This window comes from Xanthomonas sp. NCPPB 2922, from assembly GCF_041520885.1.
Taxonomy (GTDB): Bacteria; Pseudomonadota; Gammaproteobacteria; order Xanthomonadales; family Xanthomonadaceae; genus Xanthomonas; species Xanthomonas campestris.
On record NZ_JBGOFY010000010.1, the window covers coordinates 115,344 to 170,482 of the forward strand.

The following is a 55,139-nucleotide window of genomic DNA, read 5'->3' on the forward strand; positions in this document are numbered from 1 at the left end:
GAGCTGGACCGCTTCATCGACGCGATGATCCAGATCCGCGAAGAAATCCGCGCGATCGAAGACGGCCGCCTGGATCGCGAGGACAACCCGCTCAAGCACGCCCCGCACACCGCCACGCAGGTCTCGGCCAGTGAGTGGACGCATGCCTATCCGCGCGAGCTGGCCGCTTTCCCGCTGCCCTCGCTCAAGCAGCAGAAGTACTGGCCGCCGGTGGGCCGCGTGGACAATGTCTACGGCGACAAGAACGTGATGTGTGCCTGCATCCCGGTGGATGCGTACAAGGACGATGTGGTGGCGTAAGCGCCGCAACGCTGCCCTTGGCTGAACTCAAACCCGGCCGCGTGTAGCGTGGCCGGGTTTTTTAGTGTCTTGAACGTGGGATGCAGCAGCATGCGTCGCAGCCGCCGCGGCATAGTCTCGCTGTCTTGCACGAGTACGGAAGAGAAAAATCCTGCGCGCTGGCCTGTCACCACGGTCCGCGCATGGCATCCGAGCCAAGTAGCGCCAAGATCGCCCAACAGAAGCCGGCAGCGCGCGATTCTGCAAAGCCGCAGCTGCCCGACTGGCGACTCAACCGTCGCACGCAGCGATGCCGGGCGCGGTGACGCACAGAGGGCTGATGTACTGGGCAGCGCACGCACATGTGATGTTGCCGCGTGCCTGCGCCAGCTGCCCGCCGAGACCCCGGCCGATGCCGAACTGCAGCGCCGCGGACTGACCGGCCTGGACGCCGATGCGCGGTGGCGATGTACTGCCCGCACCGCCAGGTCCGGCCAGTGCCCAGGCGCGGCAGCTCCAAGTGTTGTTGTTGATCGGCAGCAATCGCACTGAGGGCCGCCCGTTTGCGCAATTGCTTTACTACGCCAACAAGTTGAACCCTGCAAAGCGGCTACAAGGTGCGCGTAAAACGCATGTATGCCGCGCAGGCACCGGTCCTGGCGCAGTATGCGCACATGGCGGCGCAGTCGCGCTGGCGTGCAGCTGCAAACTTGTTACAGATCGTGCAAATCCAGTCACACATCGCGGATCCGCCTGCACCACCCGACGCTGGACCAGCTGCTGCGTACCCGCGTGCCGATGTACGCCTACGAAGTTCGACGACCCGGGTGCGCCATTCAGTCTATTGCGGTTGACATTTCACATGCACTGGGCACGCATCACGCCCCCGAGCCAAAGTTTCTGTGCCAGCGCCACGGGTGCTCAGCGGCATCGGATGCAAACGGATTATGGGAAAACGGCTCCGCCCGAAGCTACACCGATTCGATGACGCTCGATTTCCCAGCTACAGAGTACCGTCCATTTTGATACCGCCGAGCCCCACTTTACACGCCGCGGTGAGCACCCTTTACATTATCTTATTTTAATTCTTTAGTTTTGGTAAATGGAGAATCCGCCCTTGATCTCCTTTGCCTTCAACGGAGAACTCGAGAGCATCAAAGCGAGTGCTTTGCGGGGAGTCAGCTTACCTTTTACGGCAAAAGTCGGAATTTCATGCACATCTGTATTCGCGACTTCGTCAGCATCGATCGACACCGGGCAATGTGTCAGCTCTGTGAACCGAGCAACGGCCTCGCCCAGGGGCATAGACGGGATGCTCATTCGGATCCGCTTATTCTGACAATCGTAAAAACTTGGTTCCTGTGCAAGCGCGGCATTGGAACTGATCGCCAATGCCAGCAGCGCAACGGTTAGGTAGATTTTCTTCACGTTATTCTCGAAGTGTGATTAGAGGGATCATCATTTAACTACAGATCCGTGGTGCCATACGCGATACGCAGGATGCATTCAGCGCATGGACAGGGCTGGAGCAGGGGCGCGTATTTTAAATTGGTAACACCGGAGTTCACGTTGCGCAGCACGCGCTTGCCAACACGTTGCAGGATTACTGGGGCGCCTTCGCGCGCAGCGGCGATCCCAATGGCGGCTGGCGTCCAGCCTGGCCACGCTTCGATGGCGACACGCCGTTGACACTGTCGCCCGGCAGGATCGGGCCCACGCCGGACTTCGCCGCACAGCATCGCTGCACGTTCTGGGATGCGCAGGCCAAGGCTGCAACGCGCCCGCTGCCCACTGCCGTGCCGGTGCCTGCACCACCCTCTCACTGATCGCTGGAGCCCTGCCATGTCCGAATCCGACACCACCCACTGCCCGCAGGTGACCTTGCGCAACGGACGCAGCGTGCCTGCGCTGGGCATGGGCTCCTGGAACCTGGGCCAGGGGCGACATGCGCCGCAGCAGGAGATCGAAGCACTGCAGACCGGCCAGGCGCTGGGGATGCGCTTGATCGATACCGCCGAGATGTACGGCAATGGCCGCTCGGAACAGTTGATCAGCCAGGTGATCGCACGCGGGCAGCCGCCGTATCTGGTGTCCAAGGTGCTGCCCAGCAACGCCAGCGCGCGCGGCATTGCGCGCGCCTGCGAAGCCAGTCTGCAACGCCTGGGCGTGCGCACGCTGGATCTGTATCTGCTGCATTGGCGCGGAGGCAGCGATCTGGCGGAGGTGGTCGCTGCGTTCGAAACACTGCGCGATGCCGGCAAGATCCGTGACTGGGGCGTGTCCAATTTCGATGTCGACGACATGCAGGAGCTCTGGCAGATCGATGGCGGGCAGCACTGCCTGGTGAATCAGGTGCTGTATCACGCCGGCAGCCGCGGCATCGAGTTCGATCTGTTGCCGTGGTGCGCGCAACATGCGGTGGCGGTGATGGCGTATTCGCCGCTCGGCAGCCGGTGCGTTGCTCGATCACCCGGTGCTGCATGCCATCGGTGCGCGACGCGGCGTAGCGGCTACCGCGGTGGCGCTGGCGTGGGCCATCCGCAGTGGCCAAGTGATCGCCATTCCCGAATCCGGTACGCCAGCGCATGTCCGCGCCAATGCAGATGCATGCACGCTGCAACTCGATGCGCGGGATCTGGCAGACCTGGACAACGCATTCCCACCGCCCACGCGCAAGCAGCCACTGGATCTGCTGTAGACCTCGCTCACGGTCGCGCTTGCAGCATGCCGTGCGTCACAGTGTTGTCGTTGCACTAAACAGCTATTTTTGCGTGTGATTGTTCGTCGCACGCTGCCCTGCAACGCGCTCGCATGCACATGTGAGTGTTCGTTCGCATGCAGACACATCCATTTAACAGCGCCACTCCCAGGCTCGACTGGATAGCTCGCATCCCAGCCCGCCAACGTGGAGTCCCCCATGGCCAAGTCCCCCAGCAAGCCCGCACAGATTCCTTCTGTCGGTAGTTCCGCAAGCGCGCACGAGTTGCGCGGCACCGGCGACGAACTGCACCAGAAGGCTGGCGGCTCGCATCCGCAACTGACCACCAACCAGGGCATTCCCGTTGGCGACAACCAGAACTCGCTCCGCGCCACACCGCGCGGCCCGACGTTGCTGGAAGATTTCATCCTGCGCGAAAAGATCACGCACTTCGACCATGAGCGCATTCCCGAGCGCATCGTGCATGCACGCGGCAGCGCGGCGCACGGCTACTTCGAGCTGACCAAGTCGCTGAGCCAGTACACCACGGCCAAGCTGCTCACCGAAGTGGGCGAAAAAACCCCACTATTCACGCGTTTTTCCACCGTGGCCGGCGGCGCCGGTTCGGTCGATACGCCGCGTGACGTACGCGGCTTCGCGGTGAAGTTCTATACCAAGGAAGGCAACTGGGATCTGGTCGGCAACAACATCCCGGTGTTCTTCATCCAGGATGCAATGAAGTTTCCAGACCTCATCCACGCGGTGAAGATGGAACCGGACCGCGGTTTTCCGCAGGCAGCCAGCGCGCACGACACGTTCTGGGATTTCATCTCGCTCACCCCCGAATCGATGCACATGATCATGTGGGCGATGAGCGATCGCACCATTCCGCGTTCATTGCGCATGATCGAAGGCTTCGGCATCCACAGCTTCCGCCTGCTCAACGAAAACGGCGACAGTACCTTCGTCAAATTCCATTGGCGCCCCAAGCTGGGCCTGCAGTCCACCATCTGGGACGAGGCAGTCAAACTTGCCGGTGCCGACCCGGACTTCCAGCGTCGCGATCTGTTCGAGGCGATCCAGAAGGGCGACTTCCCCGAGTGGGAATTGGGCGTGCAGCTGTTTACCGAAGCCGAGGCCGAAGCATTCCCGTTCGACCACCTGGATTCGACCAAGGTCATTCCGGAAGAGCTGGTGCCCTTGCAGATCGTCGGTCGCATGGTGCTGGACCGCTGGCCGGACAACTTCTTCGCAGAGACCGAGCAGGTGGCCTATTGCCCGGCCAACATCGTGCAGGGGATCGACTTCAGCAACGACCCGCTGCTGCAAGGCCGGCTGTTCTCCTACCTGGACACGCAGCTGAGCCGCCTGGGCGGGCCCAACTTCCATCAGATTCCGATCAACGCACCCAAGTGCCCGTTCGCCAACAACCAGCGCGATGGCCACATGCAGATGGGCGTGCCGAAGGGCCGCGTGGCGTACGAACCCAGCTCGTTGCAGGCCGACGCGCCACGCGAGGCGCTGCGCGGTTTCCCCAGCCATGCCACACCGGCCGAGGATGGCGCCAAGGGCCGCGTGCGTGCGGAAAGTTTTGCCGACCATTACAGCCAGGCGCGCATGTTCTTCCGCAGCCAGACCGCACCGGAGCAAGCGCATCTTGCATCTGCACTGGTGTTCGAGCTCTCCAAGGTGGAAACCGCGCACGTGCGCGAGGCCATCGTGGGACATCTGCGGCATATCGATGAAGCGCTGGCCAAGCGCGTGGCCGATGGCATGGGCATGACCAGCCTGCCGCCGGCACCGCCGGCCGCCGTTGCACCGACCGACATGCCGTTGTCGCCGGCGCTGCAGTTGATCGGCAAGATGAAGGACACGCTGCAAGGCCGCACCGTGGGCATCCTGATCCACGACGGCTCCGACGCCGCGGCAATCAAGGCCGTGCGCAAGGCGGCCGAAGCGGCCGGCGCAACGGTCAAGATCGTGGCCCCCAAGCTGGGCGGCGCCAAGCTCAGCGACGGCAAGCAACTGGCCGCCGATGGCCAGCTGGCCGGCACGCCGTCGATCGTGTTCGACGCGGTGGCGGTGTTGCTGTCTTCGGAAGCGGCCAAGGCGTTGACGCGCGAATCGGCGGCGCTGGATTTTGTCAGCAATGCCTGGGCGCATCTGAAGGCGATTGCTTTCGACGACGGCGCGCAACTGCTGCTCAAGGCCGGCAATGTCGGCAAGGACCCCGGCGTGGTCGATGCGGCCGACACCAAGGCCTTCATTACCGCCGCCAAGACCCGCCAATGGGCACGTGAGCCGAAGGTGCGCATGCTGGCGTAACCCACCAGCGCCACCGAAAGCTGCCTTGGGCGCGAGCGACTTTCCATGTCGTTTCGCGCCCATTGCATTTGAAGCACGCTACGTTTCGAAATCTCGGGTGTTTTGGAATTTGTTGGACAGGGGTGTTGATTGCTTGGAGAGCAGATGATCTGCCGCTTGGCTGCAGGGCCCTTGCCCGCCCACCATCGCGGGACACGCTGCAAGTACGTCCTTGTAAGCTCTTACGCGGCATCCATGCCGCGTAAGGTCCCGCGACGATAAGCGGGCAAGGACCAATCAGGCATGTCGGTGTGCATGGTTGCATGCAGCGCAATTCGCGCGTTTTTCTGGATGACGGCGCGTCCGATCAGCGTCGCAACGCGAACGAATAACAGGCAGGCTTTCAACGAAGCGACCTGCGAACGTTCTGGTGCGGTGTCCTCGCCGCTTGCGGGACCGTGCGGCGGCATGGATGCCGCCACCGAGCCTCCACGGACGGATTCACGGCGTGTCCCGCAAGCGGTGAGGGCGCCGCGCACTCGACTAACTAAGAGCGGCTTACAAAACGTAGCGAGCAGCCGTCAGGTGGGTGCGGATGGCGCGAAGGAACCGGAGTGTACGGGGTACATGCCGATTCCGAGCACCGGCCGCGCCCGCCTGGCGGCTGCGCAGTCGTTTTGATAAGTGCTCTAAGCTGTTGACTCAATGCTCTGCTGCAGTGAGGGCACCACACACGCAACTCACTTCGCTGCTGCCAATTCGTCTTACGAATTCGTCTTATCAGGCCGCCCTAAGAAGTTCCGGCAGGAAACTGCGCAGCATTTGCCAGCGTGCGGTACTCACGCGGCGTCATGCCCACGGCCAGCTTGAACTGCCGCGTAAACGCGCTTTGATCGCTGAAACCACAGGCATGGCCAATCTCGGTCACGCTCTTGGTTCCATGCAATAAATGCATCGCCATCTGCAGACGCAGCTTGGCCAGTACTTGTTGCGGAGTGAGCTGGAACACCTTGCGGAACGAGCGCTGCAGCTTGGACATCGAGAATCCGGTGATATCCACCAGCGCCTGCATGCGCACGTTTTGCGCGTAGTTGGCGTTGAGGTAGGCCAGCGCAAGACGCAGTTTTTCGTACTGCGATTCCTGGCCATCCTGCGGCCCCAGATCGCGCGAAATGCCGATGATGCCCTGCACCTTGCCGTCCACCAGCAGCGGACGCTTGCAGGTGAGGCACCAGCCAGGCTCGCGGTTGGCAAACAGATGCAGTTCGAGCAGGTTGTCGATCACCGCACCGGCCAGCACCTGTTCGTCCTGGTTGGCATAGTTGGCGCCCAGCCCGCTCGGGTAAACCTCGGCGACGCGCTTACCGATCAAGTCCTTGCGCGACTTCAGGCCCAATCGCCGCAGCATGGTCTGGTTGACGTGGGTATAGCGGCCTTCGCGGTCCTTGACGAAGAACAGCACGTCCGGCACGGCATCGAACAACGCTTCCAGATCGGCAGGATCAACGCTCTTCATGCAGGACGATGGGCTCAGGGCAAGGAATGACGGCGCTGCGGGCACTGCAGTTCGCAATCGCTGCGCAGGCAGGCCACGTCATGATACGCCGCGGCGCAATTCCTTCTGAATGCCGATCAGCGCGGATCTTTCGTCGCGTTGGCCGCGCCGGACGTTGCGGCCGCTGCAGTCGGCGCGGGCGTGGTGCCGGCCGCGGCCGACGCGGTTCCGGCAGCAATCCGGTCAGCCGTCACCGGGCGCGTGGCCCAGCGCTGCACCACCGCAGCACCGGCTTGCGAGCCGATCTGCACACGCAGGCGGGTGCCGGGTGTTGGTGCGACGAATTCGATCTCGCAATCACCGGCGGCCATGCAGCTGTCGGCAGCCAACGGGTCCGCCGACTGCCAGCCCTGCTCCATCACCGTCTGCGCAAACGCGCGGTAGCTCATGCCGGACTGGAGTGTGGCCGGCAACGGCACTGCCAGCGCGTCACCCACTGCATCGGCTGCGGCAGACGCGGCAGGCGGCGTCTCGGCCGCTGCGGTTGCACGCACGGGCGCACTGGAAACAGGCCGCGGCACGGCGCTCCAGGCGGGAGAGGAAACAACAACAAGCCCCAATATCAGTGGGCGGACAAACATGCGCATGCAAACGATCCTTGCGATCCTGCAGGGAACTGGGAAAGGTGGAGACGCCTCATTTTGCCATGTCGGCATGACGCTGAAGCGATGACGCACGTGCGCGATTAGCTGCCGTTACGCGATCAAACCCGCAAAAAAGCGTACTCATCTGCATCCCTTAGCGGCAGCACGTCGGATGACTTGAGCAACGTGGTGGCATTCGCGGGTCGCCTTGTCGCGCGCCTGCCGGCATCATGCGCGTTTGTACTTTCGGAGATTCCCATGACCCTGCCCACTTCCACGCCTTACGCCGTCGGGCAACTGTGGCGCTGCCGCGGGCGGCATGCAGGCGAAAACCCGCTCCTGCTGATCAACCGGATCGATGAGCATCCGCAGGGCGGGCAGATCCTGCACGCCACGCTGCGCGAGGTGCAGATCCAGCATCCGGGTGCACCCGGTGGTCTGCTGGAAACGCTGCCGCATGTGCCGGTAATCGCACAGACGCTGGACCGCAGTGATGCGGCGCTGGTTGGCAGCAGCGCGCCCGACCCGGCCTATCTACCCGGTTACAGCGAATGGAAAGCCGCATTCGATGCCGGCCAGGCTGGCTCGTACGGCATCGCGGTGGCCGAGATCCTGCAGATTGTGGAAGGCCACCTGGCCAAACGCGCGCTCGCTGCCCACTAAGAGCGGCTAACAAAACGTAGCGAGCAGCCGTCAGGTGGGTGCGGACGGCGCGGAGGAACCGGAGTGTACGTGGGTACATGCCGATTCCGAGCACCGGCCGCGCCCGCCTGGCGGCTGCGCAGTCGTTTTGATAGCTGCTCTAAGCCACAAACATGACCGGCACGCCGCATTGCACGGCGTGCCTGTCAGTGCTTCAACGGGCGATCACTGCCCGATGTGCTGCTTCAACCAGGCATTGACGGTGTCATGCCACAGCACGCTGTTGTCCGGCTTGAGCACCCAGTGGTTCTCGTCCGGGAAATACAGGAACTTGGAGTCGATGCCCTTGCGCTGCAGCGCGGTGAACGCGGCCAGGCCCTGCTCGACCGGAATGCGGAAATCCTGCTGGCCATGGATCACCAGCATCGGCACCTTCCACTTGTCCACGTGCAGCACCGGGTTGAACTTCTCGTAGCCGGCCGGGTTCTGCCACGGCGTGCCCCCGTTTTCCCATTCGCTGAACCACAATTCCTCGGTGGCATAGCCCATGGTGCGGTTGTCGAACACGCCATCGTGGTCGACCAGGCACTTCCACGGTTGGTTCCAGTTGCCGGCCATCCAATACACCATGTAGCCGCCGTAACTGGCACCCAGCGCGCAGGCCTTGTCACCGTTGAGGAAGCCGTACTGCTTCTGCGCGGCCGACCAGCCCTTTTGCAGGTCTTCCAGCGGGCGGTCGCCCCAATGCTGGCTGATCGCGTCGGTGAATTCCTGGCCATAGCCGGTGGAGCCATGGAAGTCGATCATCACCACCGCATAGCCCTGGCCGGCGTAGGTCTGCGGATTCCAGCGATTGCTCCAGCCATTGCCGAAACTGCCCTGCGGGCCGCCGTGGATCAGGAACGCTACCGGATAGGTTTTGCCTTCCTGATAGTTGTACGGCTTGACCACGTAGCCATGCACGGTGTCGTTGTTCCAACCCTTGAACTGGAACTGCTCGTAGTCGCCGAACTGCACGTCGGGCAGCAATTCGCCGGCGCTCTGGGTGATCGCACGCAGGCCCTGGCCCTGCACATCGCTGACAACTATCTGGTCGCCGCTCTTGAGCGAGTTACGCGTGAATGCCAGCGTGGTACCGGCCAGCACAGGTGCATGCACGCTGCCCTCGCCCACCACCTTGGTGGCGTCACCGCTGGCAATGTCGACCTTGAACAAGGGGTGCTCGCCCAGATCGTCGGCGCTGGTGTAGAGGCTGCTGCCATCGTCGCTCAGCACGATCTCGCCCGCCGAGCGGTCCCACTTCGGCGCGATCTCGCGGGTCTTGCCGCTGGCCAGATCCATCGCCATCAGGCCGAAACGGTCGGCTTCGAAACCCGGGCGCTTCATGGCGCGGTAGTACAGCGTCTTGCCGTCGGCACTGAACACCGGGCCGGCATCCCAGGCGGGATTGGCGGCGGTGAGATTGACCGGCGCGGACTTGCCGGCCGCATCCAGGCGATACAGGTCGAAGTTGGTCTGCCACGCTTCGTCGTTGCCGGTGGCCTTGCCTTGCGCAGCCGTCTTGCCGGCGCCCGGGCCATGCGGCTGCGGGATGCGCACGCTGGCCACCACGCTGGCGCCATCGGGCGACCAGGCGTAATCGTCATTGCCGCCGAACGGCTTGGACGGTGCATCGCCGGCCAGCGTGGCGCTGATCGCCGAGGCACCTGCCACGGCCTTCGCACCGGCCGCAGGCAGCTCGGCGACGAACAGCGTGTTGCGACGACCATCGTTCCAGGTATCCCAATGGCGCACGAACAACTGGTCGTACACCACGCCGCTGGCCTTGGCGTTCTTGAGATCGGCCAGCTTCTTCTTGGTGCAGCCCAGGTCCGAGCCGCAGTCCTGGAACACGCCCGCACTGAAGGCAATGCGCTTGCCATCCGGCGAGAGCTTGTAGCTGTCCAGGTCCACCGCAAAGGCGGTGAGTTGCTGCGGGATGCCGCCGGCCAGCGGCTGCGCGTACAGCTGCTGGGTGCCGGACTTGCTGCTGAGGAAGTACACCTTCTTGCCATCCGGCGACAGCGCCGGGCTGTTGACGTTCCAGCCTTCCGGTGTGAGCCGCTTGGGCGGCGCCAGATCGCGGGTGCGCAGATTGCGCATCCACAGGCTGGTGGCGGCCTTGCCATTGGCGGTCTTGGCCTGGCGCTTGGCGAATACCACCACGCTGCCATCGGGCGTGAGCGTGGGCGAGGACACGCGGTCCAGCGCCACCATGTCGCGCACATCGAAACCGCGCGCGGCGGCCAGCATGGGCAAGGCAGTCAACAGGCACAGGGGCAATACGGCAGTACGAAGCTTCATGGGAGTTCCGGCAACGGCAAAACGTCGATGGTAGGCGTTGCTGCGGCGCACGCGCAAAGACTTGCGCTTGCGCCTGCCTGCATTGCCGCGTGGGCCTCGCCTCGTGCATGGAATTGCGCGCGTCAGCGCAGCGACCAGAATCCCCAGGCGCGTGCTGTCGAACACGTATGGCTGTCGCGCGTGGCGGCGTGGCGGCATGGGTCGTGCAGCCATCAAGCTGATGGCAGCGGCCAGGCACGCTTGACGCGTGCACGCTGTGTTGGATAGGTGATTGCAACAGCCGCCGCTACGTGGAGAGGGCTTTGCCCTGCGGCAGCACCCGCTCAGCGTTGCTCAAGCATCAGCAGTGACCGGCGTGCCACGTACGGATGTTACGAGGCGCCAGTCAACCTGGCGCCTCGCAACTTTGACCATGCTTGCAACGCGGTGGCACGTACGCCAACTCACCCTGCCTGGCCCATCACACGCATCAGAAGCGGTGCGCCAACCCCACATACACCTGCGCATCCGGGTTGCGGTCGTTGAGGCCGAAGTTGGCGCCAACGTCCAGTTGCAACAGCGGATTGATCAGATACGCAGTGGCGATGTCGGCCGAATACTGCTCGATGGTTTCGGCGGGGTCGCGATTGATCGAGGACCACACTTCCACCGCCATCGACAGCTTCGGTGTCAGCGGGCGGGCCAGGTTGATCGCATTGATCACCGCGATATGGTTGCCGCTGCCATCGCGGTCGGCCAGCCAGTCGACCTCCGGGCCGAAGGTCAACGAGAAACTGTTGGGCAAGGCGAAATTGATCGGCAGCGCGATGCCGCCTTCCCACTCGTCGTTGCCCAGACCGGTGCGCGCGGTGGGCGCCTTGACGAACGGCAGCACCGCGACGGTGGCGGTATCGCTCTCGTAAAACCGCGCCTTCATGCGCAGATAGATGTCGCCACCGCCGCTCAGGCTGCTACGTGCGCCGGTGGCGCGATCGGTGGTCTTGACCTGCAGCTGCGGCGCCCAGTTGAGCTGCAGATCGATGCGGTCGCTGACGCCGTACTTGAGCGTGGGATTGGTGAACACCGAGGTTTCGATGCGCGTGCCGGGCTGGCTGTCGCGGGTGTAGCTGCCGATGTCGGTTTCCAGCTGCCAGGCGCCGGCCGGCACGGTACAGGTGGAATTGGCCTTGGTCGGCCGATCGGTGCACAGCGGTGCTTCGGTGGCGTCTTGCGCCTGCGCCTGCGCTTGCGAGGCCAGGCCGCACAGCACGCCGGCCAGGGCGATGACCAGCACAGGGGTGCGCGCTACACGGGACGAGGAACGGGAAATAACAGTCAGCATTGCAGTAACTCCATGGCAGAGCGCTGGATCGATGACACGACAAACCAGCAGTGAGTGGGCGGGGGTGCGCGTGGAGAGGTGGATCGACTGCACGACGCCGGAATCGCGGCGTCTGCTCGATCCTGTCGAACTGTCGAGCTCGCCAGGCAAAAAGCGACCGCAACCGCACATTGGAAGAGGCGCGGTGTGATTGGGCTAACGTTTTTGTCGGCAACAGCGGCGGCGCGATGGCCTATGGCGCGAAGATCAGCGGGGTCGATCGAGGCATGCGGCAGCCGTAACGCAACATCCGTGCGGGAGACGGCACGATACGGAGCGGCGGCATAAAGGCGCTATGCATGCGCGCTGGGCCTGGCATAAAGCCGGCGCAAAGACAGGTCGCAGACGAGGACGTGCTGTCAGGGCCGCTCGATGCGGTCTGCGGCGGCGGTGCGTTGGGATGGTGCAGAGGGCAGCGGGATGCGCTGCAGGCAGGTCGCCTTGCGCGCCTGCCAGGACGGCGCATGCATCGCATGCGCCGTGTGTGTGTCGCTGACTCAGGCGGCTTTTTCGCCGTGCTTGCCGACGCGATAGAGCAGCCAGCCCACCAGGGCCAGGATCGCCAGGCCAACCCACTGATTGAGTTGCAAAGCAGCCGGCAGTGCCAGCACATCGGCGCGGCTGGACAGCACGATCGGCACCGCAATGGCGATGCCCATCAAGGCCTCGCCGGTGATCAGGCCGGCGGCAAACAGCACGCCCGGACGATGCACGCGGTCGCGGCCGTCTTCGTCGTCGGCGCGGATGGTGTGGAAGCGCTCCACCAGATGCGCGATCAGGCCACCAAGGAAGATCGGCACCATCAGTTCCAGCGGCAGGTAGATACCGATCGCCGCGGCCAGGACCGGCACGCGGAAGCGCTTGCCGGTTTTCTTCAACCATTCGTCGAGCGCAATGATGGCCGCGCCGACGCCGGCACCGATGGCGATCATGCTCCACGGCAACTGGCCGCCAAACAGGCCTTTGGCCACCGAGGCCATCAAGGTGGCCTGCGGCGCGCCCAGCGAGTTGGGATGCTGCGGCGTGGCCGGGCCGATGCCGTAGGCCTGGACGAGCAGGTTCAGCACCGGCGCCATGATCAATGCGCACGAGAACGCACCGATGCCCAGCATCAGCTGCTGCTTCCACGGCGTGGCGCCGACCAGATAGCCGGCCTTGAGATCCTGCAGGTTGTCGCCGCCCACCGCCGCCGCGCAGCACACCACCGCGCCGATCATGATCGCGGCCACCGCGCCCAGCGGTGCGGCGCCGATGCCCACCGGCACCAGCCCGCTCTTGCCCAGCAGCAACACCAGCACCGCCGAGGCGAACAGGATGGTGGAAATGGTGATGCCCGACACCGGGTTGTTGGACGAGCCGATCAGGCCGGCCAGGTAGCCGGACACCGACACGAACAGGAAGCCGGCCACGATCATGATGATGGTCATCGGGATCGACACGTGCCACTGCTGCACGATGGCCTGGTACAGGCCCAGCAGCGGCAAGGTGCACAGCACCAGCGCCACCAGCATCCACTTCATCGGCAGATCGCGCTCGGTTTCGGCAACCACGCCGCCACCGCTTTTACGCGCAGCGGCAAAACCGCTCTTGATGCCGGAGAACAGCGACTTGCGCAGCGAGAACAGCGTCCACACGCCGCCGATCAGCATCGCACCCACACCCAGGTAGCGGATCTTCGCGCCCCAGATACCGAATGCGGCATCGGCTGCCGGCGCATCGATCAGGCTCTGTGCCAGCGCCGGGTCGCTGCCCATGAAGAACTGCTGGTACAGCGGGATGGCGATGTGCCAGGACAGGATCGAGCCGGACAGCACCACGATGCCGACGTTCAAGCCGACGATGTAGCCCACGCCGAGCAAGGCCGGCGACAGGTTGGTGCCCAGATAGCCAACCAGGCGGCTGCTGCCCAGGTAGGTGGCCTGCGCCCAGGTGTCGGGGATCACGCGCAGGCCGCTGGCCGCGCCCAGTTTGACCAGCGCGCCGATGGCACCGGAGATGGCCAGGATCTTCAGGCCGGGGCCGGGGTTCTCGCCGGCCTTGAGCACTTCGGCGGCGGCCTTGCCTTCGGGGAACGGCAGCGGGTCTTCGACGATCATCGAGCGCCGCAACGGCACCGAGAACAGCACGCCGAGCAGGCCGCCCATGCCGGCGATGCCGAGCACCCACCAGTACTTGAAGTCCGGCCAGTAGCCCATGATCACCAGCGCCGGGATGGTGAAGATCACCCCCGCCGCGATCGACGAGCCTGCCGAAGCGCCGGTCTGGACGATGTTGTTTTCCAGGATGGTGCCGCCGCCGAGCAGGCGCAGCACGCCCATCGAGACAACCGCCGCCGGAATGGCGGTGGCAATGGTCAATCCGGCGAACAGGCCGAGATATGCATTGGCGGCCGACAACACCACCGCCAGCACGATGGCCAGCACGACGGCACGGAAGGTGAGCTGGCGCGGCTGCGCGTCATGGCGCATTGGGCATTCCCCTGAGGCAAAAAATCCGCATCACGCTAGCGCCTGCAGCGGTTTCCGTCCAGCTGCGGCGCGGCGTGACAGTGTGCGGTCTGTGGCGGATGGCCGCTGGACCCGCCGCGCCAGCGATCTCCTAACAGGCTGCAACATGACAGGCCGCTTCGCCCCGGTTAACACCGATGCGTTTTCCAAGGACGGTCTGGCCCCGGGGCTCACTATGCTGCGCACTGAGTCGATGTAACACGCACACAGGCTGGCGCGCGGCGTCACGCAACGCAATCGATGCCGGGAATTGCCTTCCAATCCACAACACGGCCATGTGCCCAGAGGCGTCAAACCATGCAATGTCCTCCAACAGCGCTACTTCTTACTGGCATGCTGCTGTCGCTGCCATCGGCCAGCGTCTTCGCCCAGGAACCCACCGCACACGGCGCGCAGTGCCCCGCACCTGCAGCGGTTCACTACGAGGCAGGACGCTACCGCGCCACTGCAGCGCTCGACGCAGGGTCGGGACGTGGCGAATGGTCCAGCACGATACAGGCTTTCAAGCGCAAGCCGCGGCATCTGGCCTCTGTGCTGTACTACGGCAGACGCACCGATACGGCGCGCAGCGAAGGCGTGCTGGTCAACTGCACCTACTCTCTGCCTCAAGGCGAAGAAGTGGATCTGGCCTATTTCGATCATGAGGCACCTAAGACGCAACGCAATCTGATCGTCGCTCTCAAGCACCCTTCTTACTGGCTGCTGGATCAACCGCCCGCGCCCGGGCAGGAGCCGTTCTACACGTGCACGCGCGGAGCCAAGGACTGCGCGTTCGAACCGCTGCGACTGGAATGACCCAGCGGCGTATGCCATTGGCCGATGCCATTCTTCACGCCGGAGGTGAGGTAGTTTTCGATCGCTACTCTGCTGCCGCACCGGCAGACGGCTAATGCCCGCCACAGAGAAGCTGCGACGGTAAAAGGTCTTCCAGTTGAATCCCGGGCATGCGAAATACTTCGGCCATCACAGCGAGTGGTGGACAGCATCAAGGCATCACGCAAACCTCCATCCCGTTGACGCGGCATTGCATGAAGGTCAAACCGCTGCCGTCAATGAAAATCCCGCGACGGCAGCTGCATCTCGCCGAGCAGGTCGCTGAGGTCGTAGAGGTCGCCGGCGATGAGGTGCTCCACGCCGTCCACGCGTTCCCAGCGGCCGCGCACCGCCAGCAGGCGCGATTCCAGCAAGGCGCGGCGGCGGCGCATGGCCAGGTGCGACCAGACGATGACGTTGATCATGCCGTGCTCGTCTTCGAGGGTGACGAAGATGGTGCCCTTGGCGGTGGCCGGGCGTTGCCGCTGCGTGACCAGCCCGGCCACATGCACGCCGCTGCCATGCCGGCGCGCCTGCAACTCGCGCAGGCCCAGGATGCGCCGCTGCAGCATCTGCGGGCGCAGCAGTGCCATCGGATGCTGGCGCAGGCTCAGGCCCACCGCGCGGTAGTCGGCCAGGATCTCTTCACCGGCGCGCGGCGCAGGCAGTTCCACCGCGCGTTCGGCCGGGCTGCCGGGCAGCAGCGGCCGGCGCGCCTCCACCCCGGCCATGGCCCAGCGCGCGGCATTGCGATTGCCCACCATCGACTGCAGCGCGCCGGCTTCGGCCAGGGCCAGGCGCGCCTTTTCATCGAGTGCCGCGCGCAGGCACAGGTCGCCGATGTCGGCAAATGGCCGCTGCGCGCGTGCGGCAACGATGCGCTCGACCACTTTCTCGGACAGGCCGCTGACCTGGCGCAATCCCAGCCGGATCGCCGGCTGCTCGCCGGGATCGGCATCGCTGTGCCACGGCCGGCCGCCGACCAGGATGTTGTCCCAGTCGCTGTGCAACACATCCACCGGCAACACCTCCACACGCTGGCGCTCGGGGCTGCCGCGGCGCGCGTCCTGCACGATCTGGCTGGCCGAATAGAACCCCATCGGCTGCGCATTGAGTAGCCCGCAGGCAAAGGCCGCCGGTTCGTGCCGCTTGAGCCAGCAACTGGCGTACACCAGTTTGGCGAACGAGGCGGCGTGGCTTTGCGGGAATCCGTACGAACCGAAGCCTTTGATCTGCTCGAAGATCTGGTCGATGAATTCCGGCGCGTAGCCGCGCCCGGCCATCAGTTCGCGGATGCGTACGCGGTGCGGCTCCATGTCGCCGCCGCGCCGCCAGGCCGCCATCGACCGCCGCAGCTGGTCGGCCTCGCTGTCGGTATAGCCGGCATGGATCACCAGCTCCATCACCTGCTCCTGAAACAGTGGAATGCCCAGCGTGCGGCCCAGGATTTCCTCAACGCCTGGCGAGGGGAAACTGACCGGCTCATAGCCCTGCCGCCGACGCAGATACGGGTGCACCATGTCGCCCTGGATCGGGCCGGGCCGCACGATCGCCACTTCGATCACCAGGTCGTAGAACTCCCGTGGCTTGAGCCGCGGCAGCATCGCCATCTGCGCACGTGATTCGATCTGGAACACGCCCACCGTATCGGCACGCTGGATCATCTTGTAGGTTGCGGCATCCTCGCCCGGCAGCGTGGCAATGGTGTAATCGCGCCCGCGGTGACCGCGCACCAGATCCAGCGTCTTGCGGATGCAGGTCAGCATGCCCAAGGCCAGGCAATCGACCTTGAGCAGCTTCATGGTTTCCAGATCGTCCTTGTCCCACTGGATGATGGTGCGATCGGCCATCGCCGCGTTTTCCACCGGCACCAGCATCGACAGCGGTTCGTCGGAGATCACGAACCCGCCCACGTGCTGCGACAGATGACGCGGGTGATCGCGCAAGTGCTCGGTGACTGCAAGAATCTTGTTGATCAGCGGGTTGGCCAGATCGAACCCGGCTTCTGCGATGCGCTGTTCCATCGGCGTGTCGCCATTGCCCCACCCGTAGCAATTGGCCAGCAACGCGATCTGGTCCGGCGGCAGGCCGAACGCCTTGGCGACATCACGCACCGCGCTCTTGCCGCGGTAGCAGATCACCGTGGCCGCCAGTGCAGCGCGTTCGCGGCCATATTTGGTGTAGACGTATTGCAGCACTTCTTCGCGCCGCTCGTGCTCGAAGTCCACGTCGATATCCGGCGGCTCGTCGCGCTCCTTGGACAGGAACCGCGCCATCAGCAACCGGGTCTCGCTCGGGTTGACCGCGGTGATGCCCAGCGCATAGCACACCGCCGAATTGGCCGAAGACCCACGCCCCTGGCACAGGATGCCCTGCGCCCGCGCGAAGCGCACCACATCCTGCACGGTGAGGAAAAACGCTTCATACCCCTTGTAGGCGATCAGCTCCAGCTCGCTGTCGATCTGCGCCACCACATTGGCCGGCGCGCCCTCGGGCCAGCGCTCGCGCATGCCGGCTTCGGTGAGTTGGCGCAAATAGCTGGCCGGCGTATGGCCCTGCGGCACCAACTCGCGCGGATAGGTGTACTGCACCTTTGAAAGATCGAAGGTGCAGCGTTGCGCCAATTCCACCGACGCCTGCAACAACGCATGCGGATAGATGTTGCCCAGCGCACGCCGCGGGCGCAGGTGCCGTTCGCCATTGCGAAATAGATGCGCGCCGCAGTCGGCCAATGGCAGCGTGTGGCGGATGGCGGTCAAGGTGTCCTGCACGATGCGGTCGCGCCGCTGCGCCATGTGCACATCGCCGCTGGCCAGCGCGCTCATGCCCAGCTGCTGGGCCAGCAACTGCAACGTCTGCAGGCGCGCTGCATCGTCCTGCTCACGATGCAGTTCCACCGCCAGGAATGCGCGCTCTGCAAACACGCGCTGCAGCCAGGCGCCCTGCTCGGCCTGCGGTTGATCACCAGGCAGCCACAGTGCAAAGACGCCCGGGACCACATCGCGAAAGTGCGCTTCCACCTCGGCACGCCCCAACCGGTACGCGCCCTTGCCTGCCGCACGCCGGCCGGTGGTGATCACACTGCACAGCTGCGGATAGCCGTGCGCGTTCTCCACCAGCAGTACGAAGCGCGTGCCATCGACCAGGGTGAACTCGCTGCCGACAATCAGCTGCACGCCGGTGGCGCGCGAAGCTTCCAGCCCACGCACGATGCCGGCCAGCGAGCATTCGTCGGTGATGGCCAATGCGCTGTAGCCGCAGTGGTGCGCACGCGCAAACAGCTGCTCGGCACTGGAGGCCCCACGCAGGAACGAAAAATCCGACAGGCAATGCAACTCGGCATACGCCGGCAGCGTATCGGCCACTGCAGCATGGGTGATGTCGTCGTTTGCCGCACGCAGCCGCGCGGCAACCGTCCAGCCGCGCGGCATGCGCCCGCCGGGCGTGTCGCGATCCACGCCATCGATGGCATCGTCCCAACTCATGGCTGGCTACACGTGGCGCCACGCTGCCACCACACAGGCCGGCACTGTGGCAGACGATCACTAGGCAGCATCGATGGCGCAGTGGCGTGGCCGCGATCACGCTGCGGGCGCTGTTCGGGATGTGCATGCGCGGGTGCGCTGCTGGGTGCCGCCGGCCGTTGGACAAGCGTTTGCGGCGCAGTGGCCGCCGTTGGCTGCGGGGAGATAGCGCAGGCTGGCGTGATGCGCGCGAATCGGCCTGCAATGCCTTCCAGCCTGCCGACGCAGCTACGCACACGCCGTCTGGGCGCAGGCCATCTCATGCGAACCACCCGTGCAGCATCCAGCCATCGGTGCGACCGGGCGATGCGAACACCCAGGCGCGCCGGCCACGCGAAGTTTCCACCACGTAGTAGTCGCGGCGCGCTTCGGCATCGTCCCACCAGCCGCTTTCCAGCCGTTCCGGGCCGGAAACGATGCGCAGATGCGGGTCGTGCAGCGGCACCGGGAGCGGCATCAACCAGGTCGGCCGCGGTGGGCGCGGTGGTGCGGCGGCTTCGCGGATGTCATCGCCAATGGCCTTCTGCCAGGCGCGCTCCGGGCGCGGGTCATCTGCCGGCAGCACGCGGTACACCGCGTCGTCGCCCAGGCGTGCGCGCAGGCGTTCGCGCAGCTGCGGCCAGTCCACCGACTGCTGCGCACGTTGATCGAACAGGTCGCGCATGGCTGGCACGAACGGCGGCAACTGTTTGGCCAGCAGGCGCATCGCCACCACCGGCCGTGGGATCTCCACGCGCTCCAGGCGGTTGCGCGCCAACTCGAACAGCAGTGCCGGCGCACGCTCGGGCGTGAGCAGGCCCACGTCGACATCGGTGGCGCCTTCTTCGTGTTCCAGCCGCAACAGGAAACGCTGCACCCCGCCATCGCGGATCGACAGATAGGTGCATAGGTCACCGATCAGGCGGCGTAGCGGGAACAGCAGCGCCGGGTGTGTTTCCACCTCGTAGCCAAGCTCCACGCGCTGGTCGAAATGGTCTGGTGGTGCGTAGCACTCCAGCGGGTCGTCGGCCTGGCCGTAGAGGCGATCCAGATGATCGAGCAAGGCGCCGCCGAAGCGCCGCCGCACCCCTTCGCTGGGCAGCGCGCGCAACGCCGCCAATGTGCGTACGCCCATGTGCTGCAGGCGCTCGCCGGCATCGCCCGGCAACGCGGCGCGGCGCACCGGCACCTTGTCGAGCAAGGCCTGCAGTGCGGGCAGCTGGGTCACTGCCATGCCGTCGCGCAGGCCGGCCAGCACACGTGCGGCGCGCGGCGTTGGCGCCAAGGCCAGCCGGTGCTGAAAACCCAATGCCTGCAGTTCCTCACGCAGGCGGCGCTCGAAGCGCGGCCATGGCCCGAACAGGCGGAAGCTGGCGCCCGCCTCCAGCACGATGGCACGCCCCCATTGCTGACTCACCAGCGAGCTATGCCGGTAGGCCCAGGACGCGAGAAAGCGCTGGCAGCGCGCTTCGGCCTGCGGGTCGTAATCGCAGGTCTGCACCTCGGCCATCAACGCGTGTGCAGCCGACAGGCGCATGCCCGGTTTCAGGCCGGCCGCTGCCGCTGCAGCGTTGACCGCATGCAGGCTGCGCAGCTGTGCTGGCCCTTCCACCAGCGCCAACGGTGCCTGGGTGTCTTCGCGACGCCGCAGCACATCGTCCAGTGCCAGCTGTGGCAACAGAATGCAGGCCCACAACATGCGCGGCCCTCAATGCGCCAACCGCAACGGCTGCGACGGCACCTGGCCGCCGCGGCATTTGCGCACCTGCCAGGCATCGCGCTCGGGCAGAAATTCCAGCCGCAACGCCGCCGGCGATGCATTCACCGCATGGCGACGATCGCGCAATGCGAACGCGCAGCAGTTGCCGCTGTCCGCAGCCACCTGCAGGCGCCGCAGTGCGCGCGCATCGCCGGTCTGTGGCCAGCCCAGCACCGCCGCGCAAGCGCCGCTGCGCAGGCATTGTTCGAAGGCCCACAATGCGTCGCGCGGTTCTGCCTGCACGATTTCCAGCTGCTGCAAGGCCACCCCACCTGCCTGCCAGGCCGGCGCATACGGCACGTACGGCGGCGCCACCAGCACCACCCGGCTGCCGGCGCCGGTCATGCGCGCCAGCGTGGGCAGCAGCAATGCGATTTCGCCGATGCCGTGGGCGGGCAACAGCAGCTCGGTCAACGCGCGGCGCGGCCAGCCGCCATCGGGGAGTACCGCATCCAGCGCGGCATGCCCGGTGGATTCGCCACCATTGGCGGTGGCCGTGCCGTGGCCGGCGCGCCAGACCGTGCGCGCCGCCAGCAAGGCATCCAGCGGCATGGCCAGGGCGACATTGCCGTGTTGCCGCAGCGGGACAGGTTCGCTCATCTCAGCCCTGCCGGATCAGGCCGCAGTACACGCCTTCGATCGCGAAGTCGGCATCGGCGGCCACCACGATCGGCGCATGCGCCGGATTGCGCGGCAGCAGGCGGATGGCGTCGGCGCTGCGCTCCAGCCGCTTGATGGTGATCTCGCCATCCACGCGCGCCACCACGATCTGGCCATTGCGCGCGTCGCTGCTGCGCTGCACGCCGACCAGGTCGCCTTCCAGGATGCCGTCGTCGATCATCGAATCGCCCTGCACCTGCAGCAGGTAGTCCGGCCGCAGCGCGAACAGGCTGCGGTCCAGCCAGAGCTGCCGGTCCAGGCCGATGTCCGCACCGATCGGCACACCGGCCGCCACCCGGCCCAGCACGGGCAGCGCCAGCAGCGCATCCGGCCCGGCCCCGCCCGGTACGCGGATGCCGCGCTTGCGGTTGGGCACCAGCTCGATCAACCCCGCCTCGGCCAGGGCCTGCACATGCTTTTGCGCCGCATTGCGCGAGGCGAACCCGAACGCCTGCGCGATCTCGGCCAGACTGGGTGCCAGGCCGGCCTGGGCCTGCTGCTGCAGGAACGCCAGCACGGCGGCGCGCTTGGGAGAGAGACCATCCATCGGGAAGACCAGCCACGGAACAAGGTGTACATTTGTACACCCAACCGTCGCAACAGGCGAGATCGCCGACCTGAGCCGCTCAGCTGCCGGACGTGTGGCTGTGGCGTGAGGGAGTTGTAACGCCTGTACTGGCACCCGGAGCCGGGCCCGAACCTGCGCCAGACGACCGCTAAGGGCGCGGCGCAGGTTCACCTTCAAGAAGCTTGGGCCGCGGAACGGTGCGCGTCGCCAGGCGCCCCGCACTCTCGTCGGGGCGCACAAAGTGGCAGCAGAACCGATCAGCTCTCGCGCTTGCTCGCCGACCGCTTCCGCGTCGTCGCCGCTTTCTTGGCGGCTGCCTTGCGCACGCCAGGGCCCTTGGTCTTGGCGGCCTTTTTGGCCGCTGCCGAGCGGCTGCTGGAACTGCGCTTGGCCGCTGCACTCTTGGCCTGGCGCGACAACGCCTGGGTGCCGGCAACCTGCTTGGCAGTGGTCTTCTTGCTGGCGGTCTTCAAGGCCTTCTTGGCGCCTGCCGACCGCGCAGGCGAGGTCTTCTTGGTGGCTTTCTTGGCCGCCTGTTTCGTCGTCTTCTTGGTGGCTTTCTTGGTGGCCTTTTTCGCCGTCTTCCTGGTCGTTTTGCTGGCGGTCTTCTTTGCCGTCCTGGCGGTGGTCTTCTTGGCCGCCTTGCTGTCCTGCGCCGCCTTCTTCTTGGTGTTCTTGGACGCGCTCTTGGACGGTTTGGCATCCACGCCATCGCGGCGTGCCTTTGAAAGACCAATCGCAATCGCCTGCTTGGTGCTCTTGGCACCATGCTTGCCTTCGCGCACGTGTTCGATTTCTTCTTTGACGTATTCGCCGGCCTGGGTACTGGCCGACTTACCCTCGCGCTTGTCCTGGGCGGCTGCGCGACGCGTCTTGGCTTCTGGCATGGGGTGCTCCCGGTGCGTTGTGACGTGCCGATGTAAACAACGGCCACGTCAACGCATGGTCGACAACGCACTCACTTGCTGTTGAACAACGTGCTGTCGACCAACGGGCCATTGAACAGCAGGCCGTTGAACAACACGCTACCGGTCTGCATGCGTCGCGTTGCGTATCAGCCTTCGCCTGCCGGCAATGGTTCGCCCTGCGCATCGTAGGCAGGCGGGTGATAGAAGTTGACCGTCTTCAGCGGCGTGTCGCCGGTATTGCGAATCTCGTGCGCCTGGCCACGCTCGATCGCGATCAGGCTACCGGCCTGCAATGTCTGCGTGTGGCCATCCACGATGGCCTCGCCTGCGCCATCCACCACGAACAGCCATTGATCGGCGCCGCGATGGCGATTGTCCGGGCCACCTTCGCGATCGCCCGGTGCAATCACCATTTCTGCCGCCTGCACCTGGCGCAGCGAAAACAGCACCTTGAATGCCTTGCTCAATTCCAGCGTTGCGTACTGCATGCGTGCGTCTCCTCATCGGTTGCGCCGATGCTGTCGCTGCACACGTCAAGGCGGTGGCAATGCGCTTCGCTATGCGCTGCGGCAGTACCAGTCCCAGATCACGCCGGGCAGATGCGCCTGCAGTGGCAGCTTCAATGCGCGGTAGCCATCCAGCACGTCGCGCAGCATCTGTTGCGCTGCGGTGGGCCCGGTGACGCCGTCGAGCTCCTCCTGGCTCAACTGCAACAGCGACCAGTCGTACAGGCGATCGATCCGCTGGGCCATTGCCGCCTGCAGCCACGCCTGTAGTGCGAACACGCGATACCCCTGCTGTTCGAGCTGCGCCACTGCCACCTCGAGTGCCTGCCCCACGCCGCGAAACCATTCGGTGTGCCCGCCCGCTGCGCTGCGAATCGCCATCGGCGCCGGTGCGTTGTGCTCACCCAGGGGCCGGCGCAGTTGCAGCTCCAGATCCCGCGCATCGCGTTCGCGCTCGGCTTCCACCAGCACGCCGCGCTCCAGGTCGAAGAACGCAAACCAGCGCGGATGCAGGCTGCTAATGCGGCCTAGCGGGTCGCGCGAAAAGCCGATCTTGCAATGGTCTTCCCACTGGCAAGGGAACACATAGGTGAAGCAGCGGCCGTCGATGGCCACCTTGCCACGGCGCAGTTGCGCGCTCATTGGCCTGCCTTGCGCTGCGCCTGCGACGCAAGCGATTGATGATCCTCAACTGGCGGCTCCCAACCGAACACGCTACGCCCGCCATAGCGGTGCGCATCCACGCGTTCCTGCGCGATATACGCTTCCACCGAAGGACCGCGTGCGCTGGCTTCCAGTCGACGTGCCTGCACATCCAGACGCGCAATCGCCTGCAGCCGCTCCTCGTTGCCAAGCCGGGCCTGCTGCATCGCCTGCTTGAGCACGCCGATGGTGTGATCGAACACCCGCGTGGGCACCGGAAACGGATGCCGATCCTTGCCGCCGTGAGCAAGCGAAAACCGCGCCGGGTCACTGAAACGACACGGTGTGCCATGCAACACCTCGGCCACCATCGCCAGCGAACGCACGGTGCGCGCACCCACGCCCGGCACCTGCAACAGCGCGGTGAAATCGGCGGGGCCGCACTCGGCCGCAGCCGCCAGGCTGGCATGCAACCGGCGGGTGATCACGTTCTCGCTGCGCACGTCGTGATGGTCGGGCATGCTCAGATGCGGTTGCTGCGCGGGATCCCAGCCCTGGCCTGCAAACAGGTCACCAGTGACCGGTGCTTGCGCTACAGCAGGCGCAACCGGCGCCTGCGCGGCCTCGATGCGCTGCCATTCGCGGGCAAGGCGATCCGGCGCCAGCGTCTGCAACAACGCCACCTGCGCCTCACGCGCGGCAGCGGCGCGATGGTCGGCCAGGTTGACGATGTTGCCCTGCTGCGGCCCATCGATCGCCGCGTGCGGCGCATCCACAAAACTGCTCAGCCCTTCCGACAACCAGTGATAGCGGCGCGCCTGCTTGCGTTGCCCGTTCATGCCTTGCTGCACCACCACCCAGCGCCCCTCATCGCTGACGACAAAACTGTGCAGATACAGATCGAAGCCATCCTGCACCGCGGCGCTGTCCACCTTGGCGACCAGGCGGCTGGCACGCGCCAGTGCAGCGCCATCCAGCCCCACGCCATCGCCCACCGCCAGCAACTCGGCAGGCGTTGCGCGCGAATGCCGCCCACGCCCACCACAGACATGGATGCCCAGCTCGCCAGACAGCGGCGTCAGCCCACGCTTGAGTGCGCCCATCACGCTGGTGGTGATGCCGGAGGAATGCCAGTCCATCCCCATCACCGCGCCGAAGGACTGAAACCAGAACGGATGCGCAAGCCGCCGCAACAATTCGTCGCGCCCATAGGTGTGCACGATGGCTTCGCACATCACCGTGCCCAGGCGCGTCATCCGCTCGCCCAACCAGCGCGGCACACGCCCACCATGCAGCGGAAGATCGGCACTGCCGCCGCGCCGGCTCATTGCAACCTCGTCATCATCTGCACAGGATACCGAGACCGCTGTCGCACGCCGTGCGATTGGCGTAGAACGCAACAACGCGCAGCTGACGAATTCAGTTCCAGCCTCCCCATGTGCAATGCAAACGGCGAGCTCGGCCTGCCGCCCGTTGCACGTTGCGTTGCACAGTTCAGCGTCAAACATCGCATCGATGTGAACACCACCACCGCGCTGCGTACACCCTGCGTTGACCGCCGCGCGGTCAAGGTGAAGGCCCTCTCAGCCATCGCCACGGGGCTCGCATGAATGCCACTCCCGCCGCAGCCCGTGACACGGCACCGGCCACTGCCACCACTGTTGCGCCCACCTACCCGGTGGCGCTGCGCATCAATGGTCAGCCTTATCAACTGCAGCTCGAAGCCTGGGTCAGCCTGCTCGACCTGCTGCGCGATCGTCTCGATCTCACCGGCACCAAGAAGGGCTGCGACCACGGTCAATGCGGCGCCTGCACGGTGTTGGTCGATGGCCGTCGCATCAAAAGCTGCCTCACCCTGGCGGTGATGCAGGACGGCGCGGACATCACCACCGTCGAAGGCCTCGCCGAAGGCGAACAGCTGCATCCGCTGCAACGCGCCTTCATCGCCCACGATGCCTTTCAGTGCGGTTATTGCACACCCGGGCAGTTGTGTTCGGCGGTGGGCCTGATCAACGAAGGCCAGGCGCGCGATCGTGATCAGGTGCGCGAATTGATGAGCGGCAACATCTGCCGCTGTGGCGCCTATCCACAGATCACCGATGCGGTGATGGAAGTACTGGGCACACCCTCGGACAGCAGCGAGTCGGCCGACACCCCGTGGACCCCAGGGACGGTGCCGGCATGATTCCGCTCAGCTACGCACGCCCGGAGAGCGTGGACGCGGCAGTCGGTGCGATCGCCACGCGCAGCACTGATCCGCAGCCAGTCCCGTCCGAAGCGCCGGTACGCCTGATCGCCGGCGGCACCAATCTCACCGACTTGATGAAGCTGCAGCTGATGCGGCCTAGCCAGCTGGTGGACATCAACCGCCTGCCATTGGGCGAGATCACCACCAACGATGCGGGCGGTCTGCGTCTGGGTGCGCTCGCACGCAATGCCGACACCGCCTATCACCCCGAGGTTGAGGCACGCTACCCGTTGCTGAGCGCGGCGATTTTGGCCGGTGCCTCGCCACAGATCCGCAACATGGCCAGCAATGGCGGCAACCTGCTGCAGCGCACCCGCTGCGTGTATTTCTACGACCGCGCCACGCCGTGCAACAAGCGTGCGCCCGGCACCGGCTGTTCGGCAATTGGTGGCCTGACCAAATACCACGCCATCCTGGGCGCCAGCGTGCACTGCATTGCCACGCATCCTTCCGACATGTGCGTGGCGCTGGCGGCGCTGGACGCGGTGGTGCACGTGCAGGGCCCCAATGGCGCGCGCGACATCGCTTTTGCGGATTTCCATCGCCTGCCCGGCGAGCATCCGGAGCTCGATAGCACGCTGCAGCCGGACGAACTCATCGTGCATATCGATCTGCCGGATGCACAGCGCTTCGTGGCGCACAGTGCATACCTCAAGATCCGCGAGCGGCTGTCCTACGCCTTTGCGCTGGCATCGGTCGCAGCGGCGCTGGAGCTTGCCGACGACGGCAGCATCCGCGCCGTGCGTGTGGCGCTGGGCGGCGTGGCGCACAAGCCCTGGCGCCTGCCGGAGGCCGAAGCGCGCGTGGTTGGCATGCCGGCGACGCCGCACACCTTTGCGCAACTGGCCGATGCACTGCTACAGGGCGCGCAATCGCAAGGGGAGAACGCCTTCAAGATTCCGCTGGCACACCGCACCATCGTGCGCGCACTCGACGTCGCGCGCGAAGGCACCATCGATAACCGCGGGCGCACCAGCGCGCTGGAGGACTCCCCATGAACGCACGCCCCGACGAGCTCATTGCACCGGTCGCCGACCCCGGCACCGGGCACCGCCCCACTGGCACCGGCATGCCGCGCATCGATGGGCGCGCCAAGGTCACCGGCCAGGCGCGCTACGCCGCCGAATGGCCGGTGCCCGACCTGGCGTATGGGGTGGTGGTCAACAGCAGCATTGCCAAGGGCCGCATCGTCGCCTTCGACCTGGAGGCCGCACGCGCGGTGCCCGGCGTGCTGGAGATCGTGACCCACGAAAACCGTCCGCATATGCGCGGCATGGACCTGTTCTACAAGGACATGACCGCACCGGCCGGCTCGCCGTTCCGGCCGCTGTACGACAACGCCATTCTGTACAGCGGCCAGCCGATCGCGCTGGTGGTGGCGGAAACCTTCGAGGCTGCGCGCCATGCCGCGCATCTGGTCCAGGTGGAGTACGCCAGCGAGCCGCACGACACCAACCTGATGGCCAACCTGGACCGCATGCACAAGCCCAAGCCGCTCAAGGCCGGCTTTTCGCCGCCGCCCAAGGACAAGGGCGAGCCGGACACGGCCTTCGTCAACGCCGCGCACCAGATCCAGGCCGACTATTACAGCGCGGTGGAACACCACAACCCGATGGAGTTGTTCGCCTCCACGGTGATCCGCGATGCGGAGGGCCACTTCACCATCTACGACAAGACCCAGGGCTCGCAGAACAGCCGCTGGTATGTCTCGCACGTGTTCGGGCTGAGCAAGCAGAAGGTCACCGTGCGCAACCCGTACGTGGGCGGTGCGTTCGGCTCCGGCCTGCGCCCGCAATACCAGTTGGCGCTGGCGGTGATGGCCTCGATCCTGCTGGATCGCTCGGTGCGTGTGGTGCTGACGCGGCAACAGATGTTCACCTTTGGCCACCGCCCGGAAACGGTGCAGCGGCTCAAGCTCGGTGCCGATCGCGACGGCACGCTGCGCGCGATCTGGCATGAAGCCATCGCCGAAACGTCGCGCATCGAGGATTACGTGGAGGTGGTGGTCAACTGGAGCGGGCAGCTGTACGCCTGCGATAACGTGCACCTGGGCTACAACCTGGTGAGCCTGGATCAGTACACCCCCATCGATATGCGCGCGCCCGGCGCTGCACACGGCGTGCATGCGCTGGAAGTGGCGATGGACGAGCTGTCCTACGCGATCGGCATGGATCCGCTTGCCTTGCGCTTGAAGAATTATGCCGAGGTCAATCCCGCCGACGACAAGCCCTATTCCAGCAAGGCGTTGCGCGAGTGTTACCAGCAAGGCGCAGAGCGCTTCGGCTGGGCACAGCGGCCGCTGCAGCCGCGCGCGCGCAAGGAGGGGCGCGAATGGGTTGGCTGGGGCATGGCCACCGGGCAATGGGATGCGATGCAGATGTTTGCGCGTGCCCACGCGGTGCTGCATGCCGACGGCCGCCTGGTAGTGAGCAGCGCCGCCAGCGATATCGGCACCGGCACCTACACGGTGATGGCGATGATCGCCGCCGAAGCGCTGGGCTTGCCGCTGGAACAGGTCACCTTCCAGCTCGGCGATTCCACACTGCCGGTCGCACCGATCGAAGGCGGCTCGTCGCATGTGACCACGGTAGGTTCGGCGGTGGATGGTGCATGCGGGAAACTGCGCGCACGGCTGCTGCGGCTGGCCCAGGCGTTACCGAATTCGCGCTTTACCAAGGCCAAGCTGGACGAGGTGGTCTTCGCCGATGGCACGCTGGCATTGCGCGCCGATGCCGGCACCACCATCGCCTTGCCCGAGCTGTTGCGTGCCGCTCAGCTGGAACAGATCGAAGACAAGTTCCTGCTGTTGCCCAATGTGTTCAAGCAGCGCAACTACACCCGTGCCACCCATGGCGCGGTGTTCGTGGAAGTGCGCGTTGACGAAGAGCTGGGCACGGTGCGGGTAACCCGCGTGGTCAGTGCGATTGCGGCCGGTCGCATCCTCAACCCGATCACTGCGCGCAGCCAGATTGTGGGCGGCGTGGTCTGGGGCATCGGCCAGGCGCTGCACGAGCACACCCAGTCCGATCACCGCTTCGGCCGCTTCATGAATCACGATTTTGCGATGTACCACGTCTCGGCCAATGCCGACATCCACGACATCGATGTGATCTTCGCCGACGAGGACGACCGCATCGTCAGCAGCCTGGGCGCAAAAGGCGTTGGCGAAATCGGCCTGATCGGTGTCTCGGCAGCGATCTGCAATGCGATCTTCCATGCCACCGGCAAGCGCATCCGCAGTACCCCGATGACGCCAGACAAGGTGATGGCGGACTGACGAACGCGGGGCGATGTGCCTGCAATGCACAACGCAACCGACAATTGATGGGGTACGACAGGGCTCAGTGCATCGAATGCACTGGGTCCGTTTCATTTTCGTCACTGGTAGACATCTAGGCGTATTGCGCTACCGCACGTCCATCCAGCGCGCGTGCACGACACCGACGTGCATGACCGGTTCGTGATCGATCTGCAGGCCTCTGCGTTGTCACCGCGCGGAAAGCGAAAGCAGTCTGGTTACCGGGGTCGCCCATCCTGTAGCGTGCACACACACTCCACCCAAGAATCCTCACATGTCTCCACGCACGACGCGGCGCCAGCTGCTGGGTGGCGCCGCCGCGCTAGGCCTGCTCGCGCGCATTCCCACCGGCTGGGCGCTGCCGTCCGGGGCGGTGCGCACGCCTGCTTTCATCGACGCACTGATCGCGCGCATGAGCGTGGAAGAAAAAGCTGGCCAGCTCAGCATGTTCAGCTCGGCGCAGCAGGATGGCAAGGCGATCGTCGCCAACCCGCTTGCACGCTCTGCCGATGGGGACGATCAGCTGGCTGCGGCCCGGGCCGGGCGGCTGACCGGGGTCTTCAATGGCTCCAACGTGCGCTGGCACCAGCAACTGCAGAAGGCAGCGCTGCAAAGCCGGCTGCGCATTCCGTTGCTGTTCGCCGCCGATGTGATCCATGGCTATACCACCGTCTTCCCCGTGCCATTGGCCGAAGCGGCCAGCTTCGAGCCAGACCTGGCACGGCGCACGGCGCGCGCAGCGGCCATGGAGGCCAGTGCGGTGGGTCTGGACTGGACCTTCGCGCCGATGGTGGACATCGCCCGCGATGCACGCTGGGGCCGTGGCGTCGAGGGCGCTGGCGAAGACGTGCTGCTGGCGCGGCTGTTCGCACAGGCGCGGGTGCGCGGCTTCCAGGGCGATGCAGGATTGGCAAATCCCGATGCGATGGCAGCCTGTCCCAAGCATTTCGCCGCCTACGGCGCGGCCGAAGGAGGGCTGGATTACAACCGTGTAGATGTCTCCGAGCGGACGCTGCGCGAGGTCTATTCCCCGCCGTTTCAGGCCGCCTTCGCTGCCGGTGCGGTCACGACCATGGCGGCATTCAACGAACTGTCGGGCATTCCGGCAACGGCCAACGTGTGGTTGCTGGATGGCGTGCTGCGGCAGGAGTGGAACTACCCAGGCTTGGTCGTGTCCGACTTCAGCGCCGACCAGGAACTGGTTGCGCACGGCGTTGCAGCCGACGACCGCGAGGCGGCCAGGCTGGCCTTCATGGCCGGGGTGGACATCAGCATGGAAAGCGGCCTGTATCTGCGCTACCTGCCTGCCCTGGTTGCCGCAGGCGAGGTGCCGATGGCACGGCTGGATGCCTCGGTGCGCCGCGTGCTGACGTTCAAGGCGGCGTTGGGGCTGTTCGACGATCCGTTCCGGCGCATCCGGCCCAGGCTCGCGCAGTCGCGTCAGCGCCGCGCCGAGACCCTGGCACTGGCGCGCGAAGCCGCATGCAAATCGGTGGTGTTGCTGAAGAACGACGGCGAGCTGTTGCCATTGCGACGCAGCGGCCAGCGCATTGCGTTGATCGGGCCAATGGCGCGCGATTGGCTCAATCACGCCGGGCCGTGGAGCCTGTTCGATGAAGAGGACAACCGCAACACGCTGGCCGCTGCACTGTCGGGCGCGCTGGACGACCCCACTGCACTGCGCGTGGAGGACGGTTGCGGCTTCGATCAAACGCTGCCGGGCGGGTGCAGGCGGCAGTGGCAGCCGCTGGCAATGCCGATGTGGCGCTGCTGGCAATCGGTGAACCCTTGAGCTACTCGGGCGAGGCGCAGTCGCGCACCGAGATCAGCATTCCCGAGGTACAGCAGCAATTGCTGGCGGCCGTGATCGCCACCGGCACGCCGGTCGTGGTGCTGCTGAGCACCGGCCGTGCACTCGCGCTGGAGGGGCCGGTGCTCGCATGCGCGTCGATCCTGGTCAGCTGGTTCCTGGGTTCGGAGGCGAGCGCTGCGGTAGCCGACATCCTGTTTGGCACGCGTGCGCCATCGGGCCGCTTGCCGGTGAGTTTTCCGCACGCGGCAGGCCAGGTGCCCTACTTCTACGCACACACCTCCAGCGGCCGCCCCAATCCGCAGCCGGATGTGCTGGAGCCGTATAAAACGCACTACCGAACGGTGCCCAACACCGCACTGTTCCCCTTCGGCCACGGGTTGACCTATGGCCGCATCGAATACGGCGAGCTGCGCTTGAGCGATACGCGGATGACGGCGACCGGCAGCCTGCGCATCAGCGCGCGCATCCACAACCGCGGCACGCGCGATGCGGAAGAAGTGGCGCAGCTCTACATCCGCGACCGCAGCGCCAGCGTCACCCGCCCGGTGCGCGAGCTGAAGGATTTTCGCAAGCTTGCAGTGCCGGCAGGCGGCAGCGTGGCGGTGGAGTTCGTGCTGCGCCGTGAGGACCTGTTGTTTATCGGCCAGGCATTGCAGCCAACCGTGGAGCCCGGCGTGTTCGATGTGTGGGTGGCGCCATCGGCCGAAGCTGCAGGCGTTTCTGCGAGATTTGAACTGCTAGAGTGAGTGCTCTGCGTCGCTCAGTTTGGCGGCCTGGATCTCTCTCCCTTACGTCACCACGATTCTCGACTTCCAGCGTTTGCCTGACACAGGCGAAACTGCCGCGCAGATGCGGGAGACATTCAACGCGCATCTGGCGCGCACGGAACAGAGGCTGCGCACCGTGACACGTATTGATGCGACGATCAACTTCGCATCGGCTCGACGAAGCGCACCGCTCGCGCGATCCCAGATGTATCGGATAATGAGGCTCGGACAATTGGCGCCGGCCAAGGCATGCTCCCCCAGCGTGGGACAAGCGGCCTGAAGTCCCATGCCTGATGATGCGAAAGCAGCGTTGCGCTGCGGAGCGACACAGCTGATTGAAACTGCACGATGCCTGGGTGGTCGGTTACTCCTGGCCCGACGTGATCTGGCTGCCGGCGACGTCCTGGCCCGGGGCATCGTCATCCGACAATTCCTTCAGCATGGCCACTATTGCGGCATGCGCACCGGCGCCCAGATCACGCGCCTGCATCACGACCGATCGCGCGGCAAGTGTATGCTCGTCGATGTCGCGCAACGCCCCGACATCGTCTGCCAGCCGGGCGCAAAGACTATCTTTCAACGACACGAGCTCTGCGATGCGATCACGGGTCGCAGCCATCTGCTGCAAGGCGTCCTTCATCGCATCTTCAAGTGTCTTGATGGCCTCTGCCTTGCCCTCCGCATCAATCGCTTTTGCAGCGTCCGTCCCCCCAGCATGCCTGTCCAATACCTGCAGCGCTTCGTTCCGGACCTCTACAAGGCGTTGTTCGGCATCTTCAAAAGCCCTGCGCTCCAGCTCAGAGGCCTGGCCCAGTCCATCGAGACGCGGCAGCAAGTCGTCCAGCCTGTCGTCCATATCCCGGAGCTCTCGGTCCTGCACCTCATATATTTCTGCGGTCCGACGCAAGAGAACGTCGACTGCAGACACCAGCGTGTGATCGCACTCGGCAGCGCGCTGTAGAAATTCGAACGCATGTTGAACCGCCGCAATGTCCCTGTTCTCGGCGCGACTGGCGTCCATGTGGGTGCGGAAGTCGTCGTATGCCTTGTCCAGCGCATCGGTTGCCTGATGCACAGCATCGCGACAGGCCTGCAGCGAAGCGAGCCTACGATGCAGGCCTGATCCGGTGATAGCTGCCTCGGTCACGCCGTCGTCTGCAGGTGCAAGCCTGGCCAACAATTGATTGATGCGTTCGCCTACATTGGCCTGTGCGCCACTCACTGCATCTGCTAAAGCGTCGTGTGCCAGATACTGTGCCACGGTGCGCTGGGTCTGCTCCTCGAACCGTGTCAGGTCGCGCGTCAAGGCGCGCAGGTGTGGGCCAACCGGCACGACGCCCATCTGGAGATGGCGTTCGAATTCCAGGTCGCGCGCTTCCTTCAGCCTGGGCCGTTCGCCGCGCGGCGAGGCCGGAACGGATGAGGGAATGTTCGCCCTCTGACGTTGCCCGAGCGCCTGCACACCCACCACCTGCAAAGGGTCCAGTGACTGTCGCAGTGCACGTACTCCTGCCTCGAGCACTTCGGCGCCCTCGATACGATCGTACAGCCCATAACGGAACTGGATCTCTGCCTCGAACAGCTGGTGCGACGACACTGCCGTAGCTGCCACATTCAGCAGCGGCAGGCCGACGCGACTGGTCACCGGGTTTTCGTCGGTATTGTGCACAGCGATAGCCGCCAGACGGTAGAGATCCGGCGACCGCTGCGCGGCAACGAGCGCATCACGCCAGGCCATTGCACCTGCGGGCTCCCGCAATCCCAGTGCGGCTGCAGCCTGCGCGTGCTGTTTGACCTCCAGCGCGTCGTTGATCGCGACAATTGCCTGGGGCCGCATTTCGAACACGAAGCGAACCTGATTCACGTTGGGAACATCCTTGAACCTCTGCAATACCTCGCCCAGCCCGGGAATCTTGCGACGCAGCTCCGCAACGTCGCGCATTTTCTCGCCAAGCGCGTAATGACCAATGGCATGGCTGACCACCGCGTCGAGCGATTCGCGCCCGAACATGTTGATCTCCACACGTGCGCCAGGAATGATGCGCGCACGCTGCTGGATGGCGGCAGCGTCCTCTTGCCGCAACTGGTGCAGCAGGTCGACCATGGCCGCGCGCTCGGAGGGCGAGCCGCCCTTCCATAGCGAGGACGCCTCGGCAAGGGTGGCTTGTTCGGCGCACGCACGTTGTTGTGCCAGCGCCGGACCCTCCAGCAAGGCGCCAGCTTCGATCGCACGCGCCTGCGCCCCCTGAATACGTTCGATTGCTTTCAGCAGTACGTCCCGTCGCTCGCCAGGTGTCGCCGGATATCGCATTCCATCAAGTTCGGCCATGCTCTCCGGGATGATCTCTTCGAGCCGTTTGCGCATCGCGTCCCATGCCTGCGGGCTAATCGGCTGGGCGGCTTGCGTGTCAAGCGTGCGCTTGTAGCTGGCGGTCCCCAGCAAAGGACCGGTGCGCGTATCGTCCAATGGCGCATCGGTCGGCAGTTGCACGTCGCTGGAGGCCACTCGAACACCGGCCAACTGCAGATTGCCGGCACCGGTAACCGCGTTGACCAGCCGTGCGAAATTTCGGCCAAGCACCGACGTCAATGCGCCCGAGAGATTGATGCCGCTGCTGACCTCGGCAGTGAGGCCGACGCGGCCCTGGAACTCGAGTCCGATGATCTCTTGCCACGCATGGTCCAGATGCAGCTCCATCTGGCTCCATTGCACACCGGCCTGCGCCGTCATGCTGAACGGCAAGGAGGCCGAGACTGCGCTACGCGGGTTGTCGGTGCCGGCTGCGTCTGGCGCGGCGTTGGGTGCGACGGGCTGTCTTGGACCGTAAGAATGCCGCACCGCGAGCGGCTGTAAGGTCAGGTTGACGTTGAGCGATCCATTGGCATTGGTTTCGAACAGATCCAGCCCGATCGCCCCCTCGTTCACGCCTGCACGCAATAGCTTGGTGGTATCGTCATCATGACGATCAAACAACAGCCTGGCGAACTCAGGAATCGTCGATGGCGAGAGGATGACGGCTGCGCCCACGCCATGTTGGTAGGTACCGCCTGCGCTGAGATTTGCCGCCCCGCCCCACGTCGCCGACAAGGTCCGTGCAGGATCCGCATCGTAGACATGTGCGCCGGTTCCTGGGCCAGGCCGGAGATCAATGCGTATGCCTGCCGTCCCTGACGCGGTCGCTTTGGCATGCCGAACGAAGAAGGCAACCAGTCCCGCATCGCCGTCCTTCGAGTCGCCGATGCGTTCGACACCCAGCGCGTGGATGGCTTCGCCGCCCATGCCGACGCTGACCGGATTGAGATCCATCCATTGCGTAGAACCGAGCGAGCCGCGCAGCTCGGCAGAGCGCACTCTGCTTGTGAAGAACGTGCTGCGATTGAACAGGTCCTGCAACACATCGATCATGCGCGCAGCCATTTCGTCCGGGGCCGCGCCTGGCGACAGGCCGATGCTCTTGAGCAATTGCAGCTGACGCGCGCTCCCCGGGGTGGCGACTTCCTCGCGGAAGGTGGTCACCACGTCGTCGAAGGCCTCCAATTCACGCCATGACGACAGACCCAGCTTCGCCAGGGCTCGCAGCCCGGATTGCCGCTGCCTTGCGTCGGCCGCCTCCAGCGCCGCCGCATCATCGACATCCAGCAACGCGTTGTACTCCATCAGACTTGCGAGCAGGCATGCACTGCGCAGGGCATGCGGATCACTCGACGCATCGGTGGCGCGACCATTTCGGATCGGCAATCTGACCCCGGCAGCCTTGAGCCGATGACTGACCTCGCGCAATTCGGCCAGTTGTGCATGCTCCATAGCGGTCAACGCCTGCGGATGCAGCGACGCACCGCCGGCCAGCGCAGCGATGCAACGATCCAAGTGCGGCAACATGTCATCGCTGTTCTGTACCGTCGTGCGCATCACGGCCGAACGCGCCCGCCGCCAAAGCTCGGCGGCGCGATAACTTGCGGTCGAACTCGCGCGCTGGGTGCACCCGCCATCCGCCATGGAGAAATCGGCAGCCAGAACGCCCTCACGGAACCCGATCTTGCGCAGATCGCGCAGCAAGCCAGCCAAGGTTGTTTTACGCAGCGTCGTAAGTCGTTCGTGCTGGCTCTGCGACAGCGCGGCAGGCTGGTGCGGACCTGCGGCACCGGCAATACGCGCCTCTGCCAGTACCGGCAAGGTGTCGAACATCTCAAGCGCCAAAGACAGGACCTGCTCTGCCTCGGAACGGAAACGGGCGAGCCGCCGTTGCTGCGTGGTGGGCGCGTATCCAACGCCAGTCCACCCGGCCACGGCACGCGCAGTGCCACCGGCAACGTCCGTGAGCACCTTTACGAGCGCAGCGGCCTGCGCGCGGCCGCTCTGTGCGAGCACCCGTGCATTCGAGCGCAGGCTCAGTGGATCGGTGGAGGTGGTCCCCAGCAACGTGGTGCTGACCGCCGCATCGTGGTCCGGTGTCCTGAGACGGCTTGCCTGCTGCCGATTGACCCGTGCATTGGAGCCGGACTGGGTGCCGGAAACGGCCACGTCATCAGGCGACGCATGCGCAGCCACGCGTGCAGGCAAGCGGGCCCGGTCGGGACCGGTCATCGCTGGCAGCACCGTGTGCCACTGCGCGCCGAGCCGTAACTGCAGCTGTCCGGTACGCGTGGTTCGCAGCGCACTCGGGAGTGGCGAGGTCTGCGGCAACGTAACCGGAAAAGCCTCCCACCGGTCATGGTCGTGCGAAAGACGGTGCACGTGTGCAGATCCATCGCCGGGTTGGCTCAAGGCGTACAAGGCATCATCCAATCCCACCGCGATCGCGACAACGCCTTCCAGCGCGGGCACGTCCCCGCTGTTTCGATCCGCATCGACCTTGATCAATCGCCCCGAGGCGGCCATCACCACAGCGCTGCGGTCTGCATGCACCGCCGCCTGCGCGATGTCTTCATCGAAGCGGGCGATCGGCAGGCAACGCACCTCCACCACGTCCGGCACCACGGCGAGCGGCCCACCCGAGGGTGTGCTGGGCGCCGCATGAGCAGCCAGCCAGGTGGTGCGCCCGGGAAGCTTGAGCTCGACCAATCGGGACGGTGCGGCCAGCAGTGCGAACACCGGACGACGATCGACAAAACCGCGCGGACCGCTATGCAGGGAGACAACGCCGGTCAACGGCGCGCCGCCGGGAAGCGTCAGCCGCTCCCATGGCTGGTTCGGAGAAGGCGAGTAATGCAGTACGCCGTCCAGATGTCCCAGTTGCGCGTGCCCATCAAGCACCACCCGCGACTGCATCGCCTCATCCGCAGGCATCTGCAGCCCCTCGCTGCGCATGAGCAACAACGGACGATCCAGCATGAACGCCGGCTGGAACTGCGCTTGCCCTGCCGGCCGCTGCAGCGAGATGCGCCTGCCGTCGCTGTGTTCGAGCAGAAGATGCACGCTGTGATCGGTCGACAACCCCATGGAGGTCACCGCCCAGCCCTGCTCGCTGCCCATCGGGCGAGGCAACGTCAATCGTCGCGCGACAATCGGCCCGCTCCCGCGCATGTCGGCTTCATACACACGTCCCTTGTCATCAAGCACCAAGACAGCGGCATGCGCCAGTGGCAACACATCCACAGGCATCGCAGGTGTCGACTCGAAGGCCGGGCCGCCAGCTACCGGACGCGTCAGTTCCACGACCCGGCCGGGCTGATCGTCATCGCAGCGGCGCAGTACACCAGCATGGAGCATGCATGGCCTGCCGTCCGCATCGAACCGCAGCAAGGCGCCTTCGGGCGTCGGGCCCACCGCGATGGACATCTGCTCGTTGCCGGCACGCCAGCACAGCTCGCCTGCACGGACGTACACACCGCCATCGGCCTGCCGGCCAAGCATGCAGAGATGAGCAATCGCATCACATGCCGGTGGCAGCGGTACGGCTGCCCAGTGCCCGGACGCCTCGACACGATGCAGTTGGTTGGCACGCAGGGCGAAACATTGCCCGTCGGCAGCCTGCCAGATGCCGGTCAGCTGGCCGATCGGCGGATCGGCCAGCTGACTGGCGACCTGGTCGGCCGTCGGCGTAGTACCGGTGCGGCGCTCGACCGCCGGATGCACGGTAAGAGCTGCGATCAGCAAGCCGGGGATGGTGGTGAAGAACGCCTCGTTGCGTGGCATGCGCGAGTCGTCACGATCCGGCATGTAGCGCAACAGACGTCCACCGCCACCCAGACTGGATTCGCTGTGAACGACGGGCCGACGCGCCAGACACGCCTCCATCAAGCTCGTGACATCGCCGTCTGCGGCAGCCGCGCCCTCAAGGTGCATGCGAGCCCGCCGTCCACCATGCGATGAAACGTTCTGCACGTGGAGCGCAGCATTGGCGGTCTTACTGGATGCCCTGCGCCCCGCCCGTGCAGGCAAGGCGCCCAGGATGTCGGCCGCAGTCTCGGGTGCAGGCCTACTCTGCGGTGAAGCCGTCGCTGGTTCTGCAGGCTCCAGCGTTGGCGTTTGTCGCGACTGACTCGAACGTGTGATCGAATCCGGTAAGGTCATTTGAATAGCCCAAAGATATGGATACTAGACATCGGCATCTACTGACGACGATCTCGCATTCTCTGCAACGCCCACGCGCGGCTATGCAGCAGGCGTGCGAATCCACGACGCCAGAAAATGCATGGGTCCGATCGCTGGCTGGAAATGCATTCGAACCGCTGCGATACCGGAGATGCACAAGGCATCCGACCGCTGAGGCGAAGCAGTGCTTACGTCCCCAGCTGCGCAAGCCGAGCGCACAGTCACGCAGCGCGGTCCATCTAGACCATCGCGCGCGGTGTTTGCACGCGCACTGCTGGCCGAAACATAAGCATCGTGATCAATACAGACCGACGCCGGTACCGTTGCATCTTCCACAATCAAGCACATGCCCGTCTCCCTCCCAGAAGAGTTGGCACATCGCGCGGGCACATAGTGTCCTAAGAACCCTAGACACCCAGCTTGGGTTAGTCCCGATTACCTTAGTTCGATTATTTCGGTGCGGAAATGCACATGCGAAACTCTGCGCGAGCTAGCGAACCTTCTTGACACTTAGACGGCGCGTTGTCGTCCAACTGCGACCTCTATCATCAAACAGATCAGCGCCCCGAGAAAGGGAGCAGTCAGGCTGCCGCGATGCCGTGCAACCACATCAGGTGTACCCGCCACCACAACATGGCCGCCCGCACCACCGGCGCCCGGCCCCATGTCCAGCACCCAGTCGCTGCTGGCGGCCACGCGCATATCGTGTTCGACCACGATCACCGTATTGCCCGCCGCCACCAGGCCTTGCAGCTGGCGCATCAAGGTATCCACGTCGGCCGGATGCAGGCCGGTGGTCGGCTCGTCCAGCACATAGACGGTGTCGCGCCGCTGCGCGCGTTGCAGTTCGGTGGCCAGCTTGATGCGCTGCGCCTCGCCACCGGAGAGTTCAGTGGCCGGCTGGCCGAGCCGCAGATAGCCCAGCCCTACTTCGCGCAACACCTGCAACGGACGCAGCACGCTGGCGTCTTCGGCAAAGAATGTGGCGGCTTGGTCCACCGTCATTTCCAACACCTGCGCGATGCTGTGGCCACGCAGTTCGATCTCCAGGGTCTTGGCGTTGTAGCGCGCGCCATGGCAGGTGGGGCACGGTGCGTAGACGCTGGGCATGAACAGCAATTCCACGTGCACCGAGCCTTCGCCTTCGCAGGTGGCGCAGCGGCCCTTGGCGACATTGAACGAAAACTGCCCCGGGTCGTAACGGCGGCGACGCGCGGCCGGCGTGGCGGCGAATAGCTTGCGTACCGGATCGAACAGGCCGGTGTAGGTGGCCAGGTTGGAGCGCGGCGTGCGGCCAATCGGCTTCTGGTCCACGCGCACCAGCCGGCGCACGTGCTCCAGCCCGGCCACGATCGCGCCGCCCAACGGGATTTGCGCATCGCGCTCGAGTGGGTCCAGCGCGTCGTCGTCATCGGCGTGCGGCTGGCCCAGGTGCGCAGCCAGCAATTCCACCAGCGCCTGGCTCACCAGCGACGACTTGCCGGAGCCGGACACACCGGTCACCGTGGTGAACACGCCCAGCGGCAGGTCCACGTCCAGCGCCTGCACGTTGTTGCGGGTGATGCGGCGCAGCTGCAGCCAGGCGGTGGGCGTGCGTGCGTGGCTGTGCACCGGTGGCGGCGCGCCGAACAGATAGCGCCGCGTGGAAGACGCCTGCACCTGCGCCAATCCGTCCGGTGGGCCGCTGTAGAGCACCTGCCCGCCATGCACGCCGGCGGCCGGGCCCACGTCCACGATCCAGTCCGCATGACGGATCACATCCACCTCGTGTTCCACCACGAACACCGAATTACCCGCCGCCTTGAGCTGATCCAATGCGCCAAGCAAAGCCTGCGCATCGGCCGGATGCAGGCCAGCCGAGGGCTCGTCCATCACGTACACCACGCCGAATAATTGCGAACGGATCTGCGTGGCCAGGCGCAGGCGCTGCAACTCGCCCGGCGACAGCGTGGGCGTGCTGCGCTCCAGCGTGAGATACCCCAGGCCCAGCGCCTGCACCACCGCGATGCGCGCGCGCAGATCTTCGGCGATGCGTTGCGCGGCGATCACCTGTTCGGGATGTTCGGCTGTGGCACTGCGCCTGCGTTTGCCCTGCGCGGACTGCGTGGCGGGTGTGGCTTCGGCGGCCGGGCGCAACAGCTCGGCCACCTCATCCAGCGGGCGCTGCGACAACGCGCCGATATCCAGCCCGGCAAAGGTCACCGACAACGCCTCGCGGCGCAGCCGCTTGCCATCGCACTGCGGGCACTGCGTGCTGATCAGATACTGCGCCACGCGCTTTTTCATCTGCGCGCTCTGCGTGCTGGCAAAGGTGTGAAGCACGTAACGCCGCGCACTGGTGAAGGTACCCATGTAGCTGGGCTCTTCCTTGCGCTTGAGCGCGCGCCTGACCTCGTCCAGGTCGTAGCCGGCGTACACCGGCGCCACCGGCTGCTCGTCGGTGTAGAGAATCCAGTCGCGCGTTTTCTTCGGCAATTTGGCCCATGGCACGTCCACATCAATCCCGAGCGTGGTGAGGATGTCGCGCTGGTTCTGCCCATGCCACGCACCCGGCCAGGCGGCCACCGCGCGCTCGCGGATGCTCAGGCTGCGGTCCGGCACCATGCTGGCCTCGGTGGCGTCGTAGATACGCCCCAGGCCGTGGCAGGTGGGGCAGGCACCGGCCGGCGTATTCGGCGAAAACCCATCCGCATAGATGATCTCCTGCCCCGGTGGGTACTGGCCGGCGCGCGAATACAGCATGCGCAGCGAGTTGGAGATGGTGGTCACGCTGCCCACCGAGGAGCGCGCACTCGGCGCGCCGCGCGCTTGCTGCAGCGCCACGGCCGGCGGCAGGCCGTCGATGGCATCCACCTCGGGCACGCCGACCTGGTCGATCAGGCGCCGCGCATATGGCGAGATCGAATCCAGATAGCGCCGCTGCGCTTCGGCAAACAAGGTGCCGAAGGCCAGCGACGACTTGCCAGAGCCGGACACGCCGGTGAACACCACCAGCGCATCGCGCGGGATATCCACGTCCACGTTCTTGAGGTTGTGCTCGCGCGCACCGCGCACACGCACCAGGCCGGGGACAGGAGAAGACGCTGAGCTGGACATGACACCAAACCGACAACTGGACAGTGCGCCAGCCTAGCGCGCCACGCATGCAGCGCGCGTCAGCGCTTGTGCCCGATCCACCGTGAGTGCAACGCTGCGCCGGTCAGGCCACCGCGTGCGCAGGCACGGTGTCGATGGAGCTGTCGGCCAGTGCCTGCATGCGCGCCACCACGCCGCTGAACAGGCGCGCAGTGGCCGCCTCGCGGGTGCGGAAGATCTCTTCCAGCGCAGCGTAGTACCACAGCGTGCCATCGCGCCCGGCGGTGAACACGTTGAAGATGTCCTGGCCCACATCGGGGTTTTCCAGATCCTGCACGATGGTGCGGGCGTTGTAGAGCTTGTCGCAGCCGGACACCAGCAGTGCGCGCTCGGGCGTCTTGCGCAGATGCGCCAGGTAGGACTGCTTGCGCTCGCGCCAGTCGCGCTTGCGGGCGCTGGCGGTGTTGTCCACGTCGGCCTTGTCCTCGGCGGTGGCGTCGGTGCAGGCCATCACGATATCGGCCACCGCATCGCCGAACTGCGCGCGAATCGAGCCCTCATGGCCGCCGCCGCAGTCTTCCACCACATCGTGCAGCAGGCCGGCGATGGCCTGGTCCTCGTCACCGCCGCATTCCAGCACCAGCGTGGACACGCCAAGTAAATGGCTCAGGTACGGGATCTGCGTGCCCTTGCGCAGCTGCCCGGCGTGGGCAATGCGGGCGTAATCCACGGCCTGGGCATAACGTTCGGTGAGCGCGGTCATGGGGCGTCCAATCCTGAAGATGGCCGCAGTATCGCCGAGCGCGACGGCAGCGGTGGTGATGGCCTGCAACATCGTCCCTCAAAGACACCGCCGTACGGCCGATAGGACTAGGGTTGTCTGTCACTGCACGATTGCTCGCCGATGCCTACTCTCCCCGTTTGCCGCGCCTGCCGCGATGGCCAGGACTTTCCCACCGCCATCACCATGGCCTTTCAACCCATTGTCGATGTGGCCACGCGCCGCATCTACGCCGGCGAAGCGCTGGTGCGCGGCGTCGACGGTGCCTCGGCCGCGAGCATTCTCGGCGCGGTGGACGAGCGCAACCGGTACGCGTTCGACCAAGCCTGCCGGATCAAGGCGATCGAATGCGCTGCAGCGATCGCGTTGCCGGCGCTGCTGTCGATCAACTTCATGCCCAACGCGGTGTACAACCCCGAACACTGCCTGCGCGCCACGCTGGCGGCCACCGAGCACTACCAGTGGCCGCTGCACAGCATCATCTTCGAGGTCAGCGAGCAGGAGCACATGGCCGACCCGGCGCATCTGCTCGGCATCCTGCGTGCCTACCAGGCACGCGGCCTGAAGACCGCCATCGACGACTTCGGTGCGGGCTATGCCGGGCTCGGCCTGCTGGCCGATTTCCAGCCAGACCTGCTCAAGCTCGACATCGCCCTGGTCCGCGGCATCCACACCGACCGCAGCCGCCAGGCGATCGTGCGGCACGTCACCCGCATGTGCGAAGAACTCGGCATCGCCGTCATCGCCGAAGGCATCGAAGAAGCCGACGAATACCGCACCCTGCGCGACTTGGGCATCCACCTGCAGCAAGGCTATTTGTTCGCCCGCCCGCAACTGCGCGCCCTGCCCCCGGTGCATTGGCCGGACTGAGGTGCAAGCGCGGGTGACGCTGCCCGCGCATGCGGCGCATGAGTCACTCGGGCGGCCCACGATCATCGATGCGTGACTGCGTGCGCGCAGCGCGTCAATCAATGCGGCTAGGAAAGCCGCACGTACCCGCCGAGAGAAGACGCGGCGCAATCAGCGTGACTCCGTCAACACGGAGCAGCAAAACGCGGAGATACCCCACCGCAAGCCACGCCCTTCCGATTCCCCACTCCCGATTCCCCATTCCCAGCGGCGCAACGCGCCGCTCACACATAACGCGGAATCGGCCCCAGCTGTGGCGTCTGCTCCGGCAACTCCACTTCCAGCTCGTCCTCATAGCACCAGCCCCAGCCTTCCGGCGGGTCGTAGCCTTCGATGATGGGGTGGCCGGTGCTGTGGAAGTGCGCGCTGGCGTGGCGGTTGGGCGAATCGTCGCAGCAGCCCACGTGCCCGCACTCGCGGCACAGGCGCAGATGCACCCACACGCTGCCGCTGGCCAGGCACTCTTCGCAGCCGCGTGCGCTGGGGGAGACGTGGTGGATGTGGCTGAGGTGCGTGCACTGGCTCATGAGGTCGCGGACTCCTGCGTGGCATTGGCAAGTTCGGAGACAGCCACCGGCGTGGCCTGGTGTGCCAGAAATTGATGGATCTGCGCGACCACCGCGGCACCCTCGCCCACGGCGGCGGCCACGCGCTTGACCGAACCGGCGCGCACATCGCCAATGGCGAACACGCCGCGGCGGTTGGTCTCCAGCGGCAGGCACGGTGGCAGCCCTTCGGCGCGCACGCTGCCAGTCACCACGAAGCCATGCGCATCGGTCTCCACGCACTGCTGCAGCCACCCGGTGTTGGGGTCGGCGCCCACGAACAGGAACAGGTGGCGCAGCTCCAGGCGTTGGGTCTGGCCATCGGCACGCGTGCGCAGCACCGCCGCCTGCAGACCGCGCTCGGGGTCGCCTTCCAGCGCGGTCACTTCGGTGCCGGTATGCAGCGTCACGTTGGGCAGCGCGGCGATGCGTTCGATCAGGTATTGCGACATCGACGCTTCCAGGCCTTCGCCACGGATGATCAGGTGCAGTTCCTTCACCCGCGGCGCCAGGAACGCCACTGCCTGCCCGGCGGAATTGCCGCCGCCCACCAACGCCACCACGCCGCCCTCGCACAGGCGTGCTTCCACCGGCGAGGCCCAGTACGAGACACCGTGGCCTTCGAAGCGGTCCAGCTGGTCGATCTGCGGCCGCCGGTAACGTGCGCCGGAGGCGATCACCACCGTGCTGGCCTGCAGCTGTTTGCCATCGGCCAGATCCAGCCGCAATGCCCCGTCTTCGCGCCCGCATTCCAGCGTGGCCGCTTCCAGCGAAATGGCCAGCTCTGCACCGAATTTCAGCGCCTGGTTGTAGGCGCGCCCGGCAAGCGCCTGGCCAGAGATGCCGGTGGGAAAGCCCAGGTAATTTTCGATCCGTGCCGACGCACCGGCCTGCCCGCCAATGGCGCGCTGGTCCAGCACGATCACCGAAAGGCCTTCGGAGGCGGCATACACCGCGGTGGCCAGGCCCGCCGGGCCGGCGCCGACAATCGCCACGTCGTAGCGGTGATCCGGGTCGATATCGGGCGTCATGCCCAGGCAATGCGCGGCTTCGGCATCGCTGGGCTGGCGCAGCACGCGCCCGCTGGGGCACACCATCACCGGCAGGTCCTGTTCCTGGATGCCCAGCCGCTCCACCAGCGCGCGGCCGTCCTCATCGGACACATCCATCACCGTGTTGGGATAGCCGTTGCGGGTGAGAAAGCCCTGCAGCCGGGTCAGGTGCGGGTCGTCGGGTTCGCCGATCAGCACCGAGCCGGAGGCATCGCCTTCAATCAGGCCCACGCGGCGCAGGATCAGCGCGCGCATCACCACCTCGCCCACTTCGGCCGAGCTGATCATCAGCGCGCGCAGATGCGCGGTGTCGAAAGGCAATGCCAGGCAGCCGTGCTCGCCCGCGCGCCCGGCGGCGAGTGACGCGCGCCCGGCCAGCTGGCTCACTTCGCCGGTGAACTGCCCGGGCGTGTGCAAGGTGATGGGTTTTTCGTTGCCCAGGCCATCGCGGCGCACCACCTCGATGGCGCCTTCCAGCACCACCCAGACCGGCGCGTGCGCATCGCCTACATCGAACACCATTTCACCGGCCTCGAAGCGCCGCGGCGGGCCGCTGGCAAAGCGCCGGGTGATGGCGAGTTGCGCCGTATCCAGCTCGGGAAACATCTGATGGTGACGGGTGTCAGCCAGGCTCATGGAGCGGCGGTATCGGGTGGGGGAAGTGCATGCAAGCATGGCCAGACGTGATGGCGATGGCAATCACCCGAAATAGGCAGCGTGCGGGCACAGGCATCCAGTGCAACTGCGCGGTGTTCGCGGCCGCTGCGCATATGTTGCGAGGTATGCACGCACGTGCCGCACCTGTGTTCAGTCCGTTTGCGTGAGTGCTTCCCAGTGCGGCCCGTGCTGACCGGCGGCCATGCGCGCGGGCGGGCGCACCCGGAACACCACGCTGATGCGCTCGCCGAGCGCGCGCGTGGTCTTGGGAATACCGTGCTCATGCGTCAGCTGCGAGGCATGGCTCATCGCCAACAAGCTGCCGGACGCCAGCTCCAACGCGATCGCGCGCGTGTCGCCCTGCTTGGCCCGCAGCTGCATCCGCCGCGGCGTGCCCAGCGACAGCAACGCAATCGGGTGCGGCGCCAGCAGCGTGTGCAGCTTGTCGTGGTGCATGGCCACGCTGTCGCGGCCGTCGCGGTACAGGTTCAAGCCCACCGCGTTGTACGGTGCCGGCAGCTGTGCCTGCACCGCGGCCAACAAGGCCTGCAGCGGCAGGCCCGGCGGCAGTGGCGCATCCAGGCGGTACGAGGCCAACAGGCGCGGCACATCCACCACGCGGTCGTACATCGTGCGCTGGTGGCGCTGCCAGTTGGCGCCTTCGCGGAGTGCCGCGAATGCGGCCTGCGCCACGGCGGGCGCCAGCAGCTGCGGCCAATAGCGCACGCCGCCTTCGGCATCGTCCAGCACCTGCAGCGGCGCGAGCGGTGTATCGAACAAATCCATTGCGCTCAGATGGGGATGGCGGCGGTGATTTTCAGCACTGGATGCTGATGACATCGCACAACTTTTGCCACGGGTGCGGTGCCGGTTGGCTTCACGCAGCGGTACGCAAATGGCCGCGTGCCATTCACAGGCCAGCATCAAGCATGGACGCTTTACGACCCAGGAGCCTCCGCATGCATCGCACACATCCTGCCCACGTGGTGATTTCCGGCGCGTCCAGCGGCATTGGCCAGGCCACCGCCGAAGCGTTTGCCGAACGCGGCGCGCGTCTGGTGCTGGCCGCGCGTGGCGAAGAGGCATTGCAGCACGTCGCCGAGCGCTGCCGTGCGCGCGGCGCCGAGGTGCTGGTGGTGCCCACCGACGTCAAACAGGCCGATCAGGTGCAGGCGCTGGCCACCAGCGCGCGCAGTTTTCTGGGCCGCATCGATCTGTGGTTCGGCAATGTCGGGGTGGGTGCGGTGGGCACCTTCCACGAGGTGCCCATCGAAGCGAGCACGGCGGTGGTGCAGGCCAACCTGATCGGGCGCATGCACGATGCGCATGCCGCCATTCCCATCTTTGTCGAACAAGGCCATGGCGTGTTCGTCAACATGATTTCGCTGGGCGGATTTGCCGCCACGCCCTACGCCGCTGCCTACAGCGCCAGCAAGTTCGGCCAGCGCGGGTTTTCCGAAGCCTTGCGCGCGGAATTGATCGATCACCCCAAGGTGCATGTCTGCGATGTGTACCCGTATTTTGTCGACACGCCGGGGCTGTCGCATGGTGCCAACTACGTGGGCCGCCGCGTCACCGGCCCGCCGATGATGCTGGACACGCGTACCGTGGCGCAGGCGGTGGTGCGGCTGCTCGATCGCCCGCGCAATACCGTGGTGATCGGCCCGGCCGTGCAGGCCATGCGGGTTGGCCATGCGTTGGCACCCAACCTGTTCGCACGTGCGATGAGCCGCTTCTTTCAGCGTTACTTCGCGCAAGCACCGCGCGTGGGCCGCTCCAGCGGCAATGTGTTTGGCCCACCTGCCATCGCCGGCGGTATCGATGGCGGTTTCCGCCGTCGCCCGGCCGTGCGCGCACGTGCGGGGCGCAACACCTTGGCCATCGGCGCGGCGGTGGCCGCGCTGGCAACCGTGGCGGTGCTGGCCGCGAAGCGCGCGCGTTGATGCACGTCCACGTGGCCAGCAGATGTGCAGGAACGCAGTGGCGGACACAAGCGCGGCAGCATGCACGGCGTTGTGCGGCGCCGTCGATCCACTGAAGGGCCTGTGCTACGGTCCGGCGCTGCACTTGCCCGGAGTCGTCCCGCATGCAGCATCGGTTGATCGCGTTGCCCCGTATCCGCTGGCTGGCGCTGCTTGCCGGCCTTGCCGTCTTCGCCAGTACTGCCGCGCCACGCGCCGCCGACTCGGCCTATCGCGCGGTCGACCCCTTCATCGGCACCGGTGGCGAAGGCCACACCTACCCCGGCGCCACGGTGCCGTTCGGCATGGTGCAGTTGAGCCCGGACACCCAGATCAAACCGCGCAAGGAGGCCTACGGCTGGGCCGCCGGTTACCGGCATGACGACAGCACGATTGTCGGTTTCTCGCATACGCATTTCTCCGGCTCCGGGCATTCGGACCTGGGCGATGTGTTGCTGATGCCGCAAACCGGCGAGGTCAAACTCGAACGCGGCGATGTCGGCACACCCGGCAGCGGCTATACCGCGCAGTTCGATCACGCCAGCGAGCAGGCGCAGCCCGGCTATTACGCGGTGACCTTGAAAGACCGCAACATCCGCGCCGAACTCACTGCCAGCGCGCGGGTGGGCGTGCACCGCTACCAGTTCCCCAAGGGCGTGCCCGCGCATGTGCTGGTGGATCTGCGCACCAGCCTCTACGACTACCCGGGCAAGGTGCAGTGGTCGCGCCTGCGCGTGCGCAGCGATGGCACGGTCACCGGATTCCGCGAAACGCGTGGCTGGGCGCCGGGCCGGCAACTGTATTTCGCCATGCGGTTTTCGCGCCCGCTCACCGCCACGCAATTGCATGACACCGAGCAGGACATTCCGTACAAGGGCTTCCCGCCGCCGGGTGACAAGAACCCCGCGCAGCGTGCGCAGATCGAGGGCCGGCAGCTGGTGGGCGTGTTCGATGTTGCCAATGACGGCACGCCATTGGTGGTCACCGTAGCGCTGTCGCCGGTCAGCGAAGACAGTGCCATTGCCAACCTGGCCGCCGAAGTACCCGGCTTCGATTTCGACCGCGTGCGCGCCGATGCACGCGCGCAATGGACACAGGCATTGTCGGCGATCGATGCACAAGGCACGCCGCAGCAGCGCACCCAGCTGTACACCGCGCTGTACCACACGCTGCTCGGGCCGACCCTGTTCATGGACAGCGACGGCCGCTACCGCGGGCCAGACAACGCCGTGCATCAGGCCACCGGCTGGAGCCACTATTCCACCTTCTCGCTGTGGGACACCTACCGTGCCCTGCAACCGCTGCTCACCCTGGTACAGCCGCCGCAGCGCACCAGCGACGTGGTCAATTCGCTGCTCGCCTCACGCCGGGAAAGCGCCTACGGCATCCTCCCGGTGTGGGCATTTCATGGCCTGGAAACCTGGTGCATGATCGGCTACCACGCCGTGCCGGTAATCGCCGATGCCTACATGAAAGGCATCGGTGGCTTCGATGCCAACGAAGCACTCGATGCCATGGTGGCCAGCGCCAACTACGGCCCGTACGACGGCATCGCGCAGTACCGCGAACTGGGCTACGTGCCGATCGACGAAGAAGGCGAAGCCGCCTCCAAGACGCTGGAATACGCGTTCGACGACTGGACCATCGCGCAGATGGCAAACAAGCTAGGCAAGCCCGCCATCGCCGCAGAATTCAGCAAGCGCGCCGCCAACTGGAAGCACGCCTTCGACCCGGCCACCGGCTACATGCGCGCGCGCACCCGCGCCGGCACTTTCCGCGAACCGTTCGACCCCTCTGCCAGCGGCTATGGCAGCGACTACACCGAAGGCAACGCCTGGCAATACTCCTGGTACGTGCCGCAGGACGTCGCCGGCCTGGCGGCCGCACACGGCGGCGAAGACACGTTGCTGGCGCGGCTGGATGCGGTGTTCGACGCCAAGGTGGACCCGAAGGTGTTCGAGCACATGGAAGACATCACCGGGCTGATCGGCTGGTATGCGCACGGCAACGAACCCAGCCATCACGTCGCGTATCTGTACGCCTATGCCGGCCAGCCGTGGCGCACGCAGGCACGCCTGACCCAGATTATGGGCAGCCAATACCACGCCGGCCCCGAAGGCCTGGCCGGCAACGACGACCTCGGCCAGATGTCGGCCTGGTACGTGTTCACCACGCTGGGTTTCTACCCGGTGGCGCCGGGCAGCAATCAGTACATCATCGGCCGCCCATTCCTGCCGCGCGCCACGCTCAACCTGCCCAACGGCAAGCGCTTCAGCGTGATCGCCGAAGGCGTGAGCGATGCACGCCCGTACATCGGCAGCGCCACCCTCAACGGCCAGCCACTGACGCGTGCCTATCTGACGCACGCAGAAATTCAGACCGGCGGCGAGTTGCGCTTCCGCATGCAGGCCACGCCGAATCAGCAATGGGCCACCGACCCCGCGCAGCGGCCGTATTCGATGTCGGCGCGCTAACGCGGTGCGTCAGTAGCGGATCGCCATGCGCAAGCCATGGCGGTCATGCTCCACCACCGCGGGCAAGCTGCCGGCGGTGCCTGCCGCAATCCGCTGCGCACTCCAGCACGCCACCAACGCATCGAGCACATCGTCGGGCGCAGCCAAGCGCCGCGGCACGGCCGCCAGCAGTGCCTGCACCCGCGCGTGGCCGAAGTGTTCGCCGAGCAATGCCACGCGCTGTGCATGGCCGGCCGGCGTCTTCTTGCCGGCGGCGAGTCCCTGGCCGCCGTTGAGCACGGCGAACGAAACTTCCGGGTGCACCTCGTGCACGCGCACAGCCCAGGCCGCATCGCTGCGCAGGGCAGCATCCCAATGGCGGATCTTGTCCAGCAACCCGAAGGACTGCACACCGAAGCCGCGCTGCTTGTCGTGATCCAGCGCACGATGCAGGCGCGATGCTTCCGGCTGCGACTGCGCATGCAACATGCCGCGCAGAGGCGCAGCAAAGATGCTGCAGGCGCGGCGGCCACCCACGAACCGGCGCGCCTGAACATCGGCCGCGCGCGGGGTGTGCTCACTCAGGCCAATGGGAATATCCACGCCGATCACCTCCGCCGCACGCAGTGCATGCGCCACCTCCTGCACCGTTGCGTAATACGCAAATGCCAACGCGTCCTCGGCGTCCCACACCGCCAGCCAACCGCTGCGCGCGCCATCGATTCCCACCCACCGCATCGTGTACCTCGTCATTGCGCCCACCGCTGTATTGGTGATTGGCGCATATCTGCACAGTTTGCGTGCGGTCACGCATTCACACCATGCACAACATTCGTTCACCGCTGCACAGCGCATCGCTTTCCACACTGGGCGCCTCTCGGTGCGCAGCCGTCTGCGTGCCCCCACTCCCCCTCGACAGGAGACCCGTGCATGTCCAGCGCGAAGAACCAATACGCAATGCAGAACCCGCTCACCCAGTTCCCGCAGCCCACCTTTCCGGAGCAGACCCAGGAAGCACCCGGCACCATCCATGAGCTGCAGCCCAAGGCCGACCATGGCGAGCAGAGCTACCAGGGCTTCGGCCGCCTGCAGGGCCGCAAGGCGCTGATCACCGGTGCGGACTCGGGCATTGGCCGCGCCACCGCCATCGCCTATGCGCGCGAAGGCGCAGACATCGTGCTCAATTACCTGCCCGAAGAAGAGCAGGATGCCGCCGAGGTGGTGCAGCTCATCCAGGCCGAAGGCCGCAAGGCCATCGCCGTGCCGGGTGACCTCAAGGACGAAGCCTTCTGCAACCAGTTGGTGGAACGTGCGGTGAAAGAACTCGGCGGCCTGGATCTGCTGATCAACATTGCCGGCAAGCAGACTGCCGTCAAGGACATCGCCGACATCACCACCGAGCAGTTCGACGCTACCTTCAAGACCAACGTCTACGCGATGTTCTGGCTGTGCAAGGCGGCCATCCCGCATCTGCCGCCGGGCGCGTCCATCATCAACACCGGCTCGATCCAGTCTTACCAGCCCTCGCCCACCCTGCTCGACTACGCCTCCACCAAGGCGGCCATCGTCAACTTCACCAAGGGGCTGGCGCAGCAGGTGGCCGAGAAAGGCATCCGCGTCAACGCCGTGGCGCCGGGCCCGGTGTGGACGCCGCTGCAGCCCAGCGGTGGCCAGCCGCCGGAAAAGATCCCGGAATTTGGTTCGGAAACGCCGATGAAGCGCGCCGGCCAGCCGGTGGAAATGGCACCGCTCTACGTGCTGCTCGCCTCGCAGGAATCGAGCTATGTCACCGGCGAGGTGTTCGGCGCCACCGGCGGCCTGCTGCTGTCTTGAGTCGTCCCAGCGCCCAGTTCCGCCGCGATGCCAGCGGCACGTTGCCGATTGCCGGCTATGCCGCCATCGGTGACGGCCGCTCGGTGGCGCTATGCGGTGCCGATGGCGGCATCGACTGGTGGTGCGTGCCGAAGATGGACGCGCCACCGTTGTTCGATCGCCTGCTCGATGCCGGCAATGGCGGTTTCTTTTCGCTGTGCCCGCGTGACCTGCAGCGAGTGGAGCGCCGTTATCGCGACGGCAGCAATGTGCTGGAAACCACCTTCATCACCGCAAGCGGACGCGCGCGCCTCACCGAATCGGTCAACAGTGGCGAGGCGGGCCGGCTGCCGTGGTCGGAGCTGGCCCGGCGCATCGACGGGCTGGAGGGCGAGGTGGTGTTCGAGCTCATCTACCAGCCAGGCACGCGCGCAGGCGAAGCGACACCGTGGCAGAGCGATACGCCCAACGGCCGCGTGCACCACGTTGGCCCCTTGATGACCATGCTGCGCTTCGACGCGGAGGCGGTGCAGATCGCACACTGCGACGACCGCAGCGTGCGCGGCACCTTGCGCATTGCCGCCGGCGATCGCCAGCTGGTGGCATTGCTCGCGTCCGAGCGCGAAGCCTTGCCGGTGCCGCCACTGGCGGATATCGACGGCCGCATCGACCGCAGCGACCAGGAATGGCGTGAATGGAGCGGCAACCTCAGCTACGACAATGGCTACCACGACACCGTGGTGCGCTCGGCGCTTGCGCTCAAATTCCTGTGGTTTTCGCCCACCGGCGCCATTGCCGCGGCGATCACCACCTCGCTGCCGGAGCAGATCGGCGGCAATGGCAATTGGGACTACCGCTACGCCTGGGTGCGCGATGCCGCATACACCACCAAGGCGTTCATGCGCGTGGGCGCACTGGCCGATGCGAAGGCCGCCTTCAGCTGGCTGATGCACACCATTCGCCGCCACCGCCCCTGGATTCGCCCGTGCTACACGCTCGATAGCGCGCTGGTGCCGGATGAGCGCGAGATCGACATTGCCGGCTACCGCGACACCCGCCCGGTCCGCGTGGGCAATACCGCGAATGACCAATTGCAGTTGTGCCTGTATGGCGATGTGTTCGAGATGACCGCGCGCTTTGTCGATGCCGGCCACATCCTGGACCCGGAAACCGCACGTCAGTTATTCGACTTAGGCAACGAATGTGCCGATGCCTGGATGCGCAAGGACGCAGGCTTCTGGGAGCTGGAGCAGGACGAGCACTACACCATGTCCAAGATCGAATGCTGGATGGCGCTACGCCGTGCCAGCGAGCTGGCCAAGGCCGGCCATCTGTCTTCGGCCATGCTGCCGCGCTGGGAACGCGAGCAGGCGCGCATCCTGGCCTGGATCGACGAGCACTGCTGGTCCGAGTCCAAGCAGGCCTACACCTTCTACGCCGGCACCGACGACCTGGATGCCAGCCTGATGCTGGCCTCGCGCTTCGGCCTGGCCGAGGTGCGCCACGCCCGCATGGTCTCCACCCGCGACGCCATCCGCCGCGAACTGGGCTGCGATGAGTTGCTGTACCGCTACAGCGGCATGCAGCAGCGCGAAGGCACATTCACCGCCTGCGCGTTCTGGATGGTGGAAGCCTATGGCTTGCTGGGCGAACGCGACGAAGCCAAGCGCCTGTTCGAGCGCCTGCTGGAACGCCTGGGCAACGATGTGGACCTGATGCCGGAAATGGTGGACGCCCACACCGGCGATGCGCTGGGCAATCTGCCGCAGGGATTGAGCCATCTCGCCTTGATCCATGCCGCGTTGGCGGTGCACGGGGAATAACGCTGCACGGGCCGCATGTGCGCGCCAGTGGCACGCACATGCGTGTAGCGCCCAGCCTCACTGCGCCAGCACCACCGTCTGGATCGCATGCGCGGGAATCTCCAGCACGCTGGAGGCATCGCCCACATACAGGTTGTAGCGAATCGCCACATCCGTGGCATTCATCACCACCGTCGCCAGGCTGCCATCGCTGTTGACGAACGCGGTGGTGGCCAGGTTACTGCGGCTGCTCGCCGCACTCACCCGCTGCGCGCCAGGCCGGATGAACTTGGAAAAGTGGCCGATATACCAATAGCTCGGCGTGTAGATCACCTCGCCGGTGCGCGTGTTGGCATGCACCGGTGTAAAGCAGTAGTTGCCCACGTGATTGGGGCCGCCGTGCTCGTCCAGCAGGATGTTCCAGTCCGTCCAACCCACCGCACCGTGATTGAGGTCGTTGATGATGGCGGTGCCATAGCGCTCGCCATTGGGCCAGTGCTGCAGCTTGGCCGGGTCGAACTTTTCCACCGCCGCCTCGGTGAGCAGCAGGTGCTTGTCCGGGTACGCCTGCGCCACCGCCGCCACGTTCTCCACCATCGGCGCGAACCCGGCCCAGGTTTCATACCAGTGGAAGCCCATGCCCCACGCATATTTGGAAGCTTCCGGATCGTCGAAGATCACATGCGCGCGGTGCACCATCATGTCGCGGTTGTGGTCCCACACGATGATCTTGCGATCGCCATAGCCGGCCTTGGCCATGGTCGGGCCCAGATGATTCTTGAGGAAGTCGCGCTCTTCTTCTGCAGAAAACAGCATCGACTCCCAGGTCTGCACCGCCATCGGCTCGTTCTGCAGGCTGATGCCCCAGATGGGGATGCCGGCCTTTTCATACGCGGCAATGAAGCGCGTGTAGTACGTGGCCCAGGCCTGCGCATATTCGGGCAAAAGCTTGCCGCCCTTGAGCATGGCGTTGCTGTCTTTCATGAAGGCTGGCGCGCTCCACGGGCTGGCAAACGTGGTGAGCGTGCCACCGGCCGCAGCAATGGCCTGGCGCAACAGCGGAATGCGGTACTTCGTATCGTGCTTGACCGAAAAGGTCTTCAGCGCCGCATCGCCTTCCTTGATGTAGGTGTAGCTGCCGCTGCTGAAATCCGAGCTATGGATGGTGGTCCGCGCCAGTGTGTAGCCGATGCCCTTGTCCGGGTCGTAGTAGGCGGTGAGCAGCTGCCGCTGCGCCTGCTTGGGCAGTTTGGCGAAGGTTTCCGCACTGGAGTCGGTGATCGCCCCACCAATGCCCAGCAACGCCTGAAACCGCCGCTGTGGATTGACGAAGATGGAGTTCTCTTTCTCGGTCAACGCATGTCCGGCCGTGGGCGCATCGACAGTGCTGACACGCATCTGCTGCGTTGCGCCTTGGGCAGAGGTGTAAACGCGTAGTGCGCCGGCATGTGCTGCTGGCGGAACAGCAGCATCCGCAACCGCAGCCTCTACCGCCTTCGATGCGGGCGTGGATGCAGATGCCGTCGATGCCGGCACCGGAATAGGCGTTGCTGTTGTTGCTGTTGTTGCTGCTGTTGTTGCTGCTGTTGTTGCTGCTGTTGTTGCTGCTGTTGTTGCTGCTGTTGTTGCTGCTGTTGCTGCTGTTGCTGTTGTTGCTGCTGTTGTTGCTGTTGTTGCTGTTGTTGCTGTTGTTGCGACGTCCCCCCGCCCTGAGTAGCGGCCTGGTTTAGAGTCCGGGGTTGATGATATCGGTGTTTGCCAGATGTTGGGCATACGCAGCCGGGGTCATGCCGCCGATTA

36 protein-coding genes, 2 other RNA genes and 3 pseudogenes (1 of these 41 only partly in view) are annotated in these 55,139 nt (G+C 65.5%); 16 read left to right on the top strand and 25 right to left on the bottom strand.

Going from position 1 to position 55,139, the window contains the following annotated elements; translation table 11 throughout:
* Nucleotides 1–300, top strand: the 3' portion of a protein-coding gene (gene gcvP, locus ACD584_RS12945; RefSeq protein WP_175611553.1) for an aminomethyl-transferring glycine dehydrogenase. It extends 2,574 nt beyond the left edge of the window; the window shows 300 of its 2,874 coding nt (coding positions 2,575–2,874); its start codon lies beyond the left edge, outside the window; the stop codon is at nt 298–300.
* 1,068 nt (nt 301–1,368) lie between these two features.
* On the opposite strand, the gene ACD584_RS12950 is transcribed toward gcvP, so the two are convergent.
* Entirely contained in the window at nt 1,369–1,707 is a 339-nt protein-coding gene (locus ACD584_RS12950) for a hypothetical protein (protein ID WP_012438983.1), read from the bottom strand.
* 143 nt (nt 1,708–1,850) lie between these two features.
* Here ACD584_RS12950 and ACD584_RS12955 point away from each other — a divergent pair.
* The 3 genes and pseudogenes from ACD584_RS12955 to ACD584_RS12965 all read left to right on the top strand — a co-directional run.
* A pseudogene (locus ACD584_RS12955) lies at nt 1,851–2,105 on the top strand (carboxylesterase family protein); the annotation flags it as partial.
* Between the two features lie 16 nt (nt 2,106–2,121).
* Nucleotides 2,122–2,977: pseudogene (locus ACD584_RS12960) on the top strand (aldo/keto reductase).
* A gap of 219 nt (nt 2,978–3,196) precedes the next feature.
* A complete protein-coding gene (locus ACD584_RS12965; protein WP_076036208.1) occupies nt 3,197–5,302 on the top strand; it encodes a catalase in 2,106 nt (701 codons plus the stop codon).
* 221 nt (nt 5,303–5,523) lie between these two features.
* Here ACD584_RS12965 and ACD584_RS12970 read toward each other — a convergent pair whose 3' ends face one another.
* The 4 genes from ACD584_RS12970 to ACD584_RS12985 form a co-directional block, all read right to left on the bottom strand.
* Entirely contained in the window at nt 5,524–5,763 is a 240-nt protein-coding gene (locus ACD584_RS12970) for a hypothetical protein (RefSeq protein WP_228423551.1), read from the bottom strand.
* 73 nt (nt 5,764–5,836) lie between these two features.
* A non-coding RNA gene (locus ACD584_RS12975) (sX9 sRNA) lies at nt 5,837–5,910 on the bottom strand.
* A gap of 161 nt (nt 5,911–6,071) precedes the next feature.
* On the bottom strand, nt 6,072–6,797 hold the full coding sequence (locus ACD584_RS12980; RefSeq protein WP_011036308.1) for an AraC family transcriptional regulator: 726 nt from the start codon (nt 6,795–6,797) through the stop codon (nt 6,072–6,074).
* Between the two features lie 116 nt (nt 6,798–6,913).
* Nucleotides 6,914–7,423: a hypothetical protein gene (locus ACD584_RS12985; protein ID WP_076036209.1), complete on the bottom strand. Its 510-nt coding sequence runs from the start codon at nt 7,421–7,423 to the stop codon at nt 6,914–6,916.
* A 255-nt stretch (nt 7,424–7,678) separates the two neighbouring features.
* On the opposite strand from ACD584_RS12985, the gene ACD584_RS12990 reads away from it, so the two are divergent.
* Nucleotides 7,679–8,083, top strand: a complete 405-nt coding sequence (locus tag ACD584_RS12990; RefSeq protein WP_172973838.1) for a hypothetical protein — start codon at nt 7,679–7,681, stop codon at nt 8,081–8,083.
* 4 nt (nt 8,084–8,087) lie between these two features.
* Here ACD584_RS12990 and ACD584_RS12995 read toward each other — a convergent pair.
* From ACD584_RS12995 to ACD584_RS13010, 4 genes are all read right to left on the bottom strand, one after another.
* Nucleotides 8,088–8,162, bottom strand: a non-coding RNA gene (locus ACD584_RS12995) — sX9 sRNA.
* A 125-nt stretch (nt 8,163–8,287) separates the two neighbouring features.
* Nucleotides 8,288–10,405, bottom strand: coding sequence for a S9 family peptidase (locus ACD584_RS13000; protein ID WP_076036210.1), 2,118 nt, complete (start codon nt 10,403–10,405; stop codon nt 8,288–8,290).
* A gap of 469 nt (nt 10,406–10,874) precedes the next feature.
* The gene (locus ACD584_RS13005; protein ID WP_175611554.1) at nt 10,875–11,726 is read right to left on the bottom strand and encodes a transporter; all 852 of its coding nucleotides are present in this window, start codon (nt 11,724–11,726) and stop codon (nt 10,875–10,877) included.
* A gap of 536 nt (nt 11,727–12,262) precedes the next feature.
* Nucleotides 12,263–14,233 carry an OPT family oligopeptide transporter gene (locus tag ACD584_RS13010; protein ID WP_076036212.1) on the bottom strand — a complete coding sequence of 657 codons (1,971 nt, stop codon included), beginning with the start codon at nt 14,231–14,233 and terminating at the stop codon, nt 12,263–12,265.
* 372 nt (nt 14,234–14,605) lie between these two features.
* Between ACD584_RS13010 and ACD584_RS13015 the strand changes: the two genes are divergently transcribed.
* Nucleotides 14,606–15,067, top strand: a complete 462-nt coding sequence (locus ACD584_RS13015; protein ID WP_076036213.1) for a DUF3757 domain-containing protein — start codon at nt 14,606–14,608, stop codon at nt 15,065–15,067.
* Nucleotides 15,068–15,321: 254 nt separating this feature from the next.
* Here ACD584_RS13015 and ACD584_RS13020 read toward each other — a convergent pair whose 3' ends face one another.
* The 8 genes from ACD584_RS13020 to ACD584_RS13055 all read right to left on the bottom strand — a co-directional run bounded on the left by ACD584_RS13020 (nt 15,322) and on the right by ACD584_RS13055 (nt 24,959).
* Nucleotides 15,322–18,570 carry an error-prone DNA polymerase gene (locus tag ACD584_RS13020; protein ID WP_040941659.1) on the bottom strand — a complete coding sequence of 1,083 codons (3,249 nt, stop codon included), beginning with the start codon at nt 18,568–18,570 and terminating at the stop codon, nt 15,322–15,324.
* Nucleotides 18,571–18,868: 298 nt separating this feature from the next.
* Nucleotides 18,869–20,287, bottom strand: coding sequence for a DNA polymerase Y family protein (locus ACD584_RS13025; protein WP_070692280.1), 1,419 nt, complete (start codon nt 20,285–20,287; stop codon nt 18,869–18,871).
* A gap of 9 nt (nt 20,288–20,296) precedes the next feature.
* Nucleotides 20,297–20,947, bottom strand: coding sequence for a translesion DNA synthesis-associated protein ImuA (gene imuA, locus ACD584_RS13030; protein WP_175611555.1), 651 nt, complete (start codon nt 20,945–20,947; stop codon nt 20,297–20,299).
* A gap of 1 nt (nt 20,948) precedes the next feature.
* The gene (gene lexA, locus ACD584_RS13035; RefSeq protein ID WP_076036214.1) at nt 20,949–21,554 is read right to left on the bottom strand and encodes a transcriptional repressor LexA; all 606 of its coding nucleotides are present in this window, start codon (nt 21,552–21,554) and stop codon (nt 20,949–20,951) included.
* A gap of 278 nt (nt 21,555–21,832) precedes the next feature.
* Entirely contained in the window at nt 21,833–22,462 is a 630-nt protein-coding gene (locus ACD584_RS13040; protein ID WP_040941661.1) for a hypothetical protein, read from the bottom strand.
* A 167-nt stretch (nt 22,463–22,629) separates the two neighbouring features.
* Nucleotides 22,630–22,971 carry a cupin domain-containing protein gene (locus tag ACD584_RS13045; RefSeq protein ID WP_076036215.1) on the bottom strand — a complete coding sequence of 114 codons (342 nt, stop codon included), beginning with the start codon at nt 22,969–22,971 and terminating at the stop codon, nt 22,630–22,632.
* A 69-nt stretch (nt 22,972–23,040) separates the two neighbouring features.
* Entirely contained in the window at nt 23,041–23,631 is a 591-nt protein-coding gene (locus ACD584_RS13050; RefSeq protein ID WP_076036216.1) for a GIY-YIG nuclease family protein, read from the bottom strand.
* Entirely contained in the window at nt 23,628–24,959 is a 1,332-nt protein-coding gene (locus ACD584_RS13055; protein ID WP_076036217.1) for a DUF763 domain-containing protein, read from the bottom strand. The genes ACD584_RS13050 and ACD584_RS13055 overlap by 4 nt, the downstream gene beginning before the upstream one ends.
* Nucleotides 24,960–25,237: 278 nt before the next feature.
* Between ACD584_RS13055 and ACD584_RS13060 the strand changes: the two genes are divergently transcribed.
* The 4 genes and pseudogenes from ACD584_RS13060 to ACD584_RS13075 all read left to right on the top strand — a co-directional run bounded on the left by ACD584_RS13060 (nt 25,238) and on the right by ACD584_RS13075 (nt 31,736).
* Nucleotides 25,238–25,816, top strand: a complete 579-nt coding sequence (locus tag ACD584_RS13060; protein WP_076036218.1) for a (2Fe-2S)-binding protein — start codon at nt 25,238–25,240, stop codon at nt 25,814–25,816.
* Nucleotides 25,789–26,877 carry a xanthine dehydrogenase family protein subunit M gene (locus ACD584_RS13065; RefSeq protein ID WP_175611556.1) on the top strand — a complete coding sequence of 363 codons (1,089 nt, stop codon included), beginning with the start codon at nt 25,789–25,791 and terminating at the stop codon, nt 26,875–26,877. Before ACD584_RS13060 ends, ACD584_RS13065 begins: the two co-directional genes overlap by 28 nt.
* Complete coding sequence (locus ACD584_RS13070) at nt 26,874–29,156, top strand: xanthine dehydrogenase family protein molybdopterin-binding subunit (protein ID WP_076036219.1); 2,283 nt, start codon at nt 26,874–26,876, stop codon at nt 29,154–29,156. The genes ACD584_RS13065 and ACD584_RS13070 overlap by 4 nt, the downstream gene beginning before the upstream one ends.
* Nucleotides 29,157–29,451: 295 nt before the next feature.
* Nucleotides 29,452–31,736 (top strand): annotated as a pseudogene (locus ACD584_RS13075) (glycoside hydrolase family 3 N-terminal domain-containing protein).
* Nucleotides 31,737–32,121: 385 nt separating this feature from the next.
* Here ACD584_RS13075 and ACD584_RS13080 read toward each other — a convergent pair.
* The 3 genes from ACD584_RS13080 to ACD584_RS13090 all read right to left on the bottom strand — a co-directional run bounded on the left by ACD584_RS13080 (nt 32,122) and on the right by ACD584_RS13090 (nt 42,130).
* Complete coding sequence (locus ACD584_RS13080; protein ID WP_012438997.1) at nt 32,122–38,271, bottom strand: type III secretion system effector; 6,150 nt, start codon at nt 38,269–38,271, stop codon at nt 32,122–32,124.
* 531 nt (nt 38,272–38,802) lie between these two features.
* Entirely contained in the window at nt 38,803–41,388 is a 2,586-nt protein-coding gene (locus ACD584_RS13085; RefSeq protein ID WP_076036220.1) for an excinuclease ABC subunit UvrA, read from the bottom strand.
* 103 nt (nt 41,389–41,491) lie between these two features.
* Nucleotides 41,492–42,130, bottom strand: coding sequence for an HD domain-containing protein (locus ACD584_RS13090; RefSeq protein ID WP_050911904.1), 639 nt, complete (start codon nt 42,128–42,130; stop codon nt 41,492–41,494).
* A gap of 141 nt (nt 42,131–42,271) precedes the next feature.
* Between ACD584_RS13090 and ACD584_RS13095 the strand changes: the two genes are divergently transcribed.
* Nucleotides 42,272–43,018, top strand: coding sequence for an EAL domain-containing protein (locus ACD584_RS13095; RefSeq protein WP_076036221.1), 747 nt, complete (start codon nt 42,272–42,274; stop codon nt 43,016–43,018).
* Between the two features lie 263 nt (nt 43,019–43,281).
* Here ACD584_RS13095 and ACD584_RS13100 read toward each other — a convergent pair whose 3' ends face one another.
* The 3 genes from ACD584_RS13100 to ACD584_RS13110 form a co-directional block, all read right to left on the bottom strand.
* Complete coding sequence (locus ACD584_RS13100; RefSeq protein WP_076036222.1) at nt 43,282–43,584, bottom strand: UBP-type zinc finger domain-containing protein; 303 nt, start codon at nt 43,582–43,584, stop codon at nt 43,282–43,284.
* Nucleotides 43,581–45,290, bottom strand: a complete 1,710-nt coding sequence (locus ACD584_RS13105; RefSeq protein WP_076036223.1) for an FAD-dependent oxidoreductase — start codon at nt 45,288–45,290, stop codon at nt 43,581–43,583. The genes ACD584_RS13100 and ACD584_RS13105 overlap by 4 nt, the downstream gene beginning before the upstream one ends.
* Before the next feature lie 171 nt (nt 45,291–45,461).
* Nucleotides 45,462–46,097: an alpha-ketoglutarate-dependent dioxygenase AlkB gene (locus ACD584_RS13110; RefSeq protein WP_076036224.1), complete on the bottom strand. Its 636-nt coding sequence runs from the start codon at nt 46,095–46,097 to the stop codon at nt 45,462–45,464.
* 173 nt (nt 46,098–46,270) lie between these two features.
* On the opposite strand from ACD584_RS13110, the gene ACD584_RS13115 reads away from it, so the two are divergent.
* On the top strand, nt 46,271–47,254 hold the full coding sequence (locus ACD584_RS13115) for an SDR family oxidoreductase (protein WP_076036225.1): 984 nt from the start codon (nt 46,271–46,273) through the stop codon (nt 47,252–47,254).
* Between the two features lie 143 nt (nt 47,255–47,397).
* Nucleotides 47,398–49,746, top strand: coding sequence for a GH92 family glycosyl hydrolase (locus ACD584_RS13120; RefSeq protein WP_076036226.1), 2,349 nt, complete (start codon nt 47,398–47,400; stop codon nt 49,744–49,746).
* A gap of 9 nt (nt 49,747–49,755) precedes the next feature.
* On the opposite strand, the gene ACD584_RS13125 is transcribed toward ACD584_RS13120, so the two are convergent.
* Nucleotides 49,756–50,478 (bottom strand): DUF429 domain-containing protein, encoded by a 723-nt coding sequence (locus ACD584_RS13125; protein WP_076036227.1) that lies wholly within the window; start codon nt 50,476–50,478, stop codon nt 49,756–49,758.
* A gap of 177 nt (nt 50,479–50,655) precedes the next feature.
* On the opposite strand from ACD584_RS13125, the gene ACD584_RS13130 reads away from it, so the two are divergent.
* Nucleotides 50,656–51,558, top strand: coding sequence for an SDR family oxidoreductase (locus ACD584_RS13130; protein ID WP_076036228.1), 903 nt, complete (start codon nt 50,656–50,658; stop codon nt 51,556–51,558).
* On the top strand, nt 51,555–53,360 hold the full coding sequence (locus tag ACD584_RS13135; RefSeq protein ID WP_076036229.1) for a glycoside hydrolase family 15 protein: 1,806 nt from the start codon (nt 51,555–51,557) through the stop codon (nt 53,358–53,360). The genes ACD584_RS13130 and ACD584_RS13135 overlap by 4 nt, the downstream gene beginning before the upstream one ends.
* 57 nt (nt 53,361–53,417) lie before the next feature.
* Here ACD584_RS13135 and ACD584_RS13140 read toward each other — a convergent pair whose 3' ends face one another.
* A complete protein-coding gene (locus ACD584_RS13140; protein WP_076036230.1) occupies nt 53,418–54,737 on the bottom strand; it encodes a glycoside hydrolase family 30 beta sandwich domain-containing protein in 1,320 nt (439 codons plus the stop codon).
* Between the two features lie 149 nt (nt 54,738–54,886).
* On the opposite strand from ACD584_RS13140, the gene ACD584_RS13145 reads away from it, so the two are divergent.
* A complete protein-coding gene (locus tag ACD584_RS13145) occupies nt 54,887–55,069 on the top strand; it encodes a hypothetical protein (RefSeq protein WP_372357292.1) in 183 nt (60 codons plus the stop codon).
* Nucleotides 55,070–55,139: the final 70 nt, after the last annotated feature.

Coding starts and splice junctions, on each gene's coding strand:
- ACD584_RS13020 (WP_040941659.1), bottom strand. CDS start 18,570: ATGAGTTGGGACGATGCCATCGATGGCGTGGATCGCGACACGCCCGGC.
- ACD584_RS12965 (WP_076036208.1), top strand. CDS start 3,197: ATGGCCAAGTCCCCCAGCAAGCCCGCACAGATTCCTTCTGTCGGTAGT.
- ACD584_RS13080 (WP_012438997.1), bottom strand. CDS start 38,271: ATGACCTTACCGGATTCGATCACACGTTCGAGTCAGTCGCGACAAACG.
- ACD584_RS13005 (WP_175611554.1), bottom strand. CDS start 11,726: ATGCTGACTGTTATTTCCCGTTCCTCGTCCCGTGTAGCGCGCACCCCT.
- imuA (WP_175611555.1), bottom strand. CDS start 20,947: ATGAGCGAACCTGTCCCGCTGCGGCAACACGGCAATGTCGCCCTGGCC.
- ACD584_RS13095 (WP_076036221.1), top strand. CDS start 42,272: ATGCCTACTCTCCCCGTTTGCCGCGCCTGCCGCGATGGCCAGGACTTT.
- ACD584_RS13050 (WP_076036216.1), bottom strand. CDS start 23,631: ATGAGCGCGCAACTGCGCCGTGGCAAGGTGGCCATCGACGGCCGCTGC.
- ACD584_RS13115 (WP_076036225.1), top strand. CDS start 46,271: ATGCATCGCACACATCCTGCCCACGTGGTGATTTCCGGCGCGTCCAGC.
- ACD584_RS13000 (WP_076036210.1), bottom strand. CDS start 10,405: ATGAAGCTTCGTACTGCCGTATTGCCCCTGTGCCTGTTGACTGCCTTG.
- ACD584_RS13015 (WP_076036213.1), top strand. CDS start 14,606: ATGCTGCTGTCGCTGCCATCGGCCAGCGTCTTCGCCCAGGAACCCACC.
- ACD584_RS13100 (WP_076036222.1), bottom strand. CDS start 43,584: ATGAGCCAGTGCACGCACCTCAGCCACATCCACCACGTCTCCCCCAGC.
- lexA (WP_076036214.1), bottom strand. CDS start 21,554: ATGGATGGTCTCTCTCCCAAGCGCGCCGCCGTGCTGGCGTTCCTGCAG.
- ACD584_RS13055 (WP_076036217.1), bottom strand. CDS start 24,959: ATGAGCCGGCGCGGCGGCAGTGCCGATCTTCCGCTGCATGGTGGGCGT.
- ACD584_RS13140 (WP_076036230.1), bottom strand. CDS start 54,737: ATGCGTGTCAGCACTGTCGATGCGCCCACGGCCGGACATGCGTTGACC.
- ACD584_RS12985 (WP_076036209.1), bottom strand. CDS start 7,423: ATGCGCATGTTTGTCCGCCCACTGATATTGGGGCTTGTTGTTGTTTCC.
- ACD584_RS13105 (WP_076036223.1), bottom strand. CDS start 45,290: ATGAGCCTGGCTGACACCCGTCACCATCAGATGTTTCCCGAGCTGGAT.
- ACD584_RS12980 (WP_011036308.1), bottom strand. CDS start 6,797: ATGAAGAGCGTTGATCCTGCCGATCTGGAAGCGTTGTTCGATGCCGTG.
- ACD584_RS13130 (WP_076036228.1), top strand. CDS start 50,656: ATGTCCAGCGCGAAGAACCAATACGCAATGCAGAACCCGCTCACCCAG.
- ACD584_RS13125 (WP_076036227.1), bottom strand. CDS start 50,478: ATGACGAGGTACACGATGCGGTGGGTGGGAATCGATGGCGCGCGCAGC.
- ACD584_RS13060 (WP_076036218.1), top strand. CDS start 25,238: ATGAATGCCACTCCCGCCGCAGCCCGTGACACGGCACCGGCCACTGCC.
- ACD584_RS13025 (WP_070692280.1), bottom strand. CDS start 20,287: ATGTTGTGGGCCTGCATTCTGTTGCCACAGCTGGCACTGGACGATGTG.
- ACD584_RS13090 (WP_050911904.1), bottom strand. CDS start 42,130: ATGACCGCGCTCACCGAACGTTATGCCCAGGCCGTGGATTACGCCCGC.
- ACD584_RS13120 (WP_076036226.1), top strand. CDS start 47,398: ATGCAGCATCGGTTGATCGCGTTGCCCCGTATCCGCTGGCTGGCGCTG.
- ACD584_RS13040 (WP_040941661.1), bottom strand. CDS start 22,462: ATGCCAGAAGCCAAGACGCGTCGCGCAGCCGCCCAGGACAAGCGCGAG.
- ACD584_RS12990 (WP_172973838.1), top strand. CDS start 7,679: ATGACCCTGCCCACTTCCACGCCTTACGCCGTCGGGCAACTGTGGCGC.
- ACD584_RS13045 (WP_076036215.1), bottom strand. CDS start 22,971: ATGCAGTACGCAACGCTGGAATTGAGCAAGGCATTCAAGGTGCTGTTT.
- ACD584_RS13010 (WP_076036212.1), bottom strand. CDS start 14,233: ATGCGCCATGACGCGCAGCCGCGCCAGCTCACCTTCCGTGCCGTCGTG.
- ACD584_RS13070 (WP_076036219.1), top strand. CDS start 26,874: ATGAACGCACGCCCCGACGAGCTCATTGCACCGGTCGCCGACCCCGGC.
- ACD584_RS13085 (WP_076036220.1), bottom strand. CDS start 41,388: ATGTCCAGCTCAGCGTCTTCTCCTGTCCCCGGCCTGGTGCGTGTGCGC.
- ACD584_RS13110 (WP_076036224.1), bottom strand. CDS start 46,097: ATGGATTTGTTCGATACACCGCTCGCGCCGCTGCAGGTGCTGGACGAT.